Raw genomic sequence first — 48,260 nt, 5'->3', positions numbered from 1 at the left:
AACTCAAGCCTCAAGACTCACGACCAGGTACTCAGGACTCTATTCCTGCAAACCGTACCAGTCCCCGGACCCGGTTCCGGGGCCTCGCTGTGAAGAACTACTACAGAAGTAACCCGACAACCCAACCGATAGTATGGCGAAGAAAAAAATCCGCACTCTTTGGATTTCTATAGCTTATGGAACAGGCCTACTCTGGTTAGCTCCCCTTTCTCAGGGGCCCCGGAACGGGGTCCGGGGACTAGCATAGGATTTTTTTGTGTTGCGACTACTTCCGACTGCCATACCCACCTTTGTGTCTCCTCCCGGAAGGAGAATAGTTCTCATCTATTGAAAAATTGATTACCGATCAATGTTTACTTCACCCACTCAATACTCACGACTAACTAACTAGTGTCTCTAAGAAAATGTCAATGTCTGCGTTACGCTTGTCCCAAAAATGCTCTCGTACTTCAGTACGCTCCGCTTTTTGGGACTTCGTCCCGCCCTGCGGGAACGTTTTTTTAAAGCCACTTAGAGTTTTCTTACAAACACTAATTAGCCTGTTGCCGACTGGTTCTAAACTGTTTGATGCTTTTAGTTTATAGTTTGAGTTTATATAAAAAAACGTGCCATCACTTTCTGCCCGGAGGCATGGTGATGGCACGAGTGGTACTAGTCATCAAAACGACTAGGAATCCTTAAATGGATTCAATTATTTTATTCAAAGTCGGGCTCGGGCGCATGGCATTGGAAACCTTTTCTTCATCAGGTTTGTAGTACCCACCGATATCTATCTGGCTTCCCTGAGCAGCATTGAGCTCATCAATAATTTTTGATTCGTTTTCGGCCAACTCTTTAGCCACTTTGGTAAAAATATCTCTTAACTGTGCGTCCTTGTCCTGAGCAGCTAAAGCCTGTGCCCAATACAATGCCAGGTAGTAATGACTTCCCCGGTTGTCAAGTTCATTTACTTTTCGTGAAGGAGATTTTCCGTTGTCCAGGAACTTGCCTGTGGCCTGATCTAAAGTATCTGCCAGCACCCTGGCTCTTTCGTTATTAAAGGTATCACCCAGATGCTCCAAAGAAACGGCAAGCGCCAGAAATTCACCCAGGGAATCCCATCTGAGGTGCCCTTCTTCTAAAAACTGCTCTACGTGCTTCGGAGCTGAGCCTCCTGCCCCAGTTTCAAACAAACCTCCACCATTCATCAGGGGCACGACAGAAAGCATCTTAGCGCTTGTTCCGAGTTCAAGGATAGGGAACAAATCTGTCAGATAATCACGTAGCACGTTGCCGGTTACAGAAATGGTATCTTTTCCTTGTTTTATACGCTCCAAAGAGAAGCGCGTGGCCTCAACAGGTGACATAATGTGGATTTCCAGGCCACTTGTGTCATAATCGTTGAGGTACCTATTCACTTTATCGATCAATTGCACGTCATGTGCCCTGTTGCTGTCCAACCAAAATACTGCTGGCGTTCCTGTTGCTTTGGCCCGGTTCACAGCCAATTTTACCCAATCCTGAATTGGGGCGTCTTTTGTTTGACACATTCTCCATATGTCACCTTCTTCCACAGGATGCTCCAACAGCGTATTGCCCGATGCGTCAACCACTCTTACCGTACCATTACCTGGTACTTCGAAAGTTTTATCATGAGAACCGTATTCTTCTGCCTTTTGGGCCATTAGTCCCACGTTGGAGACACTACCCATGGTAGACGGATCGAAAGCGCCATTTTGCTTACAAAAATCTATTGTTTCCTGATATACTCCGGCATAGCAACGATCAGGGATGACTGCCTTTGTGTCTTGTGGTTTTCCCTGAGCATTCCACATCTGGCCGGAAGTACGGATCATAGCAGGCATGGAAGCATCTATGATCACATCGCTAGGCACATGAAGATTGGTTATCCCTTTATCAGAGTTCACCATTGCCAGATCAGGGCCATTTTCAAAACAGGTCTGGATATCTGCCTCCACTTCTTTCCTTTTTCCTTCAGGCAATTTCTGTATTCCCGCAACCAGGTCCCCAAAACCGTTGTTAGGGTCAACCCCAACACTTTTTAATGTTTCACTGTGCTTTTCAAAAACAGGGGCAAAGAATACGGTAACGGCATGTCCAAAGATAATAGGGTCTGATACCTTCATCATTGTGGCTTTCATATGAAGGGAGAATAAAACACCCTTCCTTTTCGCATCTTCTTTTTGCTCTTCCAGAAATTTTCTCAAAGCACTTTTGCTCATTACTGCCGCATCAATAACTTCTCCAGCCTGCAAAGCAACTTTTTCCTTTAGGACAGTTGTCTTACCATCTTTACCAACAAATTCAATTTTAACACTATCTTCCTGGCTAACTGTAACAGATTTCTCACTGCCATAGAAATCACCCTCTTTCATGCTGGATACGTGCGATTTGGAATCTGCACTCCATTTCCCCATAGAGTGTGGGTTCTTTTTAGCGTATTCCTTTACTGCCTTTGGCGCTCTGCGGTCAGAGTTGCCTTCTCGCAATACCGGGTTGACTGCGCTACCTTTGATCTTGTCATATTTTGCCTTAGCGGCCTTTTCGGCTTCGTTCTTCGGGTCTTCCTGATAGTCCGGTATGTTATATCCTTTGCTTTGCAATTCTTTAATGGCCGCCTTCATTTGAGGAATTGAGGCGCTGATGTTGGGCAGCTTAATGATGTTTGCTCCGGGAGTTTTAGCTATTTCACCTAACTCAGTTAAATCATCAGATATCCTTTGGCTCTCGGCAAGATTTTCGGGAAAGCTGGCGATAATCCTTCCTGCCAGGGAGATATCCCTGGTTTCAACAGTCACCCCTGCTGAATCAGTAAAAGCTTTAACAATTGGGAGAAATGAATGAGTAGCCAACGCTGGGGCCTCATCGGTTATGGTATAAAGAATCTTGGGTGTTTTTTCTGTCATGACTTTGTTAATTTCTTATTCTCTGGAGGTTGCGAATTTACAAAATTCAACTTGCAATTGAAGCTTGCACTGTTATAAATGGAACTATTTATAACAGAGGTGGCTTTTTATCGTTTAAATATTTTAGTTATTTTTCATCTATGGTTCAGATACTGTTTTTAACTTTTTGGGCGCTCTTTTTCGCCCCCACAGATACTTCTTCAGATACAGACGTATGTCTTAGTACGGAAGAGCAAACATTGTATGAGTTGATCAATGAGTACAGGAAAAAGAAAAAGCTTGTCCCCATTCCTTTTTCGGCCAAGCTTACGAAGGTGGCTCAGGTCCATGCCAAAGACCTGGCTGACTATTACAATTTTGACCCCAACAATGAATGTAACCCCCACAGTTGGTCAAAAAATGGCTTTTGGAGCTCTTGTTGCTATACCAACGACCATAAAGAAGCACAGTGTATGTGGAATAAGCCTAGAGAAATAGCCGGGTATGATGGACCCGGATATGAAATAGCCTACTACAGCTCTGCGGGTGCCAGTGCTCAAGAAGGACTCCAGGGGTGGCAAAAAAGCCCCAGCCACAATCCTTTATTAATTAACTCAGGTATGTGGAAACAGGTCGAATGGCAGGGGGTTGGCATTGGTATTTATAAAGAATATGCCGTTGTCTGGTTCGGAACGCTGAAAGATGATTCTAAGATAAAAAAGTGCCCGGGTAGGTAGTTAATGATTAATGGTTTGATGTTTGATGGAATCAATGCGCTTCCGGGGCTTTTTATTTTGTTTGATGTTTGATGTTTGGGTGTTTCTTCGAATTTCGGACTTCCAACTTCCTGCAAAACCGTACCAGTCCCAGATCCGGTTCCCGGGCTCCGCTGCGAAGAACTACTGCAGAAGTAACCCGACCCAACCGATAGCATGGCGAAGAAAAAAATCCACACTCTTTGGATTTCTATAGCTTATGGAACGGTCTACTCTTGTTAGCTCCCTTTTTCTCAGGGGCCCCGGAACGGGTCCCATAGCCGTTAACTTAAGCATCCCGGTAGGGATGCAATATTGGTAGCCCGGGGTGAAGCCCCGGGATAGGATTAGATTTTTTTATGCGCCACATTCAAGCTTGGGAAGATGAGAAGGCTATTTTGGCGCATCCATGCTTACTAAGGTAAATGCTTCGAACTCATTCCTGCCATGTGTGCCAAGGAAGCCTGTGTTCCATGGTTGGGCCTTCCTATGGCACACTCAACTTCTCGTTTAAACCCGGGGCTTCACCCCGGGCTACAAAGATTTACCCCCTCTGGGGGCTCGTTATTCTCTTAAGTTAACGGCTATGGGAACGGGGTCCGGGGACTAGCATAGGATTTTTTTGTGTTGCGACTACTTCCGACACTCATCTATTGAAAAATTGATTACCGCTCAATGTTGCTTGACCCATTCAATACTCGCGACTAACTACACAGGGACTCTACTTGCCTACTGCCGATTGGTTCTAATGTTGATGCACAATTAACTAGTATCTCTAAGAAAACGCCAATGTCTGCGTTATGCTCGTCCCAAAAATGCTCACGTACCCCAGTACGCTCCGCTTTTTGGCACTTCACAAGCCTTGACCTGAACGTTTTCTTAAAGCCACTTAGAGTTTTCTTACAAACACTAACTATTCACAACTATACCATTAACCAATTAGCTACCTTACGTAGCTGGCTGCATTGACATCGACAGTAGTCCCGGTTGCGTGTTTAGCCAGGCCACTGGCGAGGAAGCAAACCACCTGTGCCACATCGGTGGGCTCTGTCATCTCAGCAAGAGCGATATCTTTTGTGGCATAGTCTTCACCGTACGTGTCAATAAAATCCCGTGCCATTTCCGTGCGGGTAAAGCCCGGAGCCACCCCAAAGGCGGTAATCCCCTGCTTTCCGTAAGCTCTCGCAATGGTTTTTGTCAATGCCTCCAGCCCTCCCTTTGATGAAGCATATGCCATATAATCAGCCGTATCACCACGGTGTGCCGCTCTGGAACTAATATTGATAATGATACCATCTTTTTGCAGAATGAAATGAGGTAGGGTTAGCTTACACAAAAGTGCCGGAGCCGTAAGGTTTACAGCCATGGTTTTCTCCCAATCTCCGACCCATTGCTCATTGGCCATATCGATGTCTGAGCTAATGGCGATCCCAGCATTGTTAACCAATACATCTAACTGTCCGAAATGAGAAAATACCTCGTGAAAAAGCCGCGACACCGCCTTCATGTCGGAAAGGTCTGCCTGAAATGCTTTGGAATTATGGCCAATTTTTGAGGCTAACTCTTCAGCGGCCATGATGTTGCTATTGCAATGGATGGCAATGGTAGCACCGGAATCGCCAAGTACCTCTGAAATAGCCTTACCAATACCACGACTGGCGCCGGTCACCAGCGCCACCTTATTCGACATATCGATTTGCATGCATCTAAATTAACATTCACAACCCTTATTTGTAAACACCTGCCCATAACTTTTTTAAATTATTGACGTAAAAAGGGTTATGAGATTCTTTACAGCCCTTCTTCTTTGGTTCATCCTGCTGGTATTATGCTGGCCTCTGGCACTGCTGGCCCTATTTATATGGCTGATACTGCTCCCGTTTCAATTATTGGGATTTGCAATTGGTGGTATTTTTAAACTAGTTGGCGCTATTCTAATGTTTCCGTTTAAAGTGGCGGGTATTGCTGTCAAACGGTAGTAATGCAAACTGATAAAAATAAAAACAGGCTCCCGTACAGCCATACTGCCACGGGAATCCATTTACCAGATATTTAGTGGCTCTAAGAAAACGCCAATGTATGCGTTATGCTTGTCCCAAAAATGCTCACGTACCTCAGTACGTTCCGCTTTTCGGCACTTCATTTCTTAAAGTCACTTAGAGTTTTCTTATAGACACTATTTACGGTTTCTCAACGTGAGGAAGATCAGTAACCATAAGCCATTCATTGTCAATGGTTCTTATCAGCAAAATATAATTGGTAAAAAGCAATTCTTTTCCTTTGAATTTTGCTTTTACCACTGCATAGTTACCAACTATATCGGTCATCAAAAATTCAATTTGCCTCTGATCTCCGCCTATTTTACCATTTTTTAAGAGATCCAGATAAAGATCCTTTGTCATAATGCTAAGATCTTCGCCACCAAACAACCGGTTGATCACTGCTCTGAAATTGACATTCAAGACAGCATCCACCTGCCGAATATCACGTGCATCTGCCCCATGAATGAAGCGTCTGACAACATTTTCTACATTTTGCTTTTCCATATTTGATTGTGATTTAACCTCCGGCATAACTGCCGAAAGCATGAACGTTAAGAATAATAGGTGTTTCATATTATTTAGTATTGAGATATTAGTATTGAGTATTGAGATAGCTCGAAGCCGAAGACTGAAGTCAGAATTGCGAAGTGCATGGACTCACGACTGTTACTCTGGATCATTTCGACTTGTATCAGATTAATAGTTGATATTACAATTATTGATATATCAATTGATTAGATAAAAAAATTTTTACCCTCTGAAATTATTGAAAACTGTGTCCAGAGCTTTTTTAAACGCCCGCTGATCCTCTCTGGTCAACCCTTCCAATCCTTTTTTTCGAATGATCACGGCCAGACTCAATGTCTTTTCCACAAGTTTCTTACCCTTAAAGGCGAGGTGAATATTGTATATTCTGCGATCTTTTCCCTGTCTCTTTTCAACCAACTCCTTTTTAACTAATCCATCCAGGATGCGGGTTACTGATGCCGGATCCTTAAAAATACCGGAGGCCAGCTCACGTTGGTTGATACCTGGATTTTCGCTAACTTTTTTTAATACTATCCACTGGTCGCTGGTCAGGTCTATCCCCTGCCCGATCATTACCTCATGCGCATACTGCTTAAATGCCTGGGCTGCCCTCACGAGCTTAAAAACGTATACGTCTTCTATCAGTGCATCTACGTCTTCCATATTATTAATTGATATATCAACGAATATAGAAATTTCAAAATAAAAATCTAAACAAGATCTGATTTTTTGTAACCACAATTTCCTGTCCCTTGTTATTTAAATAAAAAATCATGGAAAAAGTGTTAGTTGTAGGAGCGAATGGCCATACAGGCACTAAAATAGTGCTACTCCTCAAAAATCATGGCCAATATGACCCTGTGGCAATGATAAGGGATGAATCTCAGGTACCTAAATTCGAGTCTATGGGCATAGCCTACCGGCTGGCAGACCTTGAAGGTGATGTCTCCCATGTTTTGGAGGGAATCGACAAAATTATATTTGCAGCAGGTTCCGGATCGCAAACCGGCCCTGATAAAACCATTTCTGTGGATCAGGAAGGAGCTAAAAAGCTTATTGATGAAGCAGAGAAGCAAGGGATAAAAAAATTTGTAATGCTCAGTTCCATGGGTGCTGATGACCCTGACAGCCATGAAAAGATCAGGCATTACCTGGAGGCTAAACATAATGCGGATGAACATTTAAAAGCCAGTGGTCTCAACTATGCTATTGTACGACCGGGAGGATTAACACATGATGACCATCTTGGAAAGATTGACGCTCGTGAAAAGCTCGACCATCAGGGTAAAATCACCCGCGAAGATGTAGCACAGGTGCTGGTGGCATCGCTGGATCACGCCCAGGTAAGAAATAAGACTTTTGAAATTATCAACGGAAACACGAGCATTGCAGAGGCGCTGGCATCGCTGTAGCCAACCAAACTCAATTGATCACTAACCTTTGGGAAAAGTCCCGGCCTCGCAGGGTGATCTTAACCAGATAAATACCGGGAGACAATCGGTCATTAAAACTAATGAAATATGTGCCGTTTGTTCTATCACGGCTTCCCATACTTTCGGCCAGCACAAGATGGCCCTCTTTCGTGTATATCCTAATAATCACTTCATCCATCTCTTTGTGCTCTACCGGTAACGCTATATTCACCCAGTGCCCTCCTGTTGGATTAGGGTATAGCTGCATTTCTTCTTTACCCGTATCAGTGGTAACAACAAGCCATGGAGAATCAGTTGATGTGCCATCATAATCCGTCTGCTTTACCCGATAGTAGGATGTACCGGGCAGAGGATGGTAATCAATAACATTATATTTCACAGCCTCGGAAAGATCGCCTTTGGACTGTATTACGGCTACGGTTTCTACCTGCTCCATATCCTGTGACCTCTCGATGCTGAAGTAGTCATTATTAACCTCGGAGGCCGTTGCCCATTCGAGTTCAACGGTACCATTTTTCCCCTTTGCTTTAAAATATAAAAGCTGAATAGGTAAAGGAGAGACCAGGAGGTATTCTGAGCCACCACCATCACCATTACCTCCCTGATACATCTCCGTAATTGTTAATCCTGACACAAATCCATTATAATTTTTTTGATCGGAGCCATCACCGCCACCACCCATGAACATCAAAGCAACGGTGACTCCATTGATCATTCCGGTAAAATCTTCCTGATGAAAACCATCTCCAGAACCTCCTGCATACATTAGGGTGAAGGTGGTACCCGTTATCATGCCACTGTAGAAATTATTTGCAGACCCGTCTCCGTGCCCTCCATGATAAAGGGAAGTCCATTGAAAGCCGCTGGGCTCCCCATTGTAGGTAGCCTCACTAAAGCCGTCTCCCGCACCTCCTGAAAACATTTCACTAAATTGGGTGCCATCTAGTTGAGCATTATGAACGAGGACAGAGAATCCATCTCCATCACCGCCAAAATATTGGCCCATGGCTGAAGGCACCATTGTAACAAAAAGTGCAAGCTTTAGCAGTAACCTGATCATTGCAGCATTAATTAGTGTATCTAAGAAAACGCCAATGTCTGCGTTAAGCGTGTCCCAAAAATGCTCTTCCCTAATGCACTCCGCTTTTTGGGGCTTCATCCCGCTAATTAGCGGGAACATTTTCTTAAAGCCACTTGGAGCTTTCTTATCAGCTTTAATTACCACTTCTCACTCCCCTAATACCAAACGTAGATTGGGTGGTCGCTCCTATAGTTATAGCAAATGGCCGGCCAGCAACAGAAAACCCACTGACCCCATAGGGGAAGCTCCCTCCTCTGATACCATAGTTACCCGCTGCCTCATTCAAACCGCTGATATTTCCTGAGCCATCTGCGGCAAGCACGCCATTTCCATGCAGCCCCTGAAAGCCCCTTCCCCCGGAAGAACCTATACTCACAACAAATTCAAACAGGTTACCGGTCAGCTCCATAATACCGTAATAACTGCCTCCCGTTTCTTCACGTGTATGGTTTACCGAACTGGCGGCAAATATTCCGCATCTGGTGGGGCCACTGCCATTGGCACTGGTACTTTGATACCAGGCATTGCCAATGAGCTCCCCCATGTCAGTAATTACCGAGGACGAGCTTCCTTCATTTTGAATGGTATAGTCGGTAGCATGAAGGTTAGAAGTACCCCAGGCATACTCACCAATTACCGGGTATAAAGGACCACGACAGGCTTTTTCATATTCCAACTCCGTCATAGGCCTCAATCCGGCCCAATCCAGGTAGCTGTGGAGATATTGAAAATTCACATAATTAACGGGGTAATCCGCCCGTGTGGTTGTGGCATTTCCGGAAGTCCAGGCTATGCCATTTCCATTTACTTCGCTGTCGCTATTTTTCCTTGAAGCCCCGGTTATGTCAAAATTCTGCTTCTGGGCACTGGTCAATGTATTAAAATAGGCGATCCACTGCTCCTGGCTCACTTCATATTTCATACAATAAAAGGCATTATATCCTTTTGGAAAAAACAAGCTGATCGGACCAGTCTGATCTCCTCCAGAACCATTGTCGTCATAGTATAACTGCCCTGCACCTGTACCCACAGTTATTGAACCTATACCACTCACGAGGTATGGCTGATCAGGATCCCCGCTGCCATAAAATCTGTTAGTTTCAGTTCCTCCTGCGGCACCTCCCAGGTAGAAGCTCCCTTGGGGCACATAAACCATCTCTATGGCAAATACTTTAACATCTACCATGTCGTCATCTGCTACTCCATTATCACCATAATTCCATCGAAGTTGTATTCCGGTAAAGTTTGCAGTACCACTGCCATCAGTGTTTCTATAGATAAAGGTTCCCACGCGATCAGATGGCGTGCTTATGGTGCATCCGACTGGTTCAGTATGTCCGTCATTGGCTGCAGTGCCGTCTGCATAATTAATGGAGCCGTGCTGCCAGTCACCGCCACCAACACGAAATTTAATAAACACCCATGCAGCATCCCAGTTGGCAGGACCGGTGCTAAGTCTCCAGGAGTTCTCCCAACTGAGGTCAAATTGGATAAGCGTATAACCACTTACCGTGTTTTGGCCGGTGAGTGATACATTACTTACCGTGATATTATTGGCTTGCGCCAACAGGCAGGCCAGTAATAAGAGCATTGTAAGGAAGAAGTTTTTCATCGTTTGATATTTTAGGTTCAGCTAATTAGAATCGGGGTGTCTCACATACTGCCTGGTATAAGGCAGGTCGCGAGGATCATGATAACTTATGATCTCAATCTGATCGTGGTAGTCTTTTATCAGGCGTCTGATCACTTCAAGACTTCTGATACGTTGCTCTTCGTCTTCAGGGTGAATAAGAGCCAGGCTTTCGGAGTTACCTTCTAACTCCTCAAGTTCCGCTTTTAGATAATAGGCATCACCTATGTGCAAAAGCCATTTATCATCCTGGCTGATCGCTACACCACAATGCCCCATTGTATGGCCAAAAAGCGGTATCAGGAAAATATCCGATTCAAACTGCACATTTATCCTCCTCGCCTCCAGCCCGAACCATCTTTCTTCGGATTGAGCATAAGTTTTTACGGAATGATTCGGATCTAATTGATCGCCCAGGTATCTGTCATTTCCTGTTTGGAAATGAGCGTATTCCTCTGAAGAAACGTGTAACGTCAACCGGGGAAAATCGGCTAGACCCCCAATATGGTCAGGGTCCATATGTGTCAGGATAACATGTTGCACATCTTTAGCACGGATCCCCAGCTTTTTTAATTTCGCAAGGGCGGTCTCATCACGATTGAATCTTCGACCGTATTTATTGGCAAACCATCTAGTCCCGCTTTCTGATCCGGCGGCATCTACATACCCCATGCCCGCATCAACCAAGGCTATACCATTCTTATCCTTCAACAGCAGGCAATGGCAAACCAGATCATAAGGTAAATGCGCATTGATGTTGCCACAGTTGATGTTATATACAGTCGTCATATTCTTAAGCTTACCAGCATAGATCCGGCATAAATGATGAAATAATACTTATGCAACTTCAAATCTAACCTACTGTAGGTTAATGATTTAAAACCATTTGACAGGTTTGTTAATCCAATTGATCAATGGGGGATTTCAATTGACGGGCATCTGATTTGGTCCAATGGCCAACTTCAAACCTTCGCTGCCATAGAGATTTTTGTTTTGTAGCCGTAGTGGATCTCATCGTGAAAACAATCGAAAATCACATCCCGTCAATTGAAAAGGTCATTTTATCAAATCGGTGGGTATATTATTAAGTAGCAAACTATATTAGGATCATGAACAAAGATTGTTTAAGCAATTGTTGTTTTATCCTTAAGCAATTTTTTATAATTTATATATTGTGCAAGAAAAACCTGCTACCCTATTGACAAAGAGATTATCATTTGATGAGCTTGAAGAGGTGTTGATCTATTTTTCCACATCCATTCTGGGAAAAAATACAGAAGAGGAGATCCTATGGGATCTGGCTAAAAATTGTATCTCAAAGCTTGGGTTTGTCGATGCTGTTATCTACATGTTAGATAAAAAGTGCACAAAGCTTATACAAAAAGCTGCCTATGGATCAAAGAATCCAAAGAGCTACGATATTTATCAACCCATAGATATTCCGGTTGGGCAGGGGATAACAGGCACCGTTGCCCAAACCGGTATAGCGGAAATAGTAAAAGATACTACAAAAGACAGCAGGTACATTTTAGATGACGAAGCCAGGCTTTCGGAGATAACGGTACCCATAAAACTTGAAGATGGAAATGTAATTGGAGTTATTGACTGCGAACATCCAGAAAAAGGATACTTCACAGATCAACACCTCAGGATACTTACTGCCATAGCCTCCATTGCGGCGGTAAAAATTGGCAGGGTACGAAGCGAAGAAAAGGCGAGGGAGGAAGAACAAAAGGTGCTTATGGCTCAGCGCAAAATGGATGAGATAAAAATAAAAGCGCTACATGCCCAAATGAATCCGCACTTTGTTTTTAATGCCCTCAATGCCATTCAGCATTTTATCATTACCAATGAAAAAAAACCTGCACTTACTTATTTGACTCTATTTAGCAGACTGATACGCCATTATCTTAATAACCTGGAAAATGAAACAATCGGGGTGGCCGATGAAGTAAATATGTTGAAGTGGTATCTTAAATTGCAGAAGTTGAGATACGAGGGGCGGTTTGAATATACAATTGATGTGGACACTAATAAAGGTGTAGAAAGGGCTAATATTCCAACATTTCTGGTACAGAGCCTTGTGGAGAATATCATTGAGCATATGATATCACAAAATAAGGGCAATAGCGACCTGAGTGTAAAGTTTGACATCAGAAACGAGCTCGTAGACCTGGAGGTATCCATGCGAACTAAGAATAATGAATTTTATAGTGACCATGAGCCGGAGTATCGTGAACGAATAGCACAGTGGATCGACCATGTAGACCTGCTTAATGAAGTGCGGCAATATAATATAACCAGAAATATCAGAGACATAAGAAATAGCTACGGTCAGGTTCAGGGAAGGGTTGTTTCCCTGACTATGCCCAATTTATTTTAATCAGACCATGAGAAAGCTTCTACTACCGGCCGTTTTGGCTTTGTTCTCCTCCATCTACTGCCAGGGACAAACGGGGGTAGTCGATAGTTTAGAAAATATTATTGCAACTACCGGGTCTGATTCTATTAGGATAGCTGCAATGCTAAAATTGGGAGTGTACTATCGCTCCAGGAATTTTGATACTGCCAGGTACTTCTACCAACGTGCACTCGAAGAATCACAACACCACGGCTACGCCAGAGGCATGGTAGCAGCTTATGCAGGTGCCGGAGTTACTTATGGAATGGAAGGAGAATATCCACAAGCTATTATACATTTTGAAAAAGCACTCGCAAAGGCACGGGAGTCAAACATCCCGGACCTTGTGTTTAACCAGTATAACAGCCTTGGTATTGTTTATAAAAGATTGGGTGACTACCCCAGAAGTTATGAATGGTATAACAAGGCTATGGCGCTTGCCGATTCCCTTCAAGACCCGTTAAAGATTGCTGATAATCAATTTAGCATCGCTGTGCTACACGATATGATGGACGAACCTGACAAAGCTTTGACACTCCTCCGGGAGTCTTTAAAAAACTATACTAAAGCTGGGCGGCCGGTCATGTCAAACATATATAACAGCATAGGAGTTATTCTCGCCAAAGCCAACAACTATGACAGCGCTCTGCACTATTACTTCATAGCCCTTGAAATGGATAGAAAAGTAGACAAAAAGGAAGCCGAGCTGATAGTAATGAATAATATTGGAAACGCCTACAGAAAAACGAAGAGGTATAAGGAGGCTGAAAAAATACTGTTGGACGCATTGCATGAAGCAGAAAAAGTTCGTCTCAATCAAGCTAAAGCCGATATTCTGTATAACTTATCGAAAACTTACGTTGCTCAGAGACAGACCGACCTGGCCCTGGAATATGCACTAAAAATGCTTGATCTTTCAAAGAGCCTGGGTAGCTTTTTACAAATTGGAGAAGCTTATGAAGTCCTTTCACATATATTCGAGCAAAAGCAGGATAACACCACTGCACTGAAATACTATAAAGATTTCAAGGCCTACCAGGACAGCCTGTTCAATCAAAATAAAACCAAAGAATTTAAGACTCAACAAACGATGTTTGATGTCTACAAAAAAGATCAGGAACTGGCAAAACAAGAGTTGGAACTGACTTACCTGAATGAAAAAGCGCTACTTGATAAGAAATGGAAATTCATGCTTAAGGCTTCTTCAGCGCTATTGTTGTTTACCCTGTTGCTACTCTATCAGCGATACAGACACCGCCTCAGACATAATGAATTACTTAAATCAAAAAACGCTGTGATCGTGTCACAAAAGCAACATATAGAGGAAATGAATGAGACACTCGAAAAACGCATGCTCCGTGCGCAAATGAACCCTCACTTTATTTTCAACTCACTCAGCTCGATTCAGCATTTTGTTACTGTCAATGACAAGGCCTCAGCTTTAAAGTACCTGACCAAATTTTCAAACCTGCTAAGAAGTGTATTGGAAACTTCAACTGGTGTACAGGTGACTTTGGCAGAGGAAATCGAGCTTATCAAAATCTACCTGGAGTTGGAGTCACTCCGGTTTGACAATGAATTTAAATATGAGATCAAAGTAGATCAGCGTCTTGATATCTACAACCTGGAAATACCCCTGTTGCTTATTCAACCATATATAGAAAACGCCATATTACATGGTCTTTTACCCTCTGCAAAAGAGGATAAACTATTGAACGTAACCTTCGAAGCCACAGACAATGCAATGCGGGTATCTATAGAGGACAATGGCATTGGCAGAAAGGCAGCACAGGTGATAAAAGAGAAAAAAGGCTACAAAAAACAGTCATTGGGTATGTCTGTCACTCAAAAGAGATTGGAAATGCTTGAAAAAAATAAAGATACAACGGCCGCTGTGACAGTGGCCGATCTATATAGAGATAATGGAGAGCCTGAAGGCACTCGTATAATTATAAATATACCTCAACCAATAAATGGTGAATCATGAATTTGCGTGTAGTAATAGTAGAAGATGAAAAACACAGCAGGGAGACTTTGAAAAACCTGCTGATGGAATTTTGCGAGAACATTGATATCGTAGGCTTTGGCGGCACTGTATCCGAAGCTGTAGAAACAATTAGAAAGTCTTTCCCGGATCTCGTTTTTATGGACATAGAACTTCAAACAGGTACAGGATTTGACGTGCTAAAAGAACTGGAAAACCTGAATTTTGAGGTGATCTTTACCACTGCCTTTGAGCATTATGCGATCAAAGCTATCAAATTCAGCTCCATAGACTACCTGCTAAAACCGATAGATATAGAAGAACTCCAAAATGCTGTAGAAAAAGCGCGTGAAAGAAAAGACATCAAGGAGCGTACCCAACAGTTGCAGTTGCTCATGAAAAATATCGGCAACATTCCATCTGACAAAAAGAAGATCTGTCTGGCTACCTCAGGAGGACTCGAATTCATTAACCTGCAGGATATCATCTTTTGCGAGGCTGATGGCTCTTACACGAACTTCTATATAGCGCCTGATAAAAGGCTTACCGTCAGCAAAAATCTAAAAGAGTATGAATACCTTCTTGTCGATCACAACTTCATGAGGGTACATAACAGCTACCTGATCAATTTATTTGAAGTGAAACGTTTCGTAAAATCTGACGGAGGTTATATTCTCATGAACAACGAAAAACAGGTTAGTATTTCGCAAAACAAGCGGGAAGAATTTCTCGAAAGAATGACTATGCTTTAAGGATTCAATAGTCGCAAGCCTTAAGCTTTAGGCCACAAGCCCAGTAACATTACTAAACATTCTTACCCACCCTTGAGCTTTTCTCTGAGGGCTACTGTGTAACACTGTAAAAAAAGTAAGCCGCCCTTAACCAGAGGGCGGCTCGGCTGTAATCGTTTTAAAACCAACTAAAAAACGAATTCCTTAAACAGCTATTCTAAATCAACCTAAACCTGATAAAGGTAAAACAACACCCGTGCCAATACGGGCATTCGCCACTAAGAGCGTTTTAAGGCACTTTATAAAGAGAAGATGTCCATATTTAAGAAACAAAAACCAAAAAGAGACAACTTCTCTTTTTTTTACGATAACAAAATCATGTATTTCGGGTTTTAATTACAATCACCACTAATTCAATGGCTATGAAACTACTACTGATAAACTTGTTTCTGGTAAGTTGTTTTGTAATAAGCTGCAACCAGCCAACTAATGAGGAACAAACCAAAGGTGCAGCAGAAGATCTCAATGAAGAAACATTGAGTGGTAATGCGAAAAAGGACGCTGATTTTATTGTTGAGGCATACACACATAGTCTGATGCTACGTGAGTATGGCCATGTAGCAATGGAAAAAGAAGGGATCCCGGCCGCCATTACAGAATTTGCCAAAACCTCAGTTGAGTTTAATGAAAACATCAATAAACAGTTAACTCAAATGACCGTTAACACAAAGATTGTGTTGCCTACCTCAATTGGCGAAAATGTACTTCGATTTAAAGAAAAGTTACAAGAGACAAGGGGAAAAGACTTCGCAGAAAAATACATGAATGTAGTAGGTGAAATCCAAAGCAAAATGATTTCCGATTACCAAAAAGCTTTTAACCGCACAGAAAATGCACAATTGAGTGAATGGCTTCAGGTTGCCATCCCTCAGATCAACGAAAGAGAGGAGTATGCAGACCAACTTTCAGCCTATGCGGACGATATTGAATAGGACAAGTGGGCTAACACATCTCATTCAGCCCAAAAACCGAATTCCACTGGTATTCTTCCTGACATATTTATAAATTGATCTTAACCCAACTTGTAAAGGCTATGAGTTCGTATAAAAAGATCATATTGGGTATATTTACAGCGATACCATTCGTTCTTACCCTTTTTTACATCATCCTTTTCTCAATCCGGTGGAGTTCCATAAGTGATGACTTAGTTCTCCACTGTTCATTTCCATTAATTCGGGGCCCCGGAATCCCGACAGCAGCCGGGACAGGCCCAGGTCCGGGGACTGGTGCGTGATAGGGGCAAAAAAACCAACGACTCGCGACCAACACAAAAAGTGACACATCGATACCGATTACCGATCACCGAAAAACCCATCACTTCCTCACCCTCCTCACCGCAAAATACAGAAACGTCAATACCATAGCGATCAGGCCCGCGATAGCTGCGAGGGCTATTGCGCCCAGGACGTATTGGAAAAGATTCGCCTTGATGGTATCGAAACTGATGCCTGCGTGGAAGAGGAGGTCGTTGCGCGGGTGAGTGACGAGCAGGGCTCCAAGTTTGTAGCTGCCGTAGATGATGAACGGGATCATAGGTGGGATGCTGATGTGGGCGGCCACTACAAAAAGGGTTTTGTTGAGCTTCATGAAGTGCGATAAGGTCAGGCCGGTGATGAGTTGGTAGCCCCAGACAGGGAAAATGCCCATAAAAACACCAAAGCCGATGGAAAAAGCCTTCCTTTTTACAGATTCCTCGGGGTTGAGCAGGTTTTGACGGATAAAGTTTCTGATATTTTCCCTGGTAAGTGATTTGATAAACCGGAAGGGAATATAGTACCACAAAGCAAGTGTCACCAAATAGGTGTTCAGGATGCTGATGCGGGTGAAATCTACAAACGGACGGAAGTGAGTAATGCGTTTTTTCCCGGGCTCGTAGTGTACCTTGATCGGGATGTTTTTGACAGGTATACCTTTCCAGGCGGCCTTTACGATCACTTCTACCTCAAATTCAAACCTGCCGGTGAGGTAGCGGATCTTTCGCATCCTGGAAATAGGATAAAGCCGGTAGCCGGACTGTGTATCGTCCAGCTTGATGCCTGTCTCTACCTGGTACCAGAAGTTGGAGAATTTATTGCCGAAGCTGCTTTTGCCAGGCACATTTTCCTGGCTCATATTCCTTGCGCCAATTACCAGTGTGCCGGGGTTTTCTTCAATTTCCTGTAGAAACAGAGGCAGGTCGGAAGCAAAATGCTGCCCATCACTGTCGATGGTAATGGCGTAGTCATAGCCCTTCTGAAGTGCATATTTGAATGCGTTGCGCAGTGCCCGTCCTTTGCCCTGGTTTACCTCGTGTGTGGTCACCTGAATACGGTCACCGAAAGATGTCAGTATTTCTCTTGTGTTGTCAGTGGCTCCGTCATTCACCACAATGATGTCATCGGTATACGCCAGTACATCGTTGATAACAGTCGCAAGAGTGCCTTCATTGTTATAGGTGGGTATAACAACGCAACATTTGAGTGATTTGAACAGCCGGTGATAGTCCATTGCTAAGGTTGGGCCGGAATAAAACTTCCTTTGAACTTAAAGTTAGTCGCTCCGTCAGCCAATGTGGAGCTGGCAGTCACCCTAAAGCCACTTTCTGCTGGCGAGAGTGTAAACTGAAAGGCTAACGTGCTATTTTCCTTCGGATTTACCATCTGAAGATATTTGATCATAGAAGATTCGTGCATCCTGTAAGTGCCATTTTTCACTTCGTTTACCATGTCCTTCAACATCTCCAGCAGGCAAACCCCAGGCAATACCGGCTGCCCCGGAAAGTGACCTTCAAAAACAGGATGGCTTTCATTCAGTTGAACAGCTACAAAGTACTCCCCGTCACCTTTTTCCTGAATATTGCCTATGGTATACAAACTATCTTTTAACATGCGCTAACGCTTTAACAGATTCATATATATTTTCATTTTCACGTTATTCCGGGTCAGACATATTTCATCGGGAATATCATCATCATTGATATAATAGAAAATGACTTTGGTCTTGAAGAAGTTGATAAAATTTTTGGTCTCAGCTTTTATCACCCGTTTATGGTCATCTGAAAGCTGTACCTGTAATTTTATGCACTTCTTTATTTTTACTTTGTTATTTTTTTTCAACCTGACCTTTTCCGGGTTGTGCAGTGGCATCAGGTACAGCACACTGAAATCCTGGTGCAGAGCCTTTTTGATCATTCTTTTGTCCAGCCGGTCAAAGGTCTTGATCCAGTTCAGTCCGTCCGGGGTTAGCATAAACTCCATCACCTTGAGCCCCAGCTTGGACAACAGCACTACATGATAGCCGTGTTCCTCCTCTTTGGCCACCAGCAACCCGCTGATATGCTGCTCTTTGTAGTCGAGGCTGACATCGTACACGAGGCTACCTCCCGCTGCGGTAAGAAACGATGACGGCAGCATCCCGTTGCTGTCGCTTTGCGCTACTGCATTGCCGAAAATGAAGAATGCAACCAGGAAAATGGGTATTCTAACGGATCTGAAATTCTTCATTTGCAACAGGTGCATTCATCGTTTTATCAAAAAAATTGATCAGTGTGTAGTCTCCACCCGCCTCGTTGAGTCTGATCTGCGCCACAGTGTAATCATTCTTATCAAAAAACACGTGAATTTCCTCAATATGCTTCTTGAAATGAGCTTCCTTTGGCAAAAGCTTCACCAGATAGCGGTTATCACTCTGGAAATACTCAATATTAAACCTTTTTTCCTGAAGCACATTGCCCTGCACAGTACTTACGATCAGGTCGTTAATCTCAGTAAAGGCTTTGCTCGAACTCATATCAAAAGAGTTGACATTCCCTTCATCGTTGATCAGCACTTCTTTGCCGTTGAGTACAATGGTGTACTCATAAGGCACTGTGTAAGACCATTTCAACAGGTTTGGCTTTTTAAACAGCATCTTTCCTTTCGACTCAATGCTTTCGGAAAGAATGCCCAGGTATTTTTCCTGCACAAAGGAGGTCTGGATAGAGGTGGTTTTTTCTGCTACCTCAGAAATATTTTTCTTGAAGGCGTCAATATTTTGCATTTGCACGAGCTTATCGTCCTGTGCTGTGAGCGCCAGCAGCGGGATGATGAGGATGAATAGTATGTAGTATTTGTTCTTCATTTTTTCAAGCTTTAAGCTGCAAGCTGTAAGCACTTTTAATTCGCGTCATCCTGACGAAGGAAGGATCTTACTAAGCTTAAAAGTTCTGCCACAGTACTTAGTAAGATTCCTCGTACCTCGGAATGACAATTTCTTCAATATATAACAAGCCACTATACTTGTTTCAAACGCCTCCTGTGGAGCACCTATAAGGAGAATGACGTCCCCAAATAAATGCACGATCTCGATCAGGGGATTGCCACGTCAGCGTCACCTTCCTATCGTCAGTTAACGCCTCCTCGCAATGACGGTACCAAGTCACCTGCAAAGATCGTGTTTACATCGACACATTCATAATTTTGCTCTTTGGCATAGGCGAGTACAGCTTCGAGTATCATTGCTGTATGCTGCCTGTCGTCATGAAGCAAAATCACAGATCCCCGTCTCATGCGCTTTTTGATACGCCTGATCACCTTTTCAGGATCATGGGTACTTGTATCAAATGAGCGTAAGTTCCAGCCTATCACCTTCATACCTGTCTGCCCTACAGCCCAGGCAATGGGCGGGTTAACCACTCCGTATGGTGGTCGAAACAAATTGCACGCCAAACCAGTTATTGCCGTGATGAGCCGGTTAGTTCGCTCGATCTCGTTTACTATCGTCTTATTCCCGAACAGCGAAAAAATATTGCTATGTGACCAGGAATGGTTGCCCACTACATGGCCCTCAGCTACTATTCGTTTCAATATTTCGGGATGCTTCTCAATATTGTTGCCAATGCAGAAAAAGCTGGCTTTGACCTGATATTTCTTTAGTATATCCAGTACCGCATTAGTACCAGGAGCAGGACCATCATCAAAGGTAAAAGCAACTTTTCGTCCAGGATCGAGAGGCTCTGTAAAGGCAGGTACGAAAATGTTAAACTTCATCACTGACGAGGCTATTACCACAAAAATTAAGAATGGCACGACCAACAGGATATAGAACGCCCAATGTATTTCCAAAAAATAATCTGCTACCAACAGCGAAAGCAGCAGCACAACAAAACTGTTACGGATAATTATGAAGGACATTTCGAGAGCAAGGTCAGCGTATGATTAACGCCTTTATAATGGTTATACAGTAAAATACGATCTAAAGACCCTCCAAATTTACCTGAAACCAATGTATTTTGAAACACCTGCTGCTTTTGAAGCATTACTGCCGCCAGGTGGTGGCCGTAAGCGGACGCGGTAAAAGATTCTCCTGAAATATTTTTAAACTGTGCTATGGCATTTTCCTTCATCAGGTCGCCCATGGCATCAAAAAACCCATCCGCAACACCATTATGCCCCATAAGCACAAGATCGATATCGGCCGATGCGAGCTCGTTGCGGTCGAGAAACTGCACCACTTTTCCCCGTACATCATCTACCAATGGGTTATTGAAGGCGACAGTATCTTCTATGGCTGCAAAGCTTTGTTCGTTTTGATCTTTTGTCAGGATAAAAAATGCAGCACCTTCGCCTAGTACCGATAACTGATCCTCTTGATTTATACTTACGCATCGTATGCTCCCCATGAGTTCGTGTACTATAGGCGTGATCTCATCTGCGCCACCTACCAACACATGCTCTACACCCTCTTGCAACTGCAACAGTGCATCTTCCAGCGCATTTTCAAAGGAATGCCCCCTGTTGGAGAACGTAAAGTTGTGATTAGGGCACTGTAGCATTAGCGCTATCTGCCCTGCGATGGTATTGTGTGTAGACTGGATAAATGCTGTCGGAGAAAGGATGCCTTCTTCATTATCAATGATCTCCTTTAGAAATTTTTCGGTATCCTGAACACACCCCAGGCCCGTGCCCACGATCACGGCTCCGGGTATCTCCACCTTTGCCATTTGCATGGCTTTGTACGCGGAAGCCACGCTCATTTTTATAATGCGACTCATCCTGCGCAGTAGCTTTGGGTCTATGATCTCGCGATATGCAGGCTCTGTAGCGGACAGGTAGCTTGTCTGATGATCGACCCACTCCTCCAGGTATCGGCCAGTATCAAAAGTATGCTGTGGCGTGATGGCTGCTGTTCCTGAAATATATCCCTTCATACCTTCGAAAATATAAGTGATGAACAGTTTCCTCCAAAACCAAAGGAGTTGGAAAGCACATGATCGATTTTTATGCTTCTGAAGTTTCTTTCCGGCTCCAGGCCATCAGACATTGGCAATGAAAGGTTATAGTTGCCATAAACGTGTTGTCCAAGTATGGCTAACACCGAAAAAACGGCCTCCACGGCCCCTGCAGCGCCCAATGTGTGGCCTGTATATGATTTAGTAGAACTTAAAGCCGGCACCTGATCGTTAAAGATCATTTTCAACGCGTTGCTTTCCGAAAGGTCATTATTGGCTGTTCCCGTACCATGGGCATTCACATAGTCAATGGTCAGATCTGTCTTGCCGGCAATTTCAAAAGCTTTTTTTATCGCCAGAAAAGCGCCTTTACCCTCTGGTGATGAGGCTGTCTGATGGTAGGCATCATTCGCATTGCCATAGCCGGTTACTTCTGCATAAGCCACTCCACCTCTGGCATTAAGCGCTGCTTCCGATTCCAGCACCAGGTATGCCGCGCCCTCTCCAAGATTCAGTCCCTGGCGATGCTCGTCAAAGGGCTTGCACAGTTCAGCATCCAGGATCTTCAATGAATTGAATCCATTAAGAGTAAACAAAGACAACGCATCGGTTCCCCCGGCAATCACCCGCTCTACTTGTCCGGCTTTGATCAGTCTGGCTGCCTGCATGATGGTGTTGGCTGATGACGAGCAAGCTGTGCTGATGGTAGACAACGCGCCCGACAGCCTCAGCCCTGTAGCAATGGCCTGTGTAGAGTGCCCGCAATCATGACCGCTGAATGATTTTGTATAATCAACTCGCTCACCTTTTTGAAGCGACTGATAAGCGTGTTCCGAAATATCCATACCACCCACGGTAGTCCCACTGATGAGGCCCGAAGTCCTTAGCTGACCTTCGTCTAACCCGGCCTTTTCAACTGCTTCCCTTGCTGCTATCAGGCCAAGTAAAACCGTTCTCGATACCGGCTTTTTGTCTGAGACACCAGCCATTTCTGCCAATGATTCATTGGAAGCCTTCACTTCTCCTACAGGCAATGTGCAATGTTTCGTCTTCAGGAATTGAGGCGGAGCAATACCGGTAACCTGCTGTTTTAATGCATTCAGGTTAGCTTCTGCCCCAAAGCCCAGGGCAGAGACAATGCCATAGCCGCTGACAAAAACCCTGTGGCTCATATTTATTTCCTGTTCTTTTCTATGAACGCGGCAATTGTGTTAATAGAATTGAATACCTCGCGGCCTTCTTCAGGGTTTTCGATCTTTACCCCGTACTCTCTTTCCAGCAACACGATCAGCTCAAGTGCGTCAATGGAGTCAAGCCCTACTCCCGAGCCGAAAAGGGGCTCGTCATTGCCTATGTCCTCCGGTTGAAGATCCTCCAGGTTCAGCAGTTCTATGATCTCCCCCTTTAATTTTTCCTGTAGATTTCTCATCTATACTTTTTGATTAAAATTTATGCCAAAAGGACGCTTTACCTCGCCCTTATCTCTTTTTCCTATTAAATACAATTCGGCACCATATTCAGTGGGTGAAAAATCCACCCACCCGGTAATACAATGCTCATACCCTTCATTTAGCAACAGATCCTGCACATAATGAAACAAAAAAGCTGCATCCATATCTTCCATCATAAAGCAAGAGCTTTCCCCTGTAATCTGATGACGAATGCACAGTTCCCCCAGCATGATGTTAGGCAAGGTATAAACGAACACCGCGGGGCTGGGAAAAGAATTTTCTCTTTCCACATACGATTCATAATGCTTCTGATCAGATATGATCGATGAAGACCTGTTTCCAAGAATAATAGCGGTCTTTTCACCATTAAGCGCTCCACCAATGTTCTCTGTTAACAACAGCTCGGCAGTTAAAAACGACAATTTACATAAATTGTCCATCTTGAAAAATTTGGGATATGAAGCCTCCATGAGCTGGTATGCTTTCCTGCAATATTGAGCAAATGGCAAATGCTCTTCATTGGCAAGGAACAACGTTCCATCCTTATAAATGGCTGATGAGGTGATGGTGGTATCGGTTATTATTTCCAGGTTCATGCCTTTTCAAAAATTACTGCTCCGTTACAGCCGCCAAACCCTGAAATGGTCTTAAGTCCGTATCGAAGATTTGGACTTTCCTGATTCTCTGCCAGCACGTTTAATGGCTGTGTCACTCCGTGTTCTGCATATCCGTGAGAACCCAGCAACACACCCTCGTTGAGTTGCCTGATGGTAATTATCGACTCCACGATTCCTGCGGCTCCGAGGGTATGACCAAAGTAACCCTTCAGGCTGTTCAGGGGAGTATCCTGCATATTGAGGTGGTTAAATGCCACAGCCTCCATTTCATCGTTATAAAGCGTGGCAGTTCCATGTCCGCTGATGTAATCGATATCCCCGGGTTGAAGTTTCGCGCCCTCCAAAGCTTTGCTTACGGCCATTCTTAATCCCCGGCCGGTGCGTGACGGGCCGGAAATGTGGTTGGCATCGTTGGCTTGTCCTCCACCTGCTACACGGGCAAAGGCCTCCGTTTTTGCTACCAAACCGGGATTATTCGTCAAAAACATGGTTGCACAGGCCTCTCCGAGTGTGATGCCTTTTCTTGCAACATCATAGGGTCGGCAGGGCGCATCGCTGATCGCCATGAACGACTGAAACCCGGTGAGCACAAACTCCGTCAGCAGATCCCCCCCGGTAACAATGGCATGGTCATACAACCCAAGCCTGATCAACTTCTGCGCAGTGAGTATGGCCGAAACACCGGAAATGCAGGCATTGGATACTACCACGGGCCGATGAGGCATTTCAAAATAGTCATTGACAACCCTTGCCATTACCGGTAGCTCGATCCGGTTTCCCTCATACTTTTTAGCTTTCCTTTCATTGAGCAAACCAATGTTGCCTTTTGTAGTGGACAACACCAGAACTGTTCGCTGTTTGTCGATGTCTCCAACTGCTTTGAGTACCGCGTCTATGGAATAGATAAACAGGCGTTCCAGAAAAGTATATTTCTCACAGCCCTCAAATACAACCTGCTGCTCAACGGTATGGGTTTCATAACCTGCTCCGTAAAAAGTTTGCGGGCAAAGGCTATCGTCAGTGATCTTGCTGATTCCAGTCCTCGATTTTTTTAACATAGCAAAGTTCTGCCCGGCGCTACAACCGAGAGGACTAATCAAATGGTCAGCTATGTTAAAGATTTCCACGTGTTCAACTATTTACGATACCCCAGTGTTGTTTCCACTGAGCAAAAAAATCAGGCACAGTCAGGTACAACTGTCGGTTTTTGTCCAGAAAAACCTGTTCTGACCTACCGGTAGCATACACATCTCCTGACTGTTTACTATACAATTTATATTCAAAAATAATTTTTGCAGCAGGGGTATCGATGAATGTTGTCTCGATCGCTACTTCGTCCTTATATTGAATTGGTTTTTTAAAACTGCAATCTATTTTCACTATAGGGATAAGGTATCCTTGATCATATACATCAAAATAACCCAGGTTAAAATTTCGGCCGAAGCTCTCTCTTCCATCTTCAAAGTATTTGATATAGTGGCCATGCCAAAGAATGCCCATGCTGTCAACCTCACTGAACCGTACTTTGATCTCTGCCTTATCAACCAGCATTTTCTTCCTTTTTTATAAAAATTCTTAATTCACATTTCGCTAACATCCGGTCATCTTCACCATACACGGCAGCTTGTGCTATTTGAATATCCATTACTTCATCTACAATTGCCACTTTGGTATGGATCGATTGCCCCACTGCTGGCAACTCCTCGATCAACACATGCTTAATACCTGCAATAAAGCCTACTGGAGCGTTTTTTCCTGCTTCAGCAGCTTTTAGTCCTGCATACAGTGCAGCAGTCTGAGCCATATTTTCAATTAATCCCCCCTCTTGCAACAGGCCATTATTAACGAGTACATTTCTTTCTTCTATCGTCAGCCCGGAAACCACTTCTTTGTCTTCATGTTGATATAAAGCGGTAACCATTACAAACGGGTGTCGTTGTGGAATGTACTGCAACAGGTCGTCTCCTTGTTTTATTGGGTTCATGTTCATACTATTCTATTATGGCGCCCCGCACATCGTTACTCCAGAAGTCGTAATAGTTGAACCACTGAAGCGGGTATTGCTTTAGCTTTTCTTCCAGGTTCAAGACATAATCATCCAGCACCTCATGAGCTGTGCCTGAATCAGTCTGTATAGGTGTGGCTGAAAGTTCGTACTTCCTCTTCTTACCCCGTAATGCATAAGCAAAAGAATAGGGTACTTTAAGTTTGCTAACAATGGCAAAAGGGCCCAGGGGAAAGTATGCATTTTGCCCCATAAACATTTTCTCTGCCACACGGCTACCATCGGTAAATCGATCACCGTGCATACATACTATTTCCTTGTTACGGATAGCCATATTGATCTTAAAAATATGGGAAAGGTCTTGCTTTATAGGAATAATGTTCACTTTCCGGTCGCTCATCACGTTTTCAAGGTACTGCTTTATTTTTTCATGCTCCGCCTCGAAGATCAGGATGTTGGTGGTCAAATCGATCCTATCGAGCATCAAACCGGCTATTTCCCAGTTGCCCAGATGGGCGCTGATGATGATACCACCTGTATCCTTTAACGTTTTGAGGTGCTCCACACCTTCCGTTGTGTATTCAAAGTTGCGAACTGCGCCCGAGCCAATAGCTATTTTATCGATGAGCGTTTGACCAAATACGTAATAATTTTTAAATACTGAGCGAAGGGATCTCCAACGGCTATAGTGCCATATCTGGCGGAAATAACGATAAATACTTGCTGTGGCTTTTGGCGCTGATACGACAAAGTAAGCTGACACTACCCTCAAAAGGGCATAAGCAGCATTCAGCCCCAGCTTGTTCAATACATAAATAAAGATCTTATACCCTAAAAGCCCCCCTCTGGTTTTGCCTTTCCAGGATGACATTATTGAGCTTCAACTTTCTGGATCACATAATCGTAGAAGTCCTGAAAGGTTTTGATCTCGGTAAAATCTTCAGGACTTACCTTAAACCCGAAATTACTCTCAATTTCTACTACCAGGTCAACATAGTCCAGGCTGTCGAGGTCGAGCGTTTCCTTCAGATCTGCCTGTGGCTCTATCAACTCTTCCTCTACCTCAAACTCATCTACTAAAAAACCATTTATTTTAGTTATAATTTCTTCTTTGTTCATCTCCCAGTATACTGTTTTATCAAATTTTCCTAATGATCAGGCTGGAGTTGGTGCCTCCGAATCCGAAAGAATTCGACAAAAATATATTAAATTCTTTATCGATCACATCAAACGCAAAGTTTAAATCCTTTAGTTCCTCTTCAGGGTCTTTTAAATTGATATTCGGAGCTATAAATCCGTTGTGCATCATGATCATCGAATATACCACCTCGCTGGCTCCTGCCATCCACATCTCATGGCCTGTCATAGATTTAGTAGAGCTCAGGTATGGTTGATGACTGCCAAACACATTGAGGATGGCTTTCCCCTCGTTAAGGTCGCCTGCAGGAGTAGAGGTAGCGTGTGCATTAATATATTCAATTTCGCGAGGATCCATTTTTGCCTGCTGCAGGGCCATCTCCAGAGAGCGAGCCGGACCCTCCACGTTAGGTGCCGAAATGTGGTCTCCATTGGAAGAAAATCCATAGCCAACTATTTCACCCAAGATCTTAGCTCCACGCCTTTGAGCGGATTCGTAGCTTTCAAGAATTACGGTAGCAGCACCACCACTAGGCACCAACCCATCTCTGCTTCTGTCGAAAGGTCTGGATGCCGCGGCTGGCGTATCCTGACGCATAGAAAAGGTACCCAATCCATCGAAGCTACCCATGGAATGAAAGTTGACCTCCTGGGCTCCTCCGCAGATGATCTTATCCTGCATGCCGCTCTTGATCATCATATAACCCAGGCCAATAGCATGGGAACCACTGGCACAAGCGGCACTTACGGTGAAGTTGATGCCTTTCAGCTTGAAAATGGTGGCCAGGTTCATGGTCACAGTTGAGTTCATCGACTGGAAGATCGAACCGCTGCCAATCAGTGTGGTATCATTTTTTAACCGCAGTTGATCCACTGCCTCGATACAGGGTTTTGCCGAGCTGTCGTTGCCATAGATAATACCCACCTGATCTTCAGCCAGCAGTTCTGCACTCATACCAGCCATTCGAAGCGCCTCCATAGTGGCTACATAAGCATATTCACCCTGTTCGGCCAGGCCTATGCGCTGCCTCCTGGTAAGCTGTTCCTTCAGCAAAGGTTTTTCAAGTACTCCCGTCAAGGCCGACCTGAATCCCAGTGCAGTGCGCTCGGGATCAATCCCAATGCCTGACCTACCATGATATAACGACTCCTTCACCTGGTCAAGATTTTGACCGATGCAAGAGTATATACCCATTCCTGTAATTACTACCCTTCCCATAGAATTATATTAGCCTTAATATAGACCTCCATTGAGTGAAATAACTTCTCCTGTAACATATGACGCACCTGGTGAGGCAAGAAAGCCGACAACTGCTGCCACTTCATCGGGCGTACCAAATCTGCGCATGGGCACCAGTGCTTTTAGCTCTTTTTCATTTATATCCTCAGTCATATCAGTGCTGATGAACCCCGGTGCTACTGCATTTACGGTTATACCTCTTCTAGCCACTTCCTGAGCCAATGCTTTCGTAGCCCCTATCACAGCGGCTTTGGCCGATGAGTAGTTTGTCTGACCCGGCAGCCCTTTGAGTCCGGAAAGTGATACGATATTGATAATACGCCCGCCCTTTCGCTTGATCAGCTCGGGCAGCACTTCACGAGTTACATTATAAAAGCCCCCCAGGCTCACATTCAGTACGCTATCCCACTCTTCGTCCTTCATCCACAGCATGAGGTTATCTTTTCTGATCCCTGCATTGTTCACCAATATATGGATCTCTTTATCAGGATTGTCCTTCTGCCATTGCCCCAGCACCTGCCGCACTTGCTCCCGGTTTGAAACATTGAATTTAAGCAGCTCAGCCTCTACTCCATGCGCTTCTACAGCTTGTTTAGTTTCCCTCGCAGCGTCTTCATTAGAGGTGTAATTGATAATTAAATGAACACCTTGCTCAGCCAGGTTTAAACAAATAGCCTTACCAATACCTCTTGACCCGCCCGTCACTAAAGCGTACTTCATCGCATTTGATTTTTAAAAATATTTTGCAATTTATCAATATGGTTTTTCACTTCCAATAATTATCCAAAAACCTTAAAAAGGGGAGTTTGCCATCATGTATTTCTTTAACTTCTGCATGTCCTGATAGATAGGATAGTCTTTGCTAAACTGAGGAATGACACTCCGAATGTTTGAATACGATATCTTGCTCTGAGGTGACAAGCCTTCGGTCTTTTTTAGATAATCCAATGCCTGAACGACACTGATCAATTCGATCACCAGCACCTCAAAAGTATTGTCGATCACTTTTTTTGCACATAAGGCTGAGTTGGAGCCCATGCTTACAATATCCTGATTGTCATTATTATTCGGAATACTGTGTATATACATGGGGTTTGAAAGCATCTGATTCTCAGCCGTAGTGGAGGTAGCCGTAAACTGCACACCCTGCATACCAAAATTTAATCCCAGTTTGCCGAGGTTAACAAAAGGAGAAAGCAGATCGTTCAATTTAGGATTCATCAGAAAATTGAGCTGTCTTTCCGCCAGCATCGACAGTTTGGTGATGGCAATTTTTAGCTTGTCCATCTCAAAAGACACATAATCACCATGGAAATTACCCCCGTGGAAGACATTGTTGTTTTCAACATCCACAATCGGGTTGTCGTTGGCAGAGTTTACCTCTTCCACCAATAACCTCTGACACTCCTCTACCGTTTCCAGGATAATGCCCACGATCTGCGGAACACAGCGTATGGAATAATACTCCTGCACCTTGTTCTTCATCACCCTTTCCTGCACATCACTTCGATATAGTTGCTGCTCACGCTTTTTTATATACTTGCTTTCAGACAGATGAGAAGTGATTATCTCTGCTACTTTTTGCTGCCCGATGTGCTTTTTCGCCTTGTTTAATTCAGGTGAAAAATAATCATCGTAAGCATCTACCATTTCGCAGATCATAATGGTAGCCATCAACGACCACTCTACAGCTCTTTTTGCATATATAGAATTAATGATGCCGATACCCGTCATTACACTGGTACCGTTCATTACCGCAAGGCCTTCACGGAGTGATACCCGCATCGGCTGAATGCCTAACTGGCCGAAAACCTCCGTGGTGGGCTTAACCTCGCCCTTATACTCCACTTGCCCTTCACCTATCATCACCAGGGCCAGGTGTGCAAGTTGTACCAGGTCTCCACTGGCACCCACACCGCCATGTTCAAATATTAGCGGAGTAATATCGTTGTTGATCAAATCTCTCAGTACACTGATGGCCGAATCGTTTACCCCTGAATATCCCAAAGACAAAGTATTGAGCCTGGCGATCATAGAGGCTTTTACATAGGAAGAGGAAAGGTGGCTTCCAAACCCCGAAGCATGGCTTCTGATCAGGTTATACTGTAGAGTTTTTTGCTCCGACTCTTCAATCCTGTACTGCGCCATAGGGCCAAAACCCGTATTGATGCCATAGATGATCTTGTCTTTCGAAAACTCCTGAAGAAAATTAAAGCTCTTGTTTACTCTTTCAAATGTGCTCTTTTCTATTTCCAGCGGCTCCCTCCCAAATATTACCCTTTCGAAGTCTGCAAGCTCCAGCGAAGCAAAACCAATGCGCACCATATAATCTAAGGATTGAAAAAAATTAAACCACGTAAATCTGAGTTTACGTCTAAGGTCACAAAACAAGTCATAATGGGCATATTAAGCAAAATATATAAGAATTTTAATAAGATATTTTTTATGGGTGGTAAAGATTCCCGGAAAAAACATTACTTTTCGGATTCTTTATTTTTATAAAATGTTTACTTAAAAACTCGGCTGCTAAATCAAGTATAGCAGTCTTTTTAGCAACAAACAATCAAATCAACTACTGGAATATTAATTTAGTTTCCAAAAATGGAGAAGAACCTTGAAAGTGTGGATGTGTTGGTGATAGGAGCGGGTCCTTCCGGCACAGTAGCGGCATCAATTCTTAATAAGAACGGCTATCATGTGAAAATTGTAGAAAAACAGCAATTTCCACGGTTTGTAATTGGCGAAAGTCTGCTTCCCAGATGTATGCATAATCTGGAAAAAGCTGGTTTTATTGAGGCTATTGAAAAAGGAAATTTTCAGAAAAAGCTGGGTGCTATTTTCGCTGACGGCCATGAAACCTGTGAATTTGATTTCTCAAATCAATTTTCAGAAGGATGGGGCTGGACATGGCAGGTACAAAGAGGCGCTTTCGACCACTTACTAGCCAGGGAAGTGGAGCGCATGGGGGTTAAAGTAGAGCATGGCTCAGCAGTTACTGCCGTTGATTTTAATGAAAAGCACGCCAATGCAACTATTTCTAAAGCTGATGGTTCAACATACAACATACAGGCCAGGTTTATTGTCGACTCAAGCGGCTATGGGCGTGTGCTGCCCCGCCTCCTCAACCTGGATAAGCCCTCTGATTTCCCGGAAAGAACCTCTTTTTTCTGTCATTTGAGGCCGGTAGAGCCTATTGTAGGTAAGGAGAGAGAAAAGATTATCATTCTAGTATATACTAAAGACATCTGGGGTTGGGTTATACCCTTTTCAGATGGCACTTATTCGGTAGGCATTGTTGGTGACATTGAAGGTGTAAATCAATTTTCCGGTGATGATGAGGCACAGTTCAGACAATGGGTAGAAGAGATCCCCGCTTTAAAATCAAGGTTTACGAACTGTTCATTGATATTCCCTCCTAAAAGAATAACCGGGTATGCAGCGGCTGTGAAGAAGCACTATGGCCACAGGTTTGTCCTCACCGGCAACAGCACCGAATTTCTCGACCCCGTGTTTTCTTCTGGTGTGACCTTCGCTACGGAGTCAGGGGCGCTGGCGGCCGAATTGGTATCGAAGGAACTATCAGGTGAGGCGGTAAACTGGCAAAAAGAATACTCTGAATACATACAAAGGGGAGTGGACGTATTTAAAACCTTTATCACCGCCTGGTATGATGGCGACCTGCAAAGGATCTTTTTCAGCCAAAACCCCAATACTGAAATGAGAAGGCAGATATGCTCGGTATTGGCCGGTTATGTATGGGATCTGGATAATCCTTTTGTGAGCAAGCACAAGCGGGCAATTACGAGTTTGGCAAGGGTTGTTTAGGTTTAACCGAGGTGTACGAGAAAGCCAGAAAATCGGGAAAAGTTTATCAATTTATAATACGGTGCAATGCCTTTCGCTCTGATAAACGTTCAGAGTGATTATAAATTTACAATTTTCAAAATCCATTGCTCTTGTTTTGAGAGTTGTAAAATTCAGTCTGAAGACTGAAATTATAGCAAGGCACAAGTGACGCTAATTCGCTTAACAGTTGCGCCAGGCAGGGTTGTATAATTTTTTAGACGGCAGAGAACGCAGAAGGAATGGATTGTATTCCTCTATGCGTACCTCTGCGGTTAACTGAGAATTATTTCGATGACCTTTTAAAAGATTTATAAGCAGCCTTGTAATCATCACCACTGGCTTTTATTGTCTCGTACACAGTTCTCGCCCAATAATTTCTGAAGCCGAAACCACCAGCTTTTGAAATGTACTTTTTGCTCCACAGGATCTCTTTGCTGGCGATATCGAAAAAAACCATGTACATAGAGGCATGCTGGGTATTCTTATTGAGTGTTTCCATGATGTATACCAGTCCCAGGCCATCCTGTGCATTTTCCAGTTCATAGGTGGAAATGATGCTTTGCAAATCCTCTTCAGGAATGGAATAGGAATCATAGATCACCAGATCAGCCACTTTGGGAAGTGTGTTTCTTTCCATCACCACACTCAGATCATTGGTCTGGCTTTCTTTTAAGTAGGCTTCTTTAAAATTGTATTTATCGCTCTCCGATAGCATCAAGTGGTTCCAGGATCTGAAAAATTGCTCTTTAATGGCATAAGGATCGTTAAATCCATCGGGGCCAATGCATTTTACTTTTGAATAATCTAATCCGCACCAAACGAGATCAGATGTAGTAAATACTTTAGGGTCAGGCTGGCTAATGGCAACTGAATAGCCGAGCACCATCAGTATGATAATCGTTAGTTTTTTCATGTTATTACTTACTATTTTAACATTCATGACAAACAAAAATAGTAAAAATGGAGTAAGGGCAATAGTTGAAGATGCTAAATTTGTGGGTACCCATTTTGCAAATAACCGTTAACTTAAAGCGATAGGAACGTTGAGGGAACCTGGTGAAATTTATTTCCGGGACTTTCTTTTAGCTCGCTTATAGGTGGACCGGCTGCTGTCAATAATTTCATATATAGGCCTTGCCCAATAGTTTCGCATACCGAACCCTTCAGCTCCTGCTCTATATTTCAGCGCCCATAGTATTTCCTTTTTGGCTATATCGAAGAAAACAACATATATAGAAGCTGCCTGTAAATTTTTATTCAGCGCTTCAACAATATAAACTAACCCTAAACCTTCTTCTCTTTCCAAATTGTATTCGGCAATGATGTTATGAAGCTCTTCAGTAGGAATGGAATAGTGTGGTTCATCAATTAATCTTTCCTGCGGATCAACCTTTGCATTTCTGGCAGTTACAGCACTCAGGTCGTTAATCTGTATTTCCTTTTGATATGCCTCTTTGAAATTATATTTATCACTTTCGGAAAGCATAAGATCATTCCACGCAATAAACAGTCTGGGCAGTTCCCGGGCTTCAAAGTGTTTGGAACCGATAAAACGCGCATGAGAATAGTCAAGACCGCACCACACAATTTCCCTGGCATCAAAAACCATCGGGTCCTTCTGTGCCAGGCTCTCTGTAAAGCAGAAAAATAGAAAAAGAATACTAAACAATCGGTTTTTAAAGTTCATTTTATATATGAGTTTATTATTATTTATTTAATAACCAACTGACTCCGCCTATCTACCAGCTTCACCGCCTTTCTACTTGTACCAGGAAAAACGAGGGATAAAATAGTCTCCTGTGATATCCGTTCAAGTTTGGGGGTTACTCGTAGCGAGGCTCTAAATCTGTCGGTCAATGCCTTTTCAAAAAGGCTCTCCTGCGCATTATATCTTACCATTACCTCATCCCCTCCATACTCATTGGAGTAGATCTCTACTTGGTAGTATATGATTTCTTCAAGGGAATCCAGCACTTCAAATATAGCTGGAGGATAGCATGTGGTGCCTTTATATTTTATCATTTGATGCTTTCTGCCAACAATCGGTCCCAAACGAGCGGTATTTCTGCCGCAGCTACACGGCTCAGTGTGCATGGCACAAATATCTCCTGTTCTGAAGCGTACCAGGGGCAATCCCTCAATGCCAAGGGTAGTGATGGTCAGCTCTCCCTCCACACCTGCCACAACGGGATTACCCTCATCATCAAGTATTTCTGCAATGATCAACTCCGGGTGCAGGTGTCCTCCGCGGCCCGCATCGCATTCCGTAAATGCTGTAGCCATCTCTGTTGATGCATAGGTGGAATACAAAGGGATATCCCACTTTTCTTTGATCCGCTGACCGAGGGCATTGTATGAAAAATCACTATTCCGGATCGATTCACCAATGCAAATTACTTTTTTCACACTTCCATTTTTGTAATCAATGTCATTGGACTCTGCGTAATCTATCAGCTTTAAAAGGAAAGAAGGTACTGCAATGAGTGCCGTTGGTTGTATTTCAGCAATGGTTTTCCATTGAAGCTGGGGTATACCCGGCCCTACACGTACCATGCCGGCTCCTAATTCCCGGGCTCCGAGTATATAGGCAAGCCCAGCCATAAATCGCCTGTCAACGGTTGTTGTAAGCTGGTATATTTCTTTGCTACTTCCCCCGGCACAGGCCAGTGAGAGGGCTTCATTATAGGCAAGTCGCTTAAGATCACTCTCTGTCATCGGTACGGTTAAAGCCTCCCCTTCTGTACCCGAAGTGTTGGTGTACTCGATGATCCGGTCAGTTGGTGCACACCAGAAGTCTTTTTGGTGTTTTTGCAGGTCGTGTTTGCTGACCGGAGGGATCTTTTGCAGGTCTGATAGTCGTTGAATAGTATCCGGAGAAATATTATTTCTTTTGAAATGCTCTTTATAAAAAGCGGAATGCCCGATCACATAGTGCAGCACCTTGCGCAGTTCATTGAGCTGGTAAGTTTCAATTTCTACGTATGATGCCTTTTCAATAGGCGGAATAGTCTTTTCCATATTATTGCTGGAGGTTTCCCCGGCATTCTGCCAATCCGTTTTCCATATGCTCTTTTTCACTCACCTTCGCAATTTCCTTCGTTAAGCCTGTTTCGTAATAGTATTTGGCTTTCTCCCAATCTTCAAGAGCTTTGAAGTAATCTCCCAAATAATAATAGGTTAAAAATGAGTTGGAATTGCTTTTAACCATTTCCAACTCCTCCTGAGCCGTGATCTTCTCACCATCTCCCCTGTACAAAAAACGCTGTATTTTCTCTTTGATGGTGACAAAACGCTCATAATTCTCATAAGTATGGGTATACAGAAATGGATCAGGCGCAATGCTGACGGAGTCGGTATAGGTAAATTCGTCTTCTTTGTTTTGGAATATGCTTATTAGATCATAAGCCAGATAGTTACCGAGCTGGTAGGGTGGGCTCGACACCCACATTTTCATTTCTTCCGGTGAAAATATAACAGAATGGTGGGCCAGCAATTGATTAATAGCCTTTTCGTTAGCCAGTCCTATATTTTTACCACTCTGACCCTGCTTGTCACGAAGTATATATGCTACCTTTCCCGGAGTCAATGGCGCCAGGGAGTCCATCAGTTCCGCCACCCGCTGATACCGGTAGGTGGATACTTCCTCTCCCATATATTCCAGATTGAGAGCCGTGTTCTTTAGCTCATGACTTTGGAAGTGATTAGTAACGATCAAATCCTCATCATCTTCGGAGTACAGGGCCGTCTTTTCCGGGGTCTTTTCTATCAAAGCAACACGCCCATCTGTTTTCGATCCGATAAGGAAGGTTTCTGACACAAAAGATTCATACGACTGTGCTATCTCGTAAGCCTCCTCGATATTTGAGGCATATTGCAATATCTGCCGTGCTATCAGAGAAACGGGCATTTTTCCCTTACCGGGAATATCAGACTTGGCAGAATTTAATGTTACCGTTAATCCTTTTTCATTCATACCCGAAACCACCCCGCTAAAGCAGGCCCAGGTAACAGAAATGAACTGATGCCCCTCCGTTGGGCGAACTACGGCAAGGACAACATCTTTGGCAAAATCTCCACCAAAGTAAAAGTCAAAATTCCTACCTATGAGTAGTTTTCCGTTCTCCGTTTTTTGACCGGTCGCAGCAAATGAGGTACAGCCTACCAGGTTCATGTTTTGCAAAGCATGACCAATATCATGAGCGGCATGGTAGCTTAGCGCCCGGTGAAACTTTGGTGCTACAAAGTCAAATGAATCAGGCATATAATGAGAGGCTCCGTATATCTCGTGCAGGTATTCCTGAGGAACATAGTCATCCAGGTCCCGGTTAAACCACCCTACAATGAGCTTCAAAAACCCCAGGTAAGCATCGGAAGGGATCCGGTTTTTGATTTCTCCAACGAAGGCTGCTTCCTTCTCCATTTGTAGTTGTTCGGCCAAAGCGCCAAATGCCATACCACGCTCGTAAGGAGTACCATTAATTGACATTTCCCACACACTTTTATCATTTTTGCGGAGCCAACTGCCATTTTCAGATTCATAAAACTGCGCTGCCTTTTGTATAACATTGGTGCTGACTACTTGCACCTGTAATGGGGGCTCGATCCTTACCTTTAAATAGTAAGTTGCCACTACTAGTACTACCAGCAGCAGCAGGATTCCCAGCCCGATCTTCAGTTTCTTCTTCATTAGTGCTGCAAAATTAATAAAATAAACTGGTGTGGTAATGCCAATGTACATTCGTGACACCATTATTTGCGCAGAGAACATAGTGGTGGAGCGAGTTTATATCATTGTTTGGTTTACTTCATGTACCTGTACCGTGCCGTTCTTTTATCCCCTTCTTTCTTTAAAATGCCCTTATCAACTGCTTCCTTCAAATCTCACTAGCTGTAGCAGAAGAAATTTCCTTATTATGTCGTAAATAATCGCGCCTACTGAAATAGTTAGTCCCTACAATTCCCTTGAAGATGTTTATCCGGTCCGAACTTCTAACATTTAAGTTTGGTGTCTTTAGTAAATCTTCAAGAGCAATATTGATCATTTCTAACATAAATTCGATAAAAATGGTTGAGTTGCCCGGCTTATCAGATTGTGCCAACGCATGGTAGTAATTCTTGTGGTGCTCTTTAATGAGAGTTTCTACAGGCAAGAATTCAAAAACAGGAGAATATTCTTTAAGGATCATGGTTTGCCACAGCCTCCCCATTCTCCCATTACCATCTGTAAATGGGTGTATAAACTCAAATTCGTAGTGAAAAACACAGCTTTTAATAAGCAGCAGATCATTATTATCCTTTAAATATTTAAACAAGTCCATAAGAAGCGGGTATACCATATTTCCAGGAGGAGCTATATGTGCGAGATGTTCGCCCTTCATGATACCTACGGATGTTCTCCGCAAAGCCCCCGGATTATCCACTAAACCTTTCATTAATACTTTATGAGCTTTACAAAGCGATTCGAGATCGAAAGCGTCAAATTTATCCATCATTGAATACACCTTTATAGCATTCCTAACCTCCAGAATATCCTTCTGGGGAGCCAATACTCTTTTATTATTGATAAGATCTGTAATTTTGACTGACGGTAAGTGTATTCCCCTCAATCTCCAAAGATGACTGAATGGTTTTTATTCTATTTTTTTCCGCAATTCTGTCAAAGGTTTGGTCAGGTGAGCAGATTTGACCTCCCCTACCTTTTCGGAAATTAAAGAGATCAGGTTGAGAATTTCAGTAGTGACATAGTATGGGGGCTTCATAATATTGTGATAGTATCATTTGATACCATCACAATATAAAGATTACTTCGAAACATCACTTCCTTTACATGCTAAAAGTCCATTTTCAAGTTAATTTGCACTTTTTACCCGATGATGAGGGTATGGTTGGTTTGCTACGAATAATATCATTTGATATTATCACTACATAATCTTAATTAATCCGTTTCGATTCAAAAACTATCCCCTCGCCCATAGTACCGCGCAGGCGCTCAAAAAAGCTTTCTCTTTCAGGCAGGGCAATAAAATCATCAACATAGGCTGTTGAAGGATCAATAACGGGATCTTTTTCGTAGACGGAATCCAGCAACCTATACCTGATGGGCAGGTATTTAACATCATTGACTTTATCTTCAGCATACATCATCAGCAACACCGACTGTATCGGGTCGGTGGCAAGCGCTATTTTCTCAAAGCCTTGTGCCCTGGCCAGCCTGTAGCTATAAATGAGGTTTTCGGTACTGTGTTCTGCCCTTGTTTCGGTAAATATCTTATCGGCAGGAATACCCAGGGCGATTGCATATAACTTCATCACCACGCTTTCGGTATAAGGGGAATACACCGCACTTCCTGAATAGATGACATGCTGTGTATAGCCATTTTCGATCAGGTACTTCGACCAGTAGACCCGTGTGCGCATGATATCATGCCAGTTGTCACCCATAAAAGGGTATCCGGGTACAATAATAACATCGTATGGAACATTGGCGAGGGCTTTGTTATAAGCATCTCCCGATTTGGTTTTAAAGTAGAAGAACAAGCCAACAAGGAAAAGTAATATTGCCACATGAATGGCTATAAAGATCTTTGTAAACTTATGTCTGAAAAACTTTCGGATCATTTCACATATTTAGCAACGTCAGCCATCAGTTTATCATGTCCCAGGATCTCAGAACAAGTGGTGATGGCACCGATAGTTACACCCAACACCCCATGCATATTTAGGTTTTGCCCGGTCAGCAGCAGGTTAGAGATCTTTGTTCTTGGTGAAATAAATGATTTCATAGGGTTTCTGTAATCCTTTGTTACACCATATAATGAACCATCTTTGGTGCCTATATAGTCACGATACGTCAGGGGTGTTGAAGTATAATAAGCTTCAGTATGCTCTCTGATGCCCGGAAACCTCTTCTCCAACTCATCAAACATCCGTTCTGCTCTTTCTGTTTTAAAATCTTCATATTCTTTTCCTCGGGGTGATTCTTTTGAAACAGTGTTAAAAGTATCTTCCCACTTTTTGGTTTCATTGTAGTCCATATAAGCCATCATAGTCATGGTTTCAGCATATTCTTTGTCGCGCGATGAGGCTCCGGTGAACAAGGCATAACCGGCGGGCCACTGCTCCCCGTAGGAAACACCTTTCCACACATCAGGGTCGATGAAGTGATAATAATTACAGTTGAAGTATCTGATGGTCTTCTTCTTGAGTACGATATAAAGGATAAAAACAGAAACTGAGTTTTCGAGGCTGGTGATGCGCTTCCTATAGGCTTTCCTGATGTAGGTTTCGTCTATCATATCGAGTGTAACTGCCGGATGGGCGTTACTGATAAATATATCCGCTTCAAATGTCCGACCATCTGCCAGCTCTACATGTCTGACCTTTTTATCTTCCACGATAAATTTTTTGGCTTCCGCATGCGTCAGCACTTTTCCTCCGTTGTCACGGATCTTCCTGGCCAGAAGCCGGCCTATCTGAGAGCCTCCGTCTACGCACCGCCAGGCGCTTTCTATGTATGAATTGATGATCAGGGCATGCACATACAGCGGGGTTTTGTCTCCTTCGCCTGCATACAGCAGGTTAGATCCTGCAAGAACATACTGCAGCTTTTTGTTGCTCGTACAGATAGCAATAAAATCGCGCGCATTCACATCCAAAAATGGTATGCTTCCCAAATGCGAATTCATTCGCTCCAGGTTGTACATGGGAAAGCTTTTACAAACCTCTTTGATCTTCTCACAATATTTGATGATACCTTCCCGCTCCCCGGGAAAATAGCCGGCCATAATATTGATGAAGTTTTCATATCCCTGCCCATGTTTGTATTCAATTTCATCTCCCTCAAAACTGATCACATCAAAACCATCTTCGTCCAATTGCTGCAGTTTCAGATCATCCATAATACCTAAAAACTGGAAGTATTTATTCAGGTTCTGCCCTTCACCAAGTCCTCCAATATAGTGTATACCGGTATCAAAAATTCTCTTATTCCTGGCAAATATCTGCAGATTACCTCCTATTTGCTTGTTCTTTTCCAGTACCAGCACCTTATATCCTTCCCTGCTGAGAATGGCGCCACACTCCAAACCTCCCAAACCGCTTCCTACTATTACAATGTCAAACTTCTCCATGTATTCAATTATCGTGTTAGCACAAAAATGGTGTTGGACGTGTTGCGGGAATCGTCCATTGCCTGTATGTTAAAGCCATGCGCTCCGGCAAATTTTCTGATCATCTCTCCTGAAATGTAGTTCATTTCATTACGTGTCTTGTTAAAGCCAATACCCACGGAAAAAAATTCGGTCAATTTTGTGCTTTTATGCTTGTCCGTTTTTTCGCCATCCCCGTCACGGATAATAATCTTACCCCCCGGTCTGGTCAACCGGGCCATCTTTTTTAGTACCTTCTGCTGTTCATCTTTCTGCAGATAGTGTAGTACATCGCTAATGATAAATACATCCGCTTCGCCACACTCTATGTCCACCACATCCCCGTCAACAAAAGTAATATTATCAGGTTTTACGGGACAGTTTCGGGCCACCTGAATTTTATTTTTATCATAATCGACAGCAAAAATTTCCCTTGTTCCGGCACTGAGCCCAAGTGCATAACTCATCATGCCATAGCCGCACCCCAAGTCCACAACTCTGCATTCACGTGGTATGAGTTCATGAAAAAGCTGATAACCTTTTTCAAGCCTGTATTTCACCTTCAGGTACCACTCCAGAACAGGACCTTTGTAAAGAAAGTTTTTAATGATGATCTCCCGAAAATACTCAGGAGTTTCTATTTGACTTCTCATACTGAGATACGCTTTTTTAAAGTGCCGGCTTATGGTTTTTGTTCTTTCCGAATACCCTTCACCAAAGCTGGTATCACCATGGCTGATCCTGGGGAGGAACTTAACAGTGATATCACTATTCTTTAGATAGAAATCGTCTCCCTTTGGCATTACCATACTTGTGCCATGTATTATCACAGGTTGGATGTCGAGTTGGAAATGCTCCGCCAGATAAAACGCCCCTTTGTGGAACCTTCTCAGTTGAAAAGTGCCACTACGTGTGCCTTCAGGATAAATTATTATAGAATAGCCTTCATTGATAAGCCCTTCTATTTTATCCAGTTGGTTTTCTATGCCTTTTGAAGCCTTTATAAAATCTGCGTATTGTACGGCTTTGCCAAAGAAAGGCGAATGGTAGACCCAGTCATTAGTTACCATTACCACTTTTTTGTCAAACATGAGTAACAGCAGTATGTCAATGAACGAGTGGTGATTACTGATAATCACTGACGGCTTGTTAAAATTAACATGCTCCTTGCCAATAATCGTCTTTTTATTATTGGCAGTAACATATATGATAAACCTGGAAAAGATCATCATCAGCCAGTGAAAGTATTGCTTCTTTTTCTTTCTTGATCCGATAGGAAGCAGAAAAAGAAGCCTGGCAACATAAAGCACTAAGCATCCCAGTAAAAAACCAGAAAACGATGCTGCTGTAAAAATCAAAGATAGGAACGTATAGGGCACTACGCCTTTCCTTTTCCTATTGAGGATCAACGAGTTAAATAGTGACTGTTCCACCGTAAACGTGAGGAATATCACAGCCAAAATACCTATAATAGCGAGCATGGCTATCGATTTCAAAGCCGGATGTTGCGCCAGTATCATCACGCCTATGCCTGTCAGGGTGGTAAAGGCGGAAAGTATGATGGAGGTTTTATAAGATTTTAGGTTAGCAACACCATACTTGTGATCTTGGGTGAGTCCACGTAAAACAAAAATGCTATAGTCGATCCCAAGACCAAAAATAAATGTACAAACGATGATGTTGACGATGTTAAACGACAGCCCCATAACCCCCATGATACCAAGAACCCACAGCCAGCTCAGTAATATGGGAGTAAAGACGATGAGTGCCAGCTCGATCCTGCCAAACGTAACGAGCACAATAAGAAATACTATGCCCAGCGATATATTGACCAGCATGTTGAAATCATCCCTGAGTATGCTTACGAGCCTGGAGGCAAGGTAGGCCCTGTCCATGATAACAATTCCTGGCAAAGCAGCCAGGGTGTTGAGCACCTCTGGCTTGTTTTCCGCAGCAAGCTTGGCTGAAGACACGATAGATATACCGCCATCAGCGTTGCTAATGATCAGGTCCTTTCCAAAAATATCGAGCATTTTATCAGCCTCTTCATCAGTTATTCCTTCATAGGGCCTGGTCAGCAATTCTGTAAAACCAGCGAATGTATTCTCCCTGAAGCCCAGTTGTAAAGCCCGGCTGTTCAGCACTGCGATAGCACTGTCTGCACTGTATTTATACCAGAAATTTCTCCATTGCTGAAGTCTTTTCTGCTGGACTTTTTTAGAGGGGATGATCTTATCCATAGCCATATATCCGTATATTGAATCCTGCTGCTCCAGCATCTCTAATTCCTTCACTACAGAAGCGTTTTTTTCCAATGCATCCCAAAGGTCATTGCCACGAATAGCGACATGGATATTATTGGAAGTAAAAGTAGAAATAGCATCTATCCGCTCTTGTGACTGTTCCAGATCCTCCGGCATGTAGCTGAGTTGATGCATATCACTTTCAAAAGTGAATTTTTGCCAGGTGAGGGCACTCACAATGGTAAGAACGACCAGCAGCGCCAATACCCATTTCTTTTTATGCAGCGGATACCCGGCCAAATCACCAATCCATCGCTCTACAAAATTTTCCTTTGAAGGTTTTACTTCCCCGGTTTTAATAATAAAGTGAGGTAAAACGATCAGGGTGAAGAGTACTGCACTCACTACGCTTATAGCAACAAAGATCCCCAGGTCCTGCAATGCAGCAGAACGGATAAAGAGCAATGATAAAAAGGCGCTCGCTGTTGTCAAACTGCTGAGAGTCAAAGGTGTGGTAAGATCCCGGAAAAGCACCCCCACATTCCTTTCATGCTTATAGTGTGTGAAAAAATGCAGAGCATAGTCTATGGTTATACCTAACAAAATAGATCCTATCCCTAAAGAGATCATTGAGATACTATCTCTGATAAGGACCAGAACGGCCAGGGCCACTAAGGCCCCGAAAATGCCAGGAATGACTACTATGAAAAACGTAAAAATATTTTTGTAGAATAATGATATAAAGAGGAAGAGGATGATTACTGCCAGCGTTACCGTCAGGTAAATATCCTTTTTTATGCGATTGGCATTAGCCACCGAAACAGCGGCTGAACCAAAGTACTCCACTGCTATTCCATCAAATTGATTTTCATAGTGTGGCGCTAAGTTCTCCAGGATCTCCATCAATTCTCCATTTTTTGATGTTTCCCCCGGAGGATTTACCAATTCGGCAAAAAATATCAGGTGCTTCCTGTCATTAGAAATGATATTATTTTTGTAGAGATTGAAGTTTTCATTGATCTGCAGGTCCCTGGATCGCTCTAATGGAATGGTCGCCAGGCCCAGAGGATCTTTTACAAGAATTCTTTTGGCACCTATACCTACTGGGGACATCAGCGTTTTGTAAAATTTGTTGAGAGAAGCTTCGATCTGTTGAGGCTGGATGCGCTCCTCGAGCAGCTCATAGTCCTCTTTCTCAAGGTAAAAAGGTAGGTTTTTCAGATAATACTCGTGTAAAGCTTCAATCTGATTGTCGGGCACCTCGCCGGTAATTTCATCAATGTAGCCAGCATAATGACTTTTTAAAGTATCTGCCAGCTTTTCATAAGCGGCGATCAAGAGGTCAGGGTTAACAGCCGTTGTGTCTTTCAAATACAAATGGAACACCAGCCGTTTGTTTATTTCCAGCCCCTGCAGCGCCTCACTTACCTGTCCCACATTTTCATCTTGCGGAATCAAACGAGTGATATCCTCCTCCAACTGAATATTACTGGCCGTAAAAGCAACCATCGCTGTAAAAAGAAGAAGAGTAAGAAAAAATAAGATCCGCTGCTTCCTGGATTTAATGTAAAGCCGGTAAAAAAAATTAGCCATTTAAAAATGTTCCTCTTTATGGTGGCGGAATATAGATATTGATAAACCGATCCGCAAATTTTGGTATTTTTTGTTCAGAGTCAAAATCGTCCTTCGTGCAACGCCCAAAAGTTCAACTACTATATTGGCCCGTTGAGATCATAATTAGTATCTTACCACATGTCAACAGCATGACACATCAAATGATTTGTTAAACGTTTGACAGCACATGACCGTTGAAACAATCATCTTTATCTTTTAGATCTCTAAATGAAGCACATTGTCATCATAGGAAATGGTATTGCAGGCACTACTGCCGCCAGACACATTCGCAAGAATAGTGATTATGATATTACTTTAATCTCTGCCGAATCGAAACATTTCTGGTCGCGAACTGCACTCATGTATATTTATATGGGGCATATGAAGTATCATCATACCAAACCTTATGAAGATCGGTTTTGGAAAAAGAACAGGATCAATCTTATTCATGATTATGTAGAAAAGATAGATACCAAGCAAAAGCAGGTAACTCTGGCCTCATCACCCCCTCTCCGATATGATGTGTTGATCATAGCCACCGGAGCAAAACCTAATAAATTCGGATGGCCGGGTCAGGAACTGGAGGGAGTGACGGGTATGGTAAGCCTGCAGGACCTGGACCGGATAGAACGATACACACAGGGAATTGCCCGTGGTGTAGTAGTGGGGGGTGGCCTGATCGGAATAGAGCTGTCGGAAATGCTTCATTCCAGGAACATACCGGTGACCTTCCTTGTTCGGGAAAAGCAGTTCTGGAATAATGTGCTGCCCGAACAGGAGGCTTCCATGATCAGCAGACATATACGTGAGCACCATATTGACCTGAAACTGGAAACTGAGCTAAAGGAAATCCTGCCAGATAAAAATGGACGTGTACGTGCTGTTGTAACAAATACGGGAGAAGAAATAGCATGTCAGTTTGTAGGGTTAACTGCGGGAGTACACCCCAATACAGACCTGGTGAAAAGTACAGCCATAGAAACCAACCGGGGTGTGCTGGTGAATGAATTCCTGGAAACCAATATTCCGGATGTATATGCTATCGGTGATTGTGCAGAACGTAGAAAAGCTATTGCAGGCAGGACAGCCATAGAGCAAGTGTGGTATACAGGTCGAATGATGGGAGAAACTGTTGCACAAACCATCTGCGGCAACAAAATAGCCTACCACCCCGGCCCATGGTTTAACTCAGCCAAGTTTTTTGATATAGAGTATCAGACGTATGGAAATGTTAAGCCTCAGCTTGGCGCTAACGAAGACGAATTTTACTGGGAACACTCCTCTGGTAAACTGGCCATGCATTTTGTATTTGACAAAAATGAACAGACTTTTTTTGGTATTAACACCTTTGGTATTCGCCTGAAGCATGAGTGCTTTGATCAATGGCTCAAGGAAAAGGTAGATATCGGACACATAATCTCCCATCTCAGGGAAGCTAATTTTGACCCTGAATTTTTTAAGAATCATGAAAAAGATGTAATCCAGGCATTTTCCGGTCAATACCCGGAAATACGGGTTGCATCAAGGCAGCGAAGGAAAACATTAGGTATTTTTTAACAAGATCTTATGAAAGCAAGTCTATTTCAAAAAGCAGGTATGGGCATTTTTATTATTTCTTCAGCCCTGCTTATAGTGTTATTATTTTTAAACAAGTATCGACTCACAGACGCAGCTTTGGAGCGGGCTGTAACTGATCCTTCAGAGCGCAAAATGCTCGGCACAGCGCTGTCTCCCATGAAAGGTATTGCGTACCAGTCAGGCTATACCTTTAATGAAAATATCGAAGAGTATCTTGAAAGGGAAAACCAGCACATCAGTTCAAAATTCGAAATAACAGATATGGATATCGGCAATGTGATCTCTCAATTCCCCGGTCAGGACATACAATATAGTAATGAAAAGATCACTAATGCCTTCGATACCACAGAAACAGGCCGGTTTAAGGCTCGAAAACTGAAGGATTATACAAGTTGGATGAATGAGCGACAATATGAGAGTGAACAAGGCCTGAGAGAGCAGCTTGAAAATACGCGCCAAAACATTAACACCAGTATTATTAATGATCAGGGGTTTAGCGATTATAAGATCAAGGCGCTTAAACTGGCGCTCACCCGCCATTCCAGTTTTGGGCCTGTTTCTGAAAACACCACATTATGGCTTGTTCTCACTATTGGGCTGGGTATACTTGGGGCGCTTATTTTCATATTGCCAAAGTTGAAGCTTTTACCCGGCATCAAAAATGATCATGTATTTCATAGCGCCAACACAGGCAGAGGGTGGATAGGATATATTACCGGAACGCTACTTATTGGCTTTTATGTAATACTATACTGGTATCCTGAATACATGACAAGCTGGATGCTCCTGGTTGATCCGATAAGTAAAGTGCTTAACGGCCATGAGGCCAGCCAATGGTTCTTCTACGGTTTTCTTTACACGCTGGCAATTGGCGTAATGGGCGTAAGGATGATCATCAAATACAGGCACAGTAAATATCATATTATCAGAACGTTGTCTGTCATATTTTTTCAGGTGGCCTTTGCTTTCCTGATACCCGAAATACTGATCCGCCTCAACCAACCGAGCATGGACCTGAAAAATATCTGGCCGCTAAATTATACTTTTTTCTTCGACTATAATCTTAGCACGCTAACCAGTAGCGGCACAATCGGCATCGCCATGCTCGTCTGGGGAATTATTCTCATTATCATCGGGGTGCCTGTGATCACCTATTTCTACGGCAAGCGCTGGTATTGCTCCTGGGTATGCGGGTGTGGTGGCCTGGCAGAAACTTTAGGTGACCCATATCGCCAGTTATCCGATAAGTCACTAAAAGCCTGGCAAATCGAAAGATGGATGGTACATGGCATACTGGTATTTTCCGTGATAATGACCATTGGAGTGTTGTACACCTACTTCACGGGCAGTAGCATGCTGCTGGGCATCAACACCTATGACATTCGTTCCGTATATGGATTTCTAATCGGGGCCGCCTTTGCCGGAGTGGTTGGGGTTGGTTTTTATCCTTTTATGGGTAACCGGGTGTGGTGCAGGTTTGGTTGTCCGTTAGCTGCTTATTTGGGTATTGTCCAGCGCTTTAAATCACGATTCAGGATCACAACAAATGGTGGCCAGTGCATCAGTTGCGGCAATTGCTCTACATATTGCGAAATGGGTATCGATGTGCGGTGGTATGCGCAAAGAGGTCAAAATATTATTCGTGCATCATGTGTTGGTTGTGGTGTATGCTCATCGGTGTGTCCCAGAGGTGTTCTCAAGCTTGAGAATAAAGATCCAAAGGGAAGGTTTGGCGAACCCATCCTTATCGGCAATGACAGTGCTACGATAAGATCATAGGTGTAGCTCCATGAATAGTTAATCAGGTGAAGGTTTCCAAACTAACCTGTGATACTCGAACATGGAAACCTCACCTGACAACATTATTTTTCAATGACCTTAATAAGCATGCCCTGAGTGACACGATCATTTAACTCCATACCATTGAGTACTGCCAATTCATTCATCTGGTTGTTACCGGCACCTAATTGTTTCAACGCATCTTCTAACGTCCCGGTTTGATTAACGGTCTTTATCCTTATCCTTGCAGGTTCCACATCTATTTTAGAACGATCAGTCAGCCTGCTAAACTCTCCCATTGTTGCCCTGAAAGTGGAACTGTAACTACTGAAGTTATTGAGGAGTGTTACCCCAATAAAATTATAGATCCTGTCATCGTCTTCGATAACATATGTTAAGGTGCGAATGGTTTGGTCCTGCTGCTGATCCGCCACCATGACTATTGCCGGAAAACCATTGACATTTACTTTATTGGATTCGACCAGGCTCAATTGATAGTTTTTCAGAACTGCCTCTGCAGCAGCCTCAAGTGTGCGCTCACCAGATAGTGTCAGCATCATCAATGCTTCTCCGTTATCAGGTGCCATTTGTACCTGCTGTGGAGTATTTTGAATGTTCCAACCCCGAGGGATGGGGTACTGAAACTTCATTACAGGATGATAAAAAACATTGTTCTCAACATAACCCTGCCTGGGGTCTTCACCATATACGATACCATCGATCATCCGAAGGTAGCTATCCCTGTTTTCGGCCGGATTAGTTATATTCAGTTTTTTCTGCCATTGAGTTGCCAGTTGATTAACGGTTTTAAACCTATCCTGTGGATTTGGGTGCGTAGACAAAAAATCAGGTATGCTTTCCTGGCCTGATTGTTCCTGCTTACGCT

At 43.4% G+C, this 48,260-nt stretch carries 42 protein-coding genes (1 of these 42 only partly in view); 9 read left to right on the top strand and 33 right to left on the bottom strand.

Going from position 1 to position 48,260, the window contains the following annotated elements:
- Positions 1 to 677: 677 nt before the first annotated feature.
- Positions 678 to 2,906 carry an NADP-dependent isocitrate dehydrogenase gene (locus C900_RS12500; RefSeq protein ID WP_009580283.1) on the bottom strand — a complete coding sequence of 743 codons (2,229 nt, stop codon included), beginning with the start codon at positions 2,904 to 2,906 and terminating at the stop codon, positions 678 to 680.
- Positions 2,907 to 3,046: 140 nt separating this feature from the next.
- Here C900_RS12500 and C900_RS12495 point away from each other — a divergent pair, with 140 nt between their 5' ends.
- On the top strand, positions 3,047 to 3,622 hold the full coding sequence (locus tag C900_RS12495; protein WP_051052838.1) for a CAP domain-containing protein: 576 nt from the start codon (positions 3,047 to 3,049) through the stop codon (positions 3,620 to 3,622).
- A gap of 961 nt (positions 3,623 to 4,583) precedes the next feature.
- On the opposite strand, the gene C900_RS12490 is transcribed toward C900_RS12495, so the two are convergent.
- The 3 genes from C900_RS12490 to C900_RS12475 form a co-directional block, all read right to left on the bottom strand.
- On the bottom strand, positions 4,584 to 5,342 hold the full coding sequence (locus C900_RS12490) for an SDR family NAD(P)-dependent oxidoreductase (RefSeq protein WP_009580280.1): 759 nt from the start codon (positions 5,340 to 5,342) through the stop codon (positions 4,584 to 4,586).
- 478 nt (positions 5,343 to 5,820) lie between these two features.
- A complete protein-coding gene (locus C900_RS12480) occupies positions 5,821 to 6,255 on the bottom strand; it encodes a nuclear transport factor 2 family protein (RefSeq protein WP_083867489.1) in 435 nt (144 codons plus the stop codon).
- Between the two features lie 177 nt (positions 6,256 to 6,432).
- On the bottom strand, positions 6,433 to 6,873 hold the full coding sequence (locus tag C900_RS12475) for a MarR family winged helix-turn-helix transcriptional regulator (RefSeq protein WP_009580277.1): 441 nt from the start codon (positions 6,871 to 6,873) through the stop codon (positions 6,433 to 6,435).
- Between the two features lie 110 nt (positions 6,874 to 6,983).
- Between C900_RS12475 and C900_RS12470 the strand changes: the two genes are divergently transcribed.
- A complete protein-coding gene (locus C900_RS12470; RefSeq protein WP_009580276.1) occupies positions 6,984 to 7,622 on the top strand; it encodes an SDR family oxidoreductase in 639 nt (212 codons plus the stop codon).
- 10 nt (positions 7,623 to 7,632) lie between these two features.
- On the opposite strand, the gene C900_RS28405 is transcribed toward C900_RS12470, so the two are convergent.
- Genes C900_RS28405 through C900_RS12455 form a run of 3 tightly spaced genes read right to left on the bottom strand, consistent with a single transcriptional unit; the run spans position 7,633 to position 11,143 of the window.
- Positions 7,633 to 8,802, bottom strand: coding sequence for a T9SS type A sorting domain-containing protein (locus C900_RS28405; RefSeq protein ID WP_051052837.1), 1,170 nt, complete (start codon positions 8,800 to 8,802; stop codon positions 7,633 to 7,635).
- A gap of 55 nt (positions 8,803 to 8,857) precedes the next feature.
- Positions 8,858 to 10,336, bottom strand: coding sequence for an SUMF1/EgtB/PvdO family nonheme iron enzyme (locus C900_RS12460; protein WP_009580274.1), 1,479 nt, complete (start codon positions 10,334 to 10,336; stop codon positions 8,858 to 8,860).
- A 21-nt stretch (positions 10,337 to 10,357) separates the two neighbouring features.
- Positions 10,358 to 11,143: an MBL fold metallo-hydrolase gene (locus C900_RS12455; RefSeq protein ID WP_009580273.1), complete on the bottom strand. Its 786-nt coding sequence runs from the start codon at positions 11,141 to 11,143 to the stop codon at positions 10,358 to 10,360.
- Positions 11,144 to 11,552: 409 nt separating this feature from the next.
- Here C900_RS12455 and C900_RS12450 point away from each other — a divergent pair, with 409 nt between their 5' ends.
- The 4 genes from C900_RS12450 to C900_RS12435 all read left to right on the top strand — a co-directional run bounded on the left by C900_RS12450 (position 11,553) and on the right by C900_RS12435 (position 16,462).
- The gene (locus C900_RS12450; protein WP_009580271.1) at positions 11,553 to 12,737 is read left to right on the top strand and encodes a histidine kinase; all 1,185 of its coding nucleotides are present in this window, start codon (positions 11,553 to 11,555) and stop codon (positions 12,735 to 12,737) included.
- Between the two features lie 7 nt (positions 12,738 to 12,744).
- Positions 12,745 to 14,742: a tetratricopeptide repeat-containing sensor histidine kinase gene (locus C900_RS12445; RefSeq protein WP_040496665.1), complete on the top strand. Its 1,998-nt coding sequence runs from the start codon at positions 12,745 to 12,747 to the stop codon at positions 14,740 to 14,742.
- Positions 14,739 to 15,491 carry a LytR/AlgR family response regulator transcription factor gene (locus C900_RS12440; protein ID WP_009580269.1) on the top strand — a complete coding sequence of 251 codons (753 nt, stop codon included), beginning with the start codon at positions 14,739 to 14,741 and terminating at the stop codon, positions 15,489 to 15,491. Before C900_RS12445 ends, C900_RS12440 begins: the two co-directional genes overlap by 4 nt.
- Before the next feature lie 401 nt (positions 15,492 to 15,892).
- Positions 15,893 to 16,462, top strand: coding sequence for a DUF4142 domain-containing protein (locus tag C900_RS12435; protein WP_157494006.1), 570 nt, complete (start codon positions 15,893 to 15,895; stop codon positions 16,460 to 16,462).
- 382 nt (positions 16,463 to 16,844) lie between these two features.
- Here the strand turns inward: C900_RS12435 and C900_RS12430 are convergent, their stop codons facing one another.
- From C900_RS12430 to flxA, 17 genes are all read right to left on the bottom strand, one after another.
- Entirely contained in the window at positions 16,845 to 18,017 is a 1,173-nt protein-coding gene (locus tag C900_RS12430; protein ID WP_009580265.1) for a DUF2062 domain-containing protein, read from the bottom strand.
- A 2-nt stretch (positions 18,018 to 18,019) separates the two neighbouring features.
- Complete coding sequence (locus C900_RS12425) at positions 18,020 to 18,397, bottom strand: ApeI family dehydratase (RefSeq protein WP_009580263.1); 378 nt, start codon at positions 18,395 to 18,397, stop codon at positions 18,020 to 18,022.
- A 3-nt stretch (positions 18,398 to 18,400) separates the two neighbouring features.
- Complete coding sequence (locus tag C900_RS12420) at positions 18,401 to 19,012, bottom strand: hypothetical protein (RefSeq protein WP_040496663.1); 612 nt, start codon at positions 19,010 to 19,012, stop codon at positions 18,401 to 18,403.
- Entirely contained in the window at positions 18,990 to 19,628 is a 639-nt protein-coding gene (lolA2, locus tag C900_RS12415) for a flexirubin biosynthesis/transport protein LolA2 (protein ID WP_009580259.1), read from the bottom strand. Before lolA2 ends, C900_RS12420 begins: the two co-directional genes overlap by 23 nt.
- Before the next feature lie 263 nt (positions 19,629 to 19,891).
- Positions 19,892 to 20,680 (bottom strand): polysaccharide deacetylase family protein, encoded by a 789-nt coding sequence (locus C900_RS12410; RefSeq protein WP_009580257.1) that lies wholly within the window; start codon positions 20,678 to 20,680, stop codon positions 19,892 to 19,894.
- Positions 20,668 to 21,696, bottom strand: coding sequence for a beta-ketoacyl synthase chain length factor (locus C900_RS12405; protein WP_009580255.1), 1,029 nt, complete (start codon positions 21,694 to 21,696; stop codon positions 20,668 to 20,670). The genes C900_RS12410 and C900_RS12405 overlap by 13 nt, the downstream gene beginning before the upstream one ends.
- Entirely contained in the window at positions 21,693 to 22,889 is a 1,197-nt protein-coding gene (locus C900_RS12400; protein ID WP_009580254.1) for a beta-ketoacyl-[acyl-carrier-protein] synthase family protein, read from the bottom strand. The genes C900_RS12405 and C900_RS12400 overlap by 4 nt, the downstream gene beginning before the upstream one ends.
- A 2-nt stretch (positions 22,890 to 22,891) precedes the next feature.
- Positions 22,892 to 23,146: a phosphopantetheine-binding protein gene (locus tag C900_RS12395; protein ID WP_009580253.1), complete on the bottom strand. Its 255-nt coding sequence runs from the start codon at positions 23,144 to 23,146 to the stop codon at positions 22,892 to 22,894.
- Positions 23,147 to 23,764, bottom strand: coding sequence for a beta-ketoacyl-[acyl-carrier-protein] synthase family protein (locus C900_RS12390; RefSeq protein ID WP_009580252.1), 618 nt, complete (start codon positions 23,762 to 23,764; stop codon positions 23,147 to 23,149). It abuts the gene before it with no gap.
- Entirely contained in the window at positions 23,761 to 24,912 is a 1,152-nt protein-coding gene (locus C900_RS12385; protein ID WP_040496661.1) for a beta-ketoacyl synthase N-terminal-like domain-containing protein, read from the bottom strand. Before C900_RS12385 ends, C900_RS12390 begins: the two co-directional genes overlap by 4 nt.
- Before the next feature lie 4 nt (positions 24,913 to 24,916).
- Positions 24,917 to 25,336 (bottom strand): acyl-CoA thioesterase, encoded by a 420-nt coding sequence (locus C900_RS12380; RefSeq protein WP_009580246.1) that lies wholly within the window; start codon positions 25,334 to 25,336, stop codon positions 24,917 to 24,919.
- The gene (locus C900_RS12375) at positions 25,326 to 25,769 is read right to left on the bottom strand and encodes a hotdog family protein (protein ID WP_009580245.1); all 444 of its coding nucleotides are present in this window, start codon (positions 25,767 to 25,769) and stop codon (positions 25,326 to 25,328) included. Before C900_RS12375 ends, C900_RS12380 begins: the two co-directional genes overlap by 11 nt.
- Before the next feature lie 7 nt (positions 25,770 to 25,776).
- A complete protein-coding gene (locus tag C900_RS12370; RefSeq protein ID WP_009580244.1) occupies positions 25,777 to 26,661 on the bottom strand; it encodes a lysophospholipid acyltransferase family protein in 885 nt (294 codons plus the stop codon).
- A complete protein-coding gene (locus C900_RS12365) occupies positions 26,661 to 26,909 on the bottom strand; it encodes an acyl carrier protein (RefSeq protein WP_009580243.1) in 249 nt (82 codons plus the stop codon). Before C900_RS12365 ends, C900_RS12370 begins: the two co-directional genes overlap by 1 nt.
- Positions 26,910 to 26,928: 19 nt before the next feature.
- Positions 26,929 to 28,146, bottom strand: coding sequence for a beta-ketoacyl-[acyl-carrier-protein] synthase family protein (locus tag C900_RS12360; protein WP_009580242.1), 1,218 nt, complete (start codon positions 28,144 to 28,146; stop codon positions 26,929 to 26,931).
- A gap of 15 nt (positions 28,147 to 28,161) precedes the next feature.
- The gene (flxB, locus tag C900_RS12355) at positions 28,162 to 28,887 is read right to left on the bottom strand and encodes a flexirubin biosynthesis SDR family reductase FlxB (protein WP_009580240.1); all 726 of its coding nucleotides are present in this window, start codon (positions 28,885 to 28,887) and stop codon (positions 28,162 to 28,164) included.
- A 72-nt stretch (positions 28,888 to 28,959) separates the two neighbouring features.
- A complete protein-coding gene (gene flxA / locus C900_RS12350) occupies positions 28,960 to 30,492 on the bottom strand; it encodes a flexirubin biosynthesis tyrosine ammonia-lyase FlxA (RefSeq protein WP_009580238.1) in 1,533 nt (510 codons plus the stop codon).
- Between the two features lie 276 nt (positions 30,493 to 30,768).
- Here flxA and C900_RS12345 point away from each other — a divergent pair, with 276 nt between their 5' ends.
- Positions 30,769 to 31,992 carry an NAD(P)/FAD-dependent oxidoreductase gene (locus C900_RS12345; protein WP_009580234.1) on the top strand — a complete coding sequence of 408 codons (1,224 nt, stop codon included), beginning with the start codon at positions 30,769 to 30,771 and terminating at the stop codon, positions 31,990 to 31,992.
- Between the two features lie 304 nt (positions 31,993 to 32,296).
- On the opposite strand, the gene C900_RS12340 is transcribed toward C900_RS12345, so the two are convergent.
- From C900_RS12340 to C900_RS12305, 8 genes are all read right to left on the bottom strand, one after another.
- Positions 32,297 to 32,926, bottom strand: coding sequence for a hypothetical protein (locus C900_RS12340; RefSeq protein WP_009580233.1), 630 nt, complete (start codon positions 32,924 to 32,926; stop codon positions 32,297 to 32,299).
- Between the two features lie 150 nt (positions 32,927 to 33,076).
- Positions 33,077 to 33,700, bottom strand: coding sequence for a hypothetical protein (locus C900_RS12335; protein WP_040496658.1), 624 nt, complete (start codon positions 33,698 to 33,700; stop codon positions 33,077 to 33,079).
- Positions 33,701 to 33,723: 23 nt separating this feature from the next.
- A complete protein-coding gene (gene flxY / locus C900_RS12330; protein WP_245558427.1) occupies positions 33,724 to 35,091 on the bottom strand; it encodes a flexirubin biosynthesis putative acyl-CoA ligase FlxY in 1,368 nt (455 codons plus the stop codon).
- On the bottom strand, positions 35,033 to 36,700 hold the full coding sequence (locus C900_RS12325; RefSeq protein ID WP_040496681.1) for a C45 family autoproteolytic acyltransferase/hydrolase: 1,668 nt from the start codon (positions 36,698 to 36,700) through the stop codon (positions 35,033 to 35,035). Before C900_RS12325 ends, flxY begins: the two co-directional genes overlap by 59 nt.
- A 187-nt stretch (positions 36,701 to 36,887) precedes the next feature.
- Positions 36,888 to 37,505, bottom strand: coding sequence for a Fic family protein (locus C900_RS30605; RefSeq protein ID WP_245558426.1), 618 nt, complete (start codon positions 37,503 to 37,505; stop codon positions 36,888 to 36,890).
- A gap of 439 nt (positions 37,506 to 37,944) precedes the next feature.
- Complete coding sequence (locus C900_RS12315) at positions 37,945 to 38,631, bottom strand: YdcF family protein (RefSeq protein ID WP_009580226.1); 687 nt, start codon at positions 38,629 to 38,631, stop codon at positions 37,945 to 37,947.
- The gene (locus C900_RS12310; RefSeq protein WP_009580225.1) at positions 38,628 to 40,142 is read right to left on the bottom strand and encodes a phytoene desaturase family protein; all 1,515 of its coding nucleotides are present in this window, start codon (positions 40,140 to 40,142) and stop codon (positions 38,628 to 38,630) included. Before C900_RS12310 ends, C900_RS12315 begins: the two co-directional genes overlap by 4 nt.
- An 8-nt stretch (positions 40,143 to 40,150) precedes the next feature.
- Positions 40,151 to 43,996, bottom strand: coding sequence for a trifunctional MMPL family transporter/lysophospholipid acyltransferase/class I SAM-dependent methyltransferase (locus C900_RS12305; protein WP_009580224.1), 3,846 nt, complete (start codon positions 43,994 to 43,996; stop codon positions 40,151 to 40,153).
- Positions 43,997 to 44,245: 249 nt separating this feature from the next.
- Here C900_RS12305 and C900_RS12300 point away from each other — a divergent pair, with 249 nt between their 5' ends.
- Both C900_RS12300 and C900_RS12295 read left to right on the top strand, forming a co-directional pair.
- Entirely contained in the window at positions 44,246 to 45,574 is a 1,329-nt protein-coding gene (locus C900_RS12300) for an NAD(P)/FAD-dependent oxidoreductase (RefSeq protein WP_009580223.1), read from the top strand.
- Between the two features lie 9 nt (positions 45,575 to 45,583).
- Positions 45,584 to 47,374 carry a 4Fe-4S binding protein gene (locus tag C900_RS12295; protein ID WP_009580222.1) on the top strand — a complete coding sequence of 597 codons (1,791 nt, stop codon included), beginning with the start codon at positions 45,584 to 45,586 and terminating at the stop codon, positions 47,372 to 47,374.
- A gap of 83 nt (positions 47,375 to 47,457) precedes the next feature.
- On the opposite strand, the gene C900_RS12290 is transcribed toward C900_RS12295, so the two are convergent.
- On the bottom strand, positions 47,458 to 48,260 hold the 3' portion of the coding sequence (locus C900_RS12290; RefSeq protein ID WP_040496657.1) for a M48 family metalloprotease. Its footprint extends 637 nt past the window's final position; the window shows 803 of its 1,440 coding nt (coding positions 638–1,440); its start codon lies beyond the right edge, outside the window; it ends in the stop codon at positions 47,458 to 47,460.

The organism is Fulvivirga imtechensis AK7 (genome assembly GCF_000331535.1).
GTDB lineage: Bacteria > Bacteroidota > Bacteroidia > Cytophagales > Cyclobacteriaceae > Fulvivirga > Fulvivirga imtechensis.
Note: the sequence above shows the minus strand (reverse complement) of the source record. Positions and strands in the feature narration are given on the sequence as shown.

Excerpts from the sequence above, each read along its gene's own strand:
- C900_RS12500 (WP_009580283.1), bottom strand. The coding sequence starts at position 2,906 with ATGACAGAAAAAACACCCAAGATTCTTTATACCATAACCGATGAGGCC.
- C900_RS12375 (WP_009580245.1), bottom strand. The coding sequence starts at position 25,769 with ATGAACCCAATAAAACAAGGAGACGACCTGTTGCAGTACATTCCACAA.
- C900_RS12460 (WP_009580274.1), bottom strand. The coding sequence starts at position 10,336 with ATGAAAAACTTCTTCCTTACAATGCTCTTATTACTGGCCTGCCTGTTG.
- flxB (WP_009580240.1), bottom strand. The coding sequence starts at position 28,887 with ATGAAGTACGCTTTAGTGACGGGCGGGTCAAGAGGTATTGGTAAGGCT.
- C900_RS12300 (WP_009580223.1), top strand. The coding sequence starts at position 44,246 with ATGAAGCACATTGTCATCATAGGAAATGGTATTGCAGGCACTACTGCC.
- C900_RS12295 (WP_009580222.1), top strand. The coding sequence starts at position 45,584 with ATGAAAGCAAGTCTATTTCAAAAAGCAGGTATGGGCATTTTTATTATT.
- C900_RS12335 (WP_040496658.1), bottom strand. The coding sequence starts at position 33,700 with ATGAACTTTAAAAACCGATTGTTTAGTATTCTTTTTCTATTTTTCTGC.
- C900_RS12445 (WP_040496665.1), top strand. The coding sequence starts at position 12,745 with ATGAGAAAGCTTCTACTACCGGCCGTTTTGGCTTTGTTCTCCTCCATC.
- C900_RS12315 (WP_009580226.1), bottom strand. The coding sequence starts at position 38,631 with ATGATCCGAAAGTTTTTCAGACATAAGTTTACAAAGATCTTTATAGCC.
- flxA (WP_009580238.1), bottom strand. The coding sequence starts at position 30,492 with ATGGTGCGCATTGGTTTTGCTTCGCTGGAGCTTGCAGACTTCGAAAGG.
- C900_RS12395 (WP_009580253.1), bottom strand. The coding sequence starts at position 23,146 with ATGAGAAATCTACAGGAAAAATTAAAGGGGGAGATCATAGAACTGCTG.
- C900_RS12380 (WP_009580246.1), bottom strand. The coding sequence starts at position 25,336 with ATGCTGGTTGATAAGGCAGAGATCAAAGTACGGTTCAGTGAGGTTGAC.
- C900_RS12405 (WP_009580255.1), bottom strand. The coding sequence starts at position 21,696 with ATGAAGGGATATATTTCAGGAACAGCAGCCATCACGCCACAGCATACT.
- C900_RS12325 (WP_040496681.1), bottom strand. The coding sequence starts at position 36,700 with ATGAAGAAGAAACTGAAGATCGGGCTGGGAATCCTGCTGCTGCTGGTA.
- C900_RS12360 (WP_009580242.1), bottom strand. The coding sequence starts at position 28,146 with ATGGGAAGGGTAGTAATTACAGGAATGGGTATATACTCTTGCATCGGT.
- lolA2 (WP_009580259.1), bottom strand. The coding sequence starts at position 19,628 with ATGAAGAACAAATACTACATACTATTCATCCTCATCATCCCGCTGCTG.
- C900_RS12390 (WP_009580252.1), bottom strand. The coding sequence starts at position 23,764 with ATGAACCTGGAAATAATAACCGATACCACCATCACCTCATCAGCCATT.
- C900_RS12340 (WP_009580233.1), bottom strand. The coding sequence starts at position 32,926 with ATGAAAAAACTAACGATTATCATACTGATGGTGCTCGGCTATTCAGTT.
- C900_RS30605 (WP_245558426.1), bottom strand. The coding sequence starts at position 37,505 with ATGATGGATAAATTTGACGCTTTCGATCTCGAATCGCTTTGTAAAGCT.
- C900_RS12435 (WP_157494006.1), top strand. The coding sequence starts at position 15,893 with ATGAAACTACTACTGATAAACTTGTTTCTGGTAAGTTGTTTTGTAATA.
- C900_RS12440 (WP_009580269.1), top strand. The coding sequence starts at position 14,739 with ATGAATTTGCGTGTAGTAATAGTAGAAGATGAAAAACACAGCAGGGAG.
- C900_RS12425 (WP_009580263.1), bottom strand. The coding sequence starts at position 18,397 with ATGTTAAAAGATAGTTTGTATACCATAGGCAATATTCAGGAAAAAGGT.
- C900_RS12455 (WP_009580273.1), bottom strand. The coding sequence starts at position 11,143 with ATGACGACTGTATATAACATCAACTGTGGCAACATCAATGCGCATTTA.
- C900_RS12410 (WP_009580257.1), bottom strand. The coding sequence starts at position 20,680 with ATGTCCTTCATAATTATCCGTAACAGTTTTGTTGTGCTGCTGCTTTCG.
- C900_RS12470 (WP_009580276.1), top strand. The coding sequence starts at position 6,984 with ATGGAAAAAGTGTTAGTTGTAGGAGCGAATGGCCATACAGGCACTAAA.
- C900_RS12480 (WP_083867489.1), bottom strand. The coding sequence starts at position 6,255 with ATGAAACACCTATTATTCTTAACGTTCATGCTTTCGGCAGTTATGCCG.
- C900_RS12305 (WP_009580224.1), bottom strand. The coding sequence starts at position 43,996 with ATGGCTAATTTTTTTTACCGGCTTTACATTAAATCCAGGAAGCAGCGG.
- C900_RS12345 (WP_009580234.1), top strand. The coding sequence starts at position 30,769 with ATGGAGAAGAACCTTGAAAGTGTGGATGTGTTGGTGATAGGAGCGGGT.
- C900_RS12310 (WP_009580225.1), bottom strand. The coding sequence starts at position 40,142 with ATGGAGAAGTTTGACATTGTAATAGTAGGAAGCGGTTTGGGAGGTTTG.
- C900_RS12475 (WP_009580277.1), bottom strand. The coding sequence starts at position 6,873 with ATGGAAGACGTAGATGCACTGATAGAAGACGTATACGTTTTTAAGCTC.
- C900_RS12490 (WP_009580280.1), bottom strand. The coding sequence starts at position 5,342 with ATGCAAATCGATATGTCGAATAAGGTGGCGCTGGTGACCGGCGCCAGT.
- C900_RS12420 (WP_040496663.1), bottom strand. The coding sequence starts at position 19,012 with ATGAAGAATTTCAGATCCGTTAGAATACCCATTTTCCTGGTTGCATTC.
- C900_RS28405 (WP_051052837.1), bottom strand. The coding sequence starts at position 8,802 with ATGAAGCCCCAAAAAGCGGAGTGCATTAGGGAAGAGCATTTTTGGGAC.
- C900_RS12370 (WP_009580244.1), bottom strand. The coding sequence starts at position 26,661 with ATGTCATCCTGGAAAGGCAAAACCAGAGGGGGGCTTTTAGGGTATAAG.
- C900_RS12365 (WP_009580243.1), bottom strand. The coding sequence starts at position 26,909 with ATGAACAAAGAAGAAATTATAACTAAAATAAATGGTTTTTTAGTAGAT.
- C900_RS12430 (WP_009580265.1), bottom strand. The coding sequence starts at position 18,017 with ATGGACTATCACCGGCTGTTCAAATCACTCAAATGTTGCGTTGTTATA.
- C900_RS12495 (WP_051052838.1), top strand. The coding sequence starts at position 3,047 with ATGGTTCAGATACTGTTTTTAACTTTTTGGGCGCTCTTTTTCGCCCCC.
- C900_RS12400 (WP_009580254.1), bottom strand. The coding sequence starts at position 22,889 with ATGAGCCACAGGGTTTTTGTCAGCGGCTATGGCATTGTCTCTGCCCTG.